At 71.2% G+C, this 43,743-nt stretch carries 48 protein-coding genes; 23 read left to right on the top strand and 25 right to left on the bottom strand.

The features are described from left to right. Nucleotides 1–169: 169 nt before the first annotated feature. Nucleotides 170–622, top strand: coding sequence for a DUF4383 domain-containing protein (locus IFT36_RS05890; RefSeq protein ID WP_159825625.1), 453 nt, complete (start codon nucleotides 170–172; stop codon nucleotides 620–622). Nucleotides 623–764: 142 nt separating this feature from the next. Then, nucleotides 765–1,409: a biliverdin-producing heme oxygenase gene (locus tag IFT36_RS05885; protein WP_200412642.1), complete on the top strand. Its 645-nt coding sequence runs from the start codon at nucleotides 765–767 to the stop codon at nucleotides 1,407–1,409. A gap of 90 nt (nucleotides 1,410–1,499) precedes the next feature. Here the strand turns inward: IFT36_RS05885 and IFT36_RS05880 are convergent, their stop codons facing one another. Further along, nucleotides 1,500–2,834, bottom strand: coding sequence for an ATP-dependent DNA helicase (locus IFT36_RS05880; protein ID WP_307785037.1), 1,335 nt, complete (start codon nucleotides 2,832–2,834; stop codon nucleotides 1,500–1,502). 103 nt (nucleotides 2,835–2,937) lie between these two features. Here IFT36_RS05880 and IFT36_RS05875 point away from each other — a divergent pair, with 103 nt between their 5' ends. Then, entirely contained in the window at nucleotides 2,938–3,951 is a 1,014-nt protein-coding gene (locus IFT36_RS05875; RefSeq protein WP_157485563.1) for a hypothetical protein, read from the top strand. Between the two features lie 98 nt (nucleotides 3,952–4,049). On the opposite strand, the gene IFT36_RS05870 is transcribed toward IFT36_RS05875, so the two are convergent. Continuing rightward, the gene (locus IFT36_RS05870; RefSeq protein WP_123570923.1) at nucleotides 4,050–5,057 is read right to left on the bottom strand and encodes a GlxA family transcriptional regulator; all 1,008 of its coding nucleotides are present in this window, start codon (nucleotides 5,055–5,057) and stop codon (nucleotides 4,050–4,052) included. A gap of 196 nt (nucleotides 5,058–5,253) precedes the next feature. Here IFT36_RS05870 and IFT36_RS05865 point away from each other — a divergent pair, with 196 nt between their 5' ends. Continuing rightward, complete coding sequence (locus IFT36_RS05865; RefSeq protein WP_200412640.1) at nucleotides 5,254–5,898, top strand: HD domain-containing protein; 645 nt, start codon at nucleotides 5,254–5,256, stop codon at nucleotides 5,896–5,898. Between the two features lie 125 nt (nucleotides 5,899–6,023). After that, nucleotides 6,024–7,058: an LLM class flavin-dependent oxidoreductase gene (locus IFT36_RS05860; protein WP_200412639.1), complete on the top strand. Its 1,035-nt coding sequence runs from the start codon at nucleotides 6,024–6,026 to the stop codon at nucleotides 7,056–7,058. A 156-nt stretch (nucleotides 7,059–7,214) separates the two neighbouring features. Here IFT36_RS05860 and IFT36_RS05855 read toward each other — a convergent pair whose 3' ends face one another. The 10 genes from IFT36_RS05855 to IFT36_RS05810 form a co-directional block, all read right to left on the bottom strand. Then, complete coding sequence (locus IFT36_RS05855) at nucleotides 7,215–9,200, bottom strand: bifunctional copper resistance protein CopD/cytochrome c oxidase assembly protein (RefSeq protein WP_200412638.1); 1,986 nt, start codon at nucleotides 9,198–9,200, stop codon at nucleotides 7,215–7,217. Nucleotides 9,201–9,401: 201 nt separating this feature from the next. Beyond that, entirely contained in the window at nucleotides 9,402–9,689 is a 288-nt protein-coding gene (locus IFT36_RS05850; protein ID WP_043595940.1) for an HU family DNA-binding protein, read from the bottom strand. A gap of 105 nt (nucleotides 9,690–9,794) precedes the next feature. Next, on the bottom strand, nucleotides 9,795–10,100 hold the full coding sequence (gene rpsN / locus IFT36_RS05845; RefSeq protein WP_043595941.1) for a 30S ribosomal protein S14: 306 nt from the start codon (nucleotides 10,098–10,100) through the stop codon (nucleotides 9,795–9,797). Nucleotides 10,101–10,102: 2 nt separating this feature from the next. After that, a complete protein-coding gene (gene rpmG / locus IFT36_RS05840) occupies nucleotides 10,103–10,270 on the bottom strand; it encodes a 50S ribosomal protein L33 (protein WP_043595944.1) in 168 nt (55 codons plus the stop codon). Then, nucleotides 10,270–10,506, bottom strand: a complete 237-nt coding sequence (gene rpmB, locus IFT36_RS05835; protein ID WP_043595945.1) for a 50S ribosomal protein L28 — start codon at nucleotides 10,504–10,506, stop codon at nucleotides 10,270–10,272. The genes rpmG and rpmB overlap by 1 nt, the downstream gene beginning before the upstream one ends. Nucleotides 10,507–10,813: 307 nt before the next feature. After that, complete coding sequence (locus tag IFT36_RS05830) at nucleotides 10,814–11,227, bottom strand: Fur family transcriptional regulator (protein WP_159828413.1); 414 nt, start codon at nucleotides 11,225–11,227, stop codon at nucleotides 10,814–10,816. 101 nt (nucleotides 11,228–11,328) lie between these two features. After that, nucleotides 11,329–12,219 carry a metal ABC transporter permease gene (locus IFT36_RS05825; RefSeq protein ID WP_056049779.1) on the bottom strand — a complete coding sequence of 297 codons (891 nt, stop codon included), beginning with the start codon at nucleotides 12,217–12,219 and terminating at the stop codon, nucleotides 11,329–11,331. Continuing rightward, on the bottom strand, nucleotides 12,216–13,097 hold the full coding sequence (locus tag IFT36_RS05820; RefSeq protein ID WP_369794407.1) for a metal ABC transporter ATP-binding protein: 882 nt from the start codon (nucleotides 13,095–13,097) through the stop codon (nucleotides 12,216–12,218). The genes IFT36_RS05825 and IFT36_RS05820 overlap by 4 nt, the downstream gene beginning before the upstream one ends. Continuing rightward, nucleotides 13,094–14,101: a metal ABC transporter solute-binding protein, Zn/Mn family gene (locus IFT36_RS05815; protein ID WP_200412637.1), complete on the bottom strand. Its 1,008-nt coding sequence runs from the start codon at nucleotides 14,099–14,101 to the stop codon at nucleotides 13,094–13,096. The genes IFT36_RS05820 and IFT36_RS05815 overlap by 4 nt, the downstream gene beginning before the upstream one ends. 159 nt (nucleotides 14,102–14,260) lie before the next feature. Continuing rightward, the gene (locus IFT36_RS05810; protein WP_056049777.1) at nucleotides 14,261–15,520 is read right to left on the bottom strand and encodes a PTS transporter subunit EIIC; all 1,260 of its coding nucleotides are present in this window, start codon (nucleotides 15,518–15,520) and stop codon (nucleotides 14,261–14,263) included. Between the two features lie 217 nt (nucleotides 15,521–15,737). Here IFT36_RS05810 and IFT36_RS05805 point away from each other — a divergent pair, with 217 nt between their 5' ends. Then, nucleotides 15,738–15,971 carry a glucose PTS transporter subunit EIIB gene (locus IFT36_RS05805; protein ID WP_054145886.1) on the top strand — a complete coding sequence of 78 codons (234 nt, stop codon included), beginning with the start codon at nucleotides 15,738–15,740 and terminating at the stop codon, nucleotides 15,969–15,971. Next, the gene (locus IFT36_RS05800) at nucleotides 15,968–16,426 is read left to right on the top strand and encodes a PTS sugar transporter subunit IIA (RefSeq protein WP_200412636.1); all 459 of its coding nucleotides are present in this window, start codon (nucleotides 15,968–15,970) and stop codon (nucleotides 16,424–16,426) included. Before IFT36_RS05805 ends, IFT36_RS05800 begins: the two co-directional genes overlap by 4 nt. Before the next feature lie 23 nt (nucleotides 16,427–16,449). Here IFT36_RS05800 and IFT36_RS05795 read toward each other — a convergent pair whose 3' ends face one another. From IFT36_RS05795 to IFT36_RS05775, 5 genes are all read right to left on the bottom strand, one after another. Further along, entirely contained in the window at nucleotides 16,450–17,181 is a 732-nt protein-coding gene (locus IFT36_RS05795; RefSeq protein WP_056049772.1) for a GntR family transcriptional regulator, read from the bottom strand. A 149-nt stretch (nucleotides 17,182–17,330) separates the two neighbouring features. Further along, nucleotides 17,331–18,842, bottom strand: a complete 1,512-nt coding sequence (locus IFT36_RS05790) for a dihydrolipoamide acetyltransferase family protein (RefSeq protein WP_056049769.1) — start codon at nucleotides 18,840–18,842, stop codon at nucleotides 17,331–17,333. A gap of 10 nt (nucleotides 18,843–18,852) precedes the next feature. After that, nucleotides 18,853–19,818, bottom strand: coding sequence for an alpha-ketoacid dehydrogenase subunit beta (locus tag IFT36_RS05785; protein ID WP_370274458.1), 966 nt, complete (start codon nucleotides 19,816–19,818; stop codon nucleotides 18,853–18,855). A 59-nt stretch (nucleotides 19,819–19,877) separates the two neighbouring features. Continuing rightward, nucleotides 19,878–21,038, bottom strand: a complete 1,161-nt coding sequence (locus tag IFT36_RS05780) for a thiamine pyrophosphate-dependent dehydrogenase E1 component subunit alpha (protein ID WP_056049763.1) — start codon at nucleotides 21,036–21,038, stop codon at nucleotides 19,878–19,880. A 30-nt stretch (nucleotides 21,039–21,068) separates the two neighbouring features. Further along, complete coding sequence (locus tag IFT36_RS05775; RefSeq protein ID WP_200412635.1) at nucleotides 21,069–22,139, bottom strand: histidinol-phosphate transaminase; 1,071 nt, start codon at nucleotides 22,137–22,139, stop codon at nucleotides 21,069–21,071. Nucleotides 22,140–22,247: 108 nt separating this feature from the next. Between IFT36_RS05775 and IFT36_RS05770 the strand changes: the two genes are divergently transcribed. From IFT36_RS05770 to purB, 3 genes are read left to right on the top strand one after another with little or no spacing between them, the layout of a single operon-like run. Beyond that, nucleotides 22,248–22,655 (top strand): phage holin family protein, encoded by a 408-nt coding sequence (locus IFT36_RS05770; RefSeq protein WP_056049758.1) that lies wholly within the window; start codon nucleotides 22,248–22,250, stop codon nucleotides 22,653–22,655. 50 nt (nucleotides 22,656–22,705) lie between these two features. Next, the gene (locus tag IFT36_RS05765; protein ID WP_199736314.1) at nucleotides 22,706–23,158 is read left to right on the top strand and encodes a low molecular weight protein-tyrosine-phosphatase; all 453 of its coding nucleotides are present in this window, start codon (nucleotides 22,706–22,708) and stop codon (nucleotides 23,156–23,158) included. Continuing rightward, a complete protein-coding gene (gene purB, locus IFT36_RS05760) occupies nucleotides 23,155–24,537 on the top strand; it encodes an adenylosuccinate lyase (RefSeq protein WP_123570915.1) in 1,383 nt (460 codons plus the stop codon). Before IFT36_RS05765 ends, purB begins: the two co-directional genes overlap by 4 nt. Nucleotides 24,538–24,688: 151 nt before the next feature. Here purB and IFT36_RS05755 read toward each other — a convergent pair whose 3' ends face one another. From IFT36_RS05755 to IFT36_RS05745, 3 genes are read right to left on the bottom strand one after another with little or no spacing between them, the layout of a single operon-like run. Next, the gene (locus tag IFT36_RS05755; RefSeq protein WP_043594098.1) at nucleotides 24,689–24,934 is read right to left on the bottom strand and encodes a hypothetical protein; all 246 of its coding nucleotides are present in this window, start codon (nucleotides 24,932–24,934) and stop codon (nucleotides 24,689–24,691) included. Beyond that, the gene (locus tag IFT36_RS05750) at nucleotides 24,931–25,629 is read right to left on the bottom strand and encodes a DUF308 domain-containing protein (RefSeq protein WP_307785036.1); all 699 of its coding nucleotides are present in this window, start codon (nucleotides 25,627–25,629) and stop codon (nucleotides 24,931–24,933) included. The genes IFT36_RS05755 and IFT36_RS05750 overlap by 4 nt, the downstream gene beginning before the upstream one ends. A 34-nt stretch (nucleotides 25,630–25,663) precedes the next feature. Further along, nucleotides 25,664–26,347, bottom strand: a complete 684-nt coding sequence (locus IFT36_RS05745; RefSeq protein ID WP_157485561.1) for a hypothetical protein — start codon at nucleotides 26,345–26,347, stop codon at nucleotides 25,664–25,666. Nucleotides 26,348–26,502: 155 nt separating this feature from the next. On the opposite strand from IFT36_RS05745, the gene IFT36_RS05740 reads away from it, so the two are divergent. After that, nucleotides 26,503–27,645: a fatty acid desaturase family protein gene (locus IFT36_RS05740; protein ID WP_159825601.1), complete on the top strand. Its 1,143-nt coding sequence runs from the start codon at nucleotides 26,503–26,505 to the stop codon at nucleotides 27,643–27,645. Between the two features lie 120 nt (nucleotides 27,646–27,765). Here IFT36_RS05740 and idi read toward each other — a convergent pair whose 3' ends face one another. Continuing rightward, nucleotides 27,766–28,335 (bottom strand): isopentenyl-diphosphate Delta-isomerase, encoded by a 570-nt coding sequence (gene idi / locus IFT36_RS05735; RefSeq protein ID WP_200412634.1) that lies wholly within the window; start codon nucleotides 28,333–28,335, stop codon nucleotides 27,766–27,768. An 18-nt stretch (nucleotides 28,336–28,353) separates the two neighbouring features. On the opposite strand from idi, the gene IFT36_RS05730 reads away from it, so the two are divergent. Genes IFT36_RS05730 through IFT36_RS05705 form a run of 6 tightly spaced genes read left to right on the top strand, consistent with a single transcriptional unit; the run spans nucleotide 28,354 to nucleotide 33,769 of the window. Next, nucleotides 28,354–29,424 carry a polyprenyl synthetase family protein gene (locus tag IFT36_RS05730; protein ID WP_307785035.1) on the top strand — a complete coding sequence of 357 codons (1,071 nt, stop codon included), beginning with the start codon at nucleotides 28,354–28,356 and terminating at the stop codon, nucleotides 29,422–29,424. Next, a complete protein-coding gene (locus IFT36_RS05725; protein ID WP_056049749.1) occupies nucleotides 29,421–30,302 on the top strand; it encodes a phytoene/squalene synthase family protein in 882 nt (293 codons plus the stop codon). The genes IFT36_RS05730 and IFT36_RS05725 overlap by 4 nt, the downstream gene beginning before the upstream one ends. After that, nucleotides 30,299–32,002 carry a phytoene desaturase family protein gene (crtI, locus tag IFT36_RS05720; RefSeq protein ID WP_200412633.1) on the top strand — a complete coding sequence of 568 codons (1,704 nt, stop codon included), beginning with the start codon at nucleotides 30,299–30,301 and terminating at the stop codon, nucleotides 32,000–32,002. The genes IFT36_RS05725 and crtI overlap by 4 nt, the downstream gene beginning before the upstream one ends. Then, nucleotides 32,002–32,376 carry a lycopene cyclase domain-containing protein gene (locus IFT36_RS05715; RefSeq protein ID WP_200412632.1) on the top strand — a complete coding sequence of 125 codons (375 nt, stop codon included), beginning with the start codon at nucleotides 32,002–32,004 and terminating at the stop codon, nucleotides 32,374–32,376. Before crtI ends, IFT36_RS05715 begins: the two co-directional genes overlap by 1 nt. Continuing rightward, the gene (locus tag IFT36_RS05710; protein WP_082460645.1) at nucleotides 32,373–32,789 is read left to right on the top strand and encodes a lycopene cyclase domain-containing protein; all 417 of its coding nucleotides are present in this window, start codon (nucleotides 32,373–32,375) and stop codon (nucleotides 32,787–32,789) included. The genes IFT36_RS05715 and IFT36_RS05710 overlap by 4 nt, the downstream gene beginning before the upstream one ends. Next, on the top strand, nucleotides 32,786–33,769 hold the full coding sequence (locus IFT36_RS05705) for a prenyltransferase (RefSeq protein ID WP_307785034.1): 984 nt from the start codon (nucleotides 32,786–32,788) through the stop codon (nucleotides 33,767–33,769). Before IFT36_RS05710 ends, IFT36_RS05705 begins: the two co-directional genes overlap by 4 nt. A 79-nt stretch (nucleotides 33,770–33,848) precedes the next feature. On the opposite strand, the gene IFT36_RS05700 is transcribed toward IFT36_RS05705, so the two are convergent. Beyond that, nucleotides 33,849–34,382 (bottom strand): MarR family winged helix-turn-helix transcriptional regulator, encoded by a 534-nt coding sequence (locus IFT36_RS05700; protein ID WP_236556889.1) that lies wholly within the window; start codon nucleotides 34,380–34,382, stop codon nucleotides 33,849–33,851. Nucleotides 34,383–34,485: 103 nt separating this feature from the next. On the opposite strand from IFT36_RS05700, the gene IFT36_RS05695 reads away from it, so the two are divergent. The 5 genes from IFT36_RS05695 to IFT36_RS05675 all read left to right on the top strand — a co-directional run bounded on the left by IFT36_RS05695 (nucleotide 34,486) and on the right by IFT36_RS05675 (nucleotide 38,431). Beyond that, nucleotides 34,486–35,874, top strand: coding sequence for a glycosyltransferase 87 family protein (locus IFT36_RS05695; RefSeq protein ID WP_056049741.1), 1,389 nt, complete (start codon nucleotides 34,486–34,488; stop codon nucleotides 35,872–35,874). A gap of 137 nt (nucleotides 35,875–36,011) precedes the next feature. Next, the gene (locus IFT36_RS05690) at nucleotides 36,012–36,422 is read left to right on the top strand and encodes a YtxH domain-containing protein (RefSeq protein WP_123570908.1); all 411 of its coding nucleotides are present in this window, start codon (nucleotides 36,012–36,014) and stop codon (nucleotides 36,420–36,422) included. Next, on the top strand, nucleotides 36,415–36,843 hold the full coding sequence (locus tag IFT36_RS05685; RefSeq protein ID WP_056049738.1) for a phage holin family protein: 429 nt from the start codon (nucleotides 36,415–36,417) through the stop codon (nucleotides 36,841–36,843). Before IFT36_RS05690 ends, IFT36_RS05685 begins: the two co-directional genes overlap by 8 nt. Further along, a complete protein-coding gene (locus IFT36_RS05680; protein ID WP_200412631.1) occupies nucleotides 36,824–37,240 on the top strand; it encodes a DUF3618 domain-containing protein in 417 nt (138 codons plus the stop codon). The genes IFT36_RS05685 and IFT36_RS05680 overlap by 20 nt, the downstream gene beginning before the upstream one ends. 3 nt (nucleotides 37,241–37,243) lie before the next feature. Continuing rightward, complete coding sequence (locus tag IFT36_RS05675; RefSeq protein WP_199859768.1) at nucleotides 37,244–38,431, top strand: YihY/virulence factor BrkB family protein; 1,188 nt, start codon at nucleotides 37,244–37,246, stop codon at nucleotides 38,429–38,431. Between the two features lie 112 nt (nucleotides 38,432–38,543). Here the strand turns inward: IFT36_RS05675 and IFT36_RS05670 are convergent, their stop codons facing one another. The 3 genes from IFT36_RS05670 to acs form a co-directional block, all read right to left on the bottom strand. Then, nucleotides 38,544–39,341 (bottom strand): isocitrate lyase/PEP mutase family protein, encoded by a 798-nt coding sequence (locus IFT36_RS05670; RefSeq protein WP_056049731.1) that lies wholly within the window; start codon nucleotides 39,339–39,341, stop codon nucleotides 38,544–38,546. Nucleotides 39,342–39,400: 59 nt separating this feature from the next. Continuing rightward, nucleotides 39,401–40,006, bottom strand: a complete 606-nt coding sequence (locus IFT36_RS05665) for a nitroreductase family protein (RefSeq protein ID WP_123571164.1) — start codon at nucleotides 40,004–40,006, stop codon at nucleotides 39,401–39,403. 96 nt (nucleotides 40,007–40,102) lie between these two features. Further along, nucleotides 40,103–42,160, bottom strand: a complete 2,058-nt coding sequence (gene acs, locus IFT36_RS05660) for an acetate--CoA ligase (RefSeq protein ID WP_200412630.1) — start codon at nucleotides 42,158–42,160, stop codon at nucleotides 40,103–40,105. A gap of 162 nt (nucleotides 42,161–42,322) precedes the next feature. Here acs and IFT36_RS05655 point away from each other — a divergent pair. Continuing rightward, nucleotides 42,323–43,743 (top strand): acyltransferase family protein (locus IFT36_RS05655; protein WP_200412629.1); only part of this gene is annotated, 1,421 nt, incomplete at its 3' end.

Here is a 43,743-nt window from a genome sequence, read left to right as displayed (position 1 = left end):
CCCCCCCCCCCCCCCCCCCCGCGCCCCGCGGGCCGCGTGACACCCCTGTTCCGGCGCGACACCCCGCGTTCCCGGGGTGTCACGCCGGGCCGGGGGTGTGACGCCGAGGCGGGTGCGTCGCACGGCGGGCATACTGGACGCTGACCCACGGACGAGAGGCATCTTCACCATGAGCAGCACCCACGGCACCACGACGACCGCGACCCCGGCCCCCTACGAGCCGACCATCCGCGAGTCGCCCAACCGCGGGGCCGGCCTGTTCGTTGGCACGGTGTTCCTCCTGCTCGGCGCCATCGGGTTCCTCGTCGAGGACATGGGCACGTTCTTCTCCACGCAGGGCGCGTCGCTCTGGTTCGTCTGGAACCTCAACCCCGCGCTGGTCGTCGTCTGGGTGCTGGCCGGTGCCGCGCTGATCATCGCCGGCGCGTCGTCGCGAGCGAGCGCGCGGTACATTAACACCTGGATCGGCCTGATCTTCGTCATCTTCGGCGTCGCCGGATTCTTCCTCGAGGGCACCGACGTCAACTTCCTGGCGTTCAACCTCGGCGACAACGTCACGCACCTCGTCGGCGGCCTGCTGCTGCTCGCGACCGCCGTGGGGGCCGAGCGCCGCCGCCGCTGACCCCTGCCGCAGGGCGCCGCACCTCTCGACGGGCTGCGATCCGGCTGCACGTCCGCCGGGATCGGCCCCGGGGGCTACCGGCACCACGCCTCCCTGGCTAGGGTTAGGGTCACCTAACCCAGGTGACCAGGAGGTGCGCACCATGACCGTCGTCATCCCCTTCTCCGAGGCGGTGCGCGAGCGCACGGCCGAGCGGGTCCCCGCCGACGTCGGCTGCTCGTTCATGACCGACCTGCTGATCGGCCGGGGCACGCGGGACGACTACGTGCAGCTGCTCGCTCAGCACTACTTCGTCTACGCCGCCCTCGAGGACGCCGCCGCGGGGTGGTCCGGCGACGCGGTGGTGGCTCCGTTCCTCGCGCCGGGGCTGACCCGGTTGCCGGCCATCGAGGCCGACCTGGCGTTCCTGCTCGGTACCGACTGGCGGGCCCGGATCTCACCGCTGCCGACCACCCGGGCGTACGTCGATCGCATCGAGCAGGCGTCGGCCTGGGCCGGTGGCTTCATCGCGCACCACTACACGCGCTGCCTCGGTGACCTGTCGGGCGGGCACCTGATCCGCAGCATCCTGCAGCGACGGTTCGGATTCGACACGAACGGCGTCGGGTTCTTCCTGTTCGCCGAGATCGCCGAGCCGAAATCGTTCAAGACGACCTACCGCCGCCAGCTCGACGCCGTCGCCTGGTCGGCCGACGAGCGCGAGCACGTGCTCGACGAGGTGTGCGCCGCGTACCGCTTCAGCACCGAGCTGTTCGCCGACCTCGCCGCTGCGAAGGCCGCGGCCTAGCTGTTCGCCGACCTCGCCGCCGCGAAGGCCGCGGCCTAGCCGTTCGCCGACGGGGTGGGTCCCGGGCCACCGCGTGGTCGGATCGGGTCGTCAGCCCGTGGCGGCCGTCGTCGAGTCGTCGCCCACGCCGGCGTCGGCTGCGGCCTCGATGGCCGGCACGCGTGACGCCTCGCTCATGAAGCGGCGCACGTCGAGGTCGACGATGATGTCGGCCGGTCGCAGCGGGCGCGACAGGTACAGCCCCTCGAGCGAGGTGATGCGGCTGAGGGCGACGTAGGTCTGCCCCGCGCTGAACACCCGTGAGCCGAGGTCGACGATGGCCCGGTCGTAGGTCTTGCCCTGGGACTTGTGGATCGTGACGGCCCAGGCGAGGCGCAGCGGGAACTGCGTGAACTCGGCCACGACGTCTTTCTTGAGCTGCTTGGTGGTCGCCGAGTACGAGTACTTGTGCTTCTCCCACACGACGGGCTGCACCTCGTGGACCTCGCCGTCGACCTCGACGAAGACCGTGTCGCGCACCCGGGTGACGACGCCCGTCGTGCCGTTCACCCAGCGTTGCTCGGAGTCGTTGCGGAGGAACATCACCCGGGCCCCGACCTTGAGCTCGAGGGCCTCGTCGGCCGGGTAGGCCCGGCCGCCGAACTCGCCGCTGACCTCGGCCTTGGCGGTCATCACCTTGCCAGACAGGCGATCGAGCTCGACCTTGTTGATGCGGTTGACGGTGTCGTTGCGCGTGGCCAGGGTGATGGCCCCGCCGTCGGTCGGCACGGGTCGTGCCCCGGCGCCGTTGAGGGCCCCGGCGATCTCGGCCGTGACCCGACCGTGCCGCACGGCGTTGAGCATCTCTTTGAAGTCGCCCTCGGTCTGGCGGTGGATGAAGGCCAGCTCGTAGATGCGCAGGCTCGCCTCGGCCCAGACCTTGGCGTCGAAGAACCACATCGAGCGGTAGTTGTCGCGGAAGTACTCGCGCTCTTCGGCGTCGCCCGGCACCGGCGGCAGCTGGTACGGGTCGCCGAACAGCACGACCTGGACGCCGCCGAACGGCTCGTGCTTGCGCTGCCGGGCCTGCCGCAGCGAGCGGTCGATGGCGTCCATCAGGTCGGCGTTGACCATCGAGACCTCGTCGATGACGAGGGTGTCGATGGTGTTCAGCAGCTTGCGCAGCTCGGCGTTCTGCTCGATGTCGTGGTCGGCGATGAGCCCCACCGAGAGGCGGAACAGCGAGTGGATCGTCTGGCCGCCGACGTTGAGGGCGGCGACGCCCGTGGGGGCGCAGATGACGATCTGCTTCGAGGTGTTCCACGACAGGTGGTTCAGCAGGGTCGACTTGCCCGTGCCGGCCCGACCCGTGACGAAGATGTGCTCGCGGGTGTTCTCGATCGCGTCGTACAGCGCCTGCTGTTCGGCGGAGAGGGCCACGCTCACGACGACGAGCACCTTTCGGGAGGGGGCGGGGGAGGCCACCAATCTACCTGTGACGGGCGTGACGCTCGGTTCTTCGTGACCCGCGCCTCCTATTGTTGTCGTCATGTCGTCGTCTGTGGGGGAGGAGACGCGCCCACCGCTCGGCTGGCCCTTCGTCGCGATCTGGGGCGGGGCGCTGCTCTTCGTGCTGATCGGTTTCTGGGTCACCGTCGTGGCCCTGAACGCCACCGTCTACAGCGGCGCCGGTTTCGTCCGCGGCTACGTGGCGGCGGTCGACCGCGGCGACACGTCGAGCGCGTTGACCCTCGCCGGCGTCACGCCGACCGACCAGCTGGCCGACGCCCTGCTCGAGGTGCCCTCGCTCGGCGGCGTCGACGACGTGACCGAGGTGGGCGACGTCGACCTCGGCGACGACACGCACGCGATCACGCTCTCGTACTCGATGCAGGGCACGTCGGCCACGGCCGAGGCGCCCGCGCAGTCGCAGTTCGTCGTCCAGCGGGCCGGCACCCGGTTCGGGCTGTTCCACGCCTGGCGCTTCGTGCAGGCACCCACCGCGCAGCTCGACGTGACGCCCCAGCACGACTCCCGCTTCACGGTGGACGGCCGCGACGTCACGACCGACGCCCCCGACGTCGCGACCCGGTTCACGGTGCTCGCCCCCTCGCGGTTCGAGCTCGACCATGCGTCGCGCTACCTCGAGGCGCCGACCGTCGAGGCCGACGTGCTCAGCGTGGGGGCGACGTCGGGGGTGTCGATCGAGGTGCAGCCCCGGGACGAGTTCGTCGAGGCCGTGCAGGACATGGTCGACCAGCAGCTCGACGAGCAGTGCGTCCCGCAGCAGGTGCTGCTGCCGGCCGGATGCCCCTTCGGCCGCCAGGTCGACGACCGGGTCACCGACGACCCGACGTGGACCGTGCCCGTCCACCCCGTCGTCTCGATCGTGCCCGGCCCGTCGGGGCAGTGGCAGGTGCCCGGCGTGGCCGGCACCGCCCACCTCGTCGTCGGCGCCCAGTCGCTCTTCGACGGGAAGCGCTACACGATCGACGAGGACGTCCCGTTCACCGTCACGTACCTGATGCGCATCAGCACGTCCGACGAGCTGACGTTCGACTAGGCCCGCCCGTGGCCGCCCGGGCAGCCCCGGGCGGTCCCGGCCGCCCGGGGTCGACCGGACGCGGGGGGCGCGGGTCGGCCCGTCGAGGACGGTCCCGGTCAGGCGGTGGCCGCCCCGGCCCGCTCGAGGTCGCGCAGGTCGTCCACGCCGCCGAAGGTCGCCCGGTAGGCCCGCGGGGTGGTGCCGAGGACGCGGGCGAAGTGGTGTCGCAGGACGGCTGCCGAACCGAAGCCGACCTCGTCGGCGATCGCGTCGATGCCGAGCCCCGTCGCCTCGAGCAGCTCCTGCGACCGCAGGAGGCGCTGGCGGGTGAGCCACGCCCCCGGCGTCGCCCCCAGCTCGGCCTTGAATCGTCGGGCGAAGGTGCGCGGCGACATGTGCGCCCTCGCGGCCAACCCCTCGATGCTCAGGTCGTCGCGGAGGTGTCCGAGCATCCAGTCGGTCAGGGGCGCGAGCGAGTCGTCGACCTCGACCGGGAGGGGCGTCTTGATGAACTGGCTCTGACCGCCGTCGCGGTGCGGCGGCACGACCATCCGGCGGGCGATCACGTTCGCGGCGGCGGCACCGTGCTCGCGGCGGACGAGGTGCAGGCAGGCGTCGATGCCGGCGGCCGTGCCCGCGCTCGTGATGATCCGGCGGTCCTCGACGAAGAGCACGTCGGCGTCGACCTCGATCGCGGGGTGCTCGCGCTGCAGGGCGTCGGAGTACCGCCAGTGCGTCGTCGCCCGGCGGCCGTCGAGCAGCCCGGCCTCGGCCAGGACGAACGCCCCGCTGCAGACGCTGAGCAACCACGCCCCCCGGGCCTCGGCCGCGACGAGCAGCTCGCGCACCGCCGGGGAGACGAGCTCGGCCTGGTCGGGACGGGTCCACAGGGCCGGCACGCACACGACGTCGGCGTCGGACGCGGCGCCCAGGTCGAGGTCGACCGTGATCGAGAAGCCCTGGTTCGTGCGGACGAGCCCCGGGTGCTCGGTCACGATGCGGTGCTCGAACGGAGGCGCGCCCTCGTCGGTCCGGTCGAGGCCGAACACCTCGCAGAGCACGCCGAACTCGAACGGCGCGACGCCGTCGGCGACGATCGTGGCGACGGTGCGGAACGGGGGCATCGGGGCTCCTGGGGTGGGTCGAGCCGCACGCCGCCACGAAGTGGTCACCACGCCATCTTTTCTCGTGGCGTGGTGATCACATCGTTGCGGGCTGGCGGGCTGGCGGTGTGGCGGGAGGGCGGGGTGGCAGGATGTCGACGAGTGGTGGCAACACTGCCACTCGTGGCAGGACCTGTCCACCCGTAGGGTTCCTGCCATGCGCACCGAGCCCCGCCCGACGCCCGAGCCGCGATCGACCGCCGCCGTCCTCGACGAGCTGCTCGCACCTCCTTCGCTCGTCGCCGCCCGGGCCCTCGAGGCCGCCGCCGCCGTGTCGAGCGTGGCCCTGCTCGCGCACAGTCGTCGCTCGGCGGTGCTCGCCGTCGACCTCGGGCGACGCGAGGGGCTGGCCTTCGACCACGAGCTGCTGTTCGTCGCGGCGGCCCTGCACGACGTCGGGCTGGCGTCGCCGTTCGACAGCCACACCGAGCCGTTCGAGCGAGCCGGGGGCGAGGTCGCCCGGGTGTTCGCCGCGGGGGCGGGCTGGTCGGCCGCACGCGCCCAGCGGCTGGCGGACGTCATCCTGCGGCACATGTGGCCCGCGGTCTCGGCCGACCTCGACGTCGAGGGTCACCTGCTCGAGCGGGCGACGAGCCTCGACGTGTCGGGGGTGGGCGGTGAGGACTGGCCGGCCGAGCTGGTCGCCGCCCTGGTCGAGCGGCTGCCCCGCGACGGGTTCGGTGCCGAGTTCGGCGGGCTGATGTCGACGCAGGCGCACCGGAAGCCCGGCTCCGAGGCCGCCCGCACGATTCGGGGCGGCATGCGCGACCGGATCGCCGCGAACCCGCTCGACCGCCTCTGACCCCGGCGCCGGGCACCCGCCGCCCGAGCATCGGGTGGGCCACGGCCACGTGCGCCGGGCCCCCTCCCACGATCGCGCTCCATCGGTTAGAATGATGCGAACGTATGAATCAGGAGAGCACCCGCATGGCACACCCCCTCGAGTTCGGCCTCGACACCTTCGGCGACATCACCGACCGCCTCGACGGCAGCCCCGTCACGCACGCCCAGGCCATCCGCAACCTGGTCGACCAGGCCGTCCTGGCCGACGAGGTCGGTCTCGACTTCATCGGCGTCGGCGAGCACCACCGCAAGGACTTCGCCGTCTCGGCCCCCGAGGTCGTGCTCGCCGCGATCGCCGCCCGCACGAAGACCATCCGCCTGGGCTCGGCCGTCACCGTCCTCAGCTCGGACGATCCCGTGCGCGTGTTCCAGCGCTTCGCCACGGTCGACGCGATCTCGAACGGCCGTGCCGAGGTCATCCTGGGCCGCGGCTCGTTCACCGAGTCGTTCCCGCTCTTCGGCCTCGACCTGCAGGACTACGAGGTGCTCTTCGAGGAGAAGATCCAACTCTTCGCCGAGCTGCTGAAGGAGGGGCCGACGACCTGGACGGGCACCGTCCGCGCCGGCCTCGACGCGCAAGAGGTCTACCCCAAGACCGAAGGCGGCTCGATCCGCACCTGGGTCGGCGTCGGCGGATCGCCGCAGTCGGTCATCCGGGCCGCGCACTACGGCTTCCCGCTCTTCCTCGCGATCATCGGAGGCCAACCGGCGCAGTTCGCGCCGTACGCCGACCTCTACCGACGCGCCCTCGGCGAGTTCGGCCACGACTCGCAGCCGATCGCGATGCACTCGCCCGGTTTCGTGGCCGAGACCGACGCCGAAGCCAAGGAGGCGCTGTTCCCCTACCAAGAGGAGCAGACGAACCAGCTCGGTCGCGAACGCGGCTGGCCCCCCTACAGCCGCGCGCAGTACGAGGCCAGCGCCAGCTCGACCGGCGCGCTCTACGTGGGCTCGCCCGAGACCGTCGCCACGAAGATCGCGCAGAACATGCGCCTGCTCGGCGCGACGCGCTTCGACATGCGGTACAGCATGGGCCGCCTGCCGCACGAGCTCATGATGCGCAGCATCGAGCTGTACGGCACGAAGGTCGTCCCGCTGGTGCGCGAGATGCTCGCCTGACGCGACCCGCGCCTCCTCGGGGCTCGTGCCCTACGACCCCGACCAGCGCACCGCGTTTCGTGCACCGCACCCCGACTAGTCGCGGTGCCCTGCACGAAACACGGTGCGTTGCTGTTTCACGGCTCGCGGCTCGCGGCTCGCGGCTCGCGGATCGCGTCAGCGGGTGCGCTCGCGCTGGTGGGACAGCGCCTCGAGTTGCTCGTTGTACGCCCTCAGCTCGGCGTCGTCGTCGCGCTCGGCCTGGCGGTCCTTGCGGACGGCCTCTCGGCCGTCGCTGCGGCTCCACATGATCGCGACGGCGACGGCCATGACGATCGTGGGGATCTCGCCGACGCTCCAGGCGATGCCGCCGGCGACGTACTGGTCCTGCATCGGCGTCGGGCCCCAGGTGCGCCCCATGGCGCCGTACCAGTCGGCGAGGAAGAGCCCCGTGGCGCTCATGATGCCCAGGCCGAAGAACGCGTGGAACGCCATGGTGCCGAGCAGCACGACGAGTCGGGCGGGGTAGGGCAGTCGACCCTTGACGGGGTCGATGCCGATCATCGACTGCACGAAGAGGTAGCCGGTGATCAGGAAGTGCACGATCATCCAGTAGTGGCCGATGTGCGTGGTCGTCGCCCAGCTGAACAACGGCGTGTAGTAGAAGGCCCACAGCGAGCCCGCGAACAGCACCGCCGAGATGATCGGGTTGCTGACGAAGGTCGCGAACCGGGAGTGCACGAGGATCATGATCCACTCGCGGCCACCACGGGTGCCGTCGCTGCGTTTCTTGATGGTGCGCAACGCGAGCGTCACGGGCGCGCCCGGCACGAGCAGCACGGGCACGAGCATGCCCAGTGCCATGTGCGCGAGCATGTGGGTGCTGAAGAGGTACTCCTCGTACACGTTCGGGGCGCCGCACGTGATGTAGAACAACACGACCAGGCCCGCCACCCACGACACGGTGCGGCCGACCGGCCAGCGGTCGCCGCGGCGGTGCAGGCGGACGACGCCGGCCAGGTAGAAGAAGACGCCGAAGGCGCAGAGCAGCCCCCAGAGCAGGTCGACGTTCCATTCGGTGAGGTAGCGCAGCGGCGTCAACTCGGGTGGCAGCGCCTCTTCGGTGAGGATGACCGCGGGGGTCGGGTCGGCCAGGTCGGCCGCGGCGACCTGCTCGACCGGGGTGGCCGTCCGGGCGAGTGCGGCGGCGACGCCGGAGGCGAGCCCCATGAACGCGAGCTCGGCGGTGACGAACCACCAGAAGGCCTTCGTCGTCGCCTTGGGGTGGGTCGTGAGGCGGCCGACGAGCCAGCGGCGTTGCACGACGCCGAACAACCCCAGCGCGACGAGGGCGAACGTCTTGACGAGCACGAGCACGCCGTAGCCCGACGTCAGGGCCGACCAGTCGCCGATGCGGATGGCGGCGCTGCCGATGCCCGACACCGCGACGACCACGAAGCAGACGATCGCCACGCTCGAGTAGCGCGCGAGCACGATCGCCAGCCGCCCGCTCGAGAGGTGCCCGCGCAGCAGCACGATGGCGAGCAGGCCGCCCAGCCAGACCGACGCCCCGACCAGGTGCAGGGCGAGGTCGGTGACGGCGGCGTCGTGGCCACTCGTGCCGGCCGCGTGGCCCTGCTCGGCGATGGGGATGAGCCCGCCGGCGGCGAGCACCGTGACGGCGACGATCAACCAGATGTTGCGGACGATGAAGCAGAGCACCGTGACGGTCGCCGCGATCAGCGTCGTGATCAGCCAGGCGATGCCGAGCTCGGTGTTCGTCAGGAAGAACGCGAGCGTCCGCCCGAACTGGTCGTCGAAGGTGACCGGCACGTTGGCGACGCTGAGGAAGGTGAAGAAGGTGGTGATCGCCGAGGCGACGGCCCAGAACCCCGCCGCGGCGGCGGCGACGTCCATGGCGCGGTCGTACTCCGCTTCGCGTCGGGTGAGTGCGAAGCAGGTCAGGAAGAGCGTGCCGATGGTGAGGGCCGCGCCGACGTTGCCCAGCATCTTGGACATGGGCAACCCGTAGCGGACGACCTCGCCGGGGTCGACGACGAGGGGCGCGTCGGCCGCCCCGCCGAACTTCAGAGCGGCGAGGAGGGACGCGAACGCCACCAGCACGAGCAGTGCGGGCGCCGTGGTGCGGGCGAGTCTGGGCATCGTCTACCAGGGTAAGTCGGATCGCCTGGTGAACGGGTGCGGGTGGGGGGCGTCGCTCGACGTCGAGTGATCCGTCCGGGCGACCGGCGCACGGACGACCGAGCCTGTCGGCGGGGCGGGACGAGACGAGGGGGAACGAGAGAAGGGGCGTGACGACCGATGGTCGTCACGCCCCTTCTCGGGTGCTCGTGAGAGCGAGGACTACTTGACCGCAGCCTTGAGCTTGCTGCCGGCGCTGACCTTGACGCTGTCGCTGGCGGCGATCTCGAGGGCCTCACCCGTCTGCGGGTTGCGGCCGGTACGAGCGGCGCGGTGCGTCTTCTCGAAAGCGATCCACCCGGGGATGGTGACCTTCGTGCCGTCCGCGACCGACTTCGAGACGACGGAGAAGAACGCGTCGACGACGCCGCTGACGGCGGCCTGGCTCTGGCCGGACTCGGATGCGACAGCTGCGACGAGCTCGGTACGGTTCAGTGACTTGTCAGCCATGTAAATGTCCTCCTCGGACTTCATTCGGTGTGACGAGACACGGCGTTCACCATGCCTGTGCGGTCGAGACCAGAGAGCCGAGGGCCCTGTGGAACCGGTTGAAACCTACCAGGAAGACTTCGTGATGCCCGGCAACTCGCCACGGTGGGCCATGTCGCGGAAACGCACGCGGCTGATGCCGTAGGCCTTGAGGTGACCGCGGGGGCGGCCGTCGACCGAGTCGCGGTTGCGGAGGCGGACCGGCGACGCGTTGCGCGGCAGCTTCTGCAGACCGAGGCGAGCGGCCTCGCGGCTCTCGTCGGAACCGTTCGGGTCGATCAGGGCCTTCTTCAGCTCGAGACGCTTCTCGGCGTAGCGGGCCACGATCTCGGCGCGCTGGTTGTTCTTGGCGATCATGCTCTTCTTGGCCATTTTTAGCGCTCCTCGCGGAATTCGACGTGCTTGCGAATCACCGGGTCGTACTTCTTCAGCACGAGACGGTCGGGGTTGTTACGACGGTTCTTCTTGGTCACGTACGTGAAACCGGTGCCCGCCGTCGAGCGGAGCTTGATGATGGGACGGACGTCCTGCTGACGAGCCATTAGATCTTCTCCCCACGAGCGAGCAGGTCCTTGACGACCGACTCGATGCCACGAGCGTCGATGACCTTGATGCCCTTGGCGCTGAGCTGAAGGGTCACGTTACGACGAAGCGACGGCACGTAGTACGTCTTCTTCTGGATGTTCGGGTCGAAACGACGCTTGGTGCGTCGGTGCGAGTGCGAGATGTTGTGTCCGAAGCCGGGAACGGCTCCGGTCACCTGGCAGGTTGCTGCCATGGTTTTCCTCCGTAGATACCGTGAGGGCCGGAGCCCTCACCCAAGGTCACTTGTCGGCGCGCCGGTCCCCCTGCCCGATCGAGGGATCGGGCGGTGTAGCCGGGAGGCGGTGCACATGGGAGCAGAGAGCGCCCAACCAAAGGGAGAGCTTACGCGACACGCCCGGACCCACGCAACCCGCGCCTCCCCGACTCGGGCTCGGGGCTCGGGGCTCGGCGCTCGGAACCCGGGGCTGCGGCCACGCGATCGCGACGGCGCGCGCCGACGGGACGAGGAGGCGCGGCTCAGCGGATCGCGGAGGCGCGGCTCAGCGGATCGAGGAGGCGTCGGCGGCCGCGCGGGCCTCGGCCGTGCACGCGGGGCACAGGCCGAACACGTCGACCACGTGCTGCGCCTCGGTGAACCCGTGCGTCGCGGCGACGTGCTGGGCCCAGGTCTCGACCTCGTCGGCCTCGATCTCGACGGTGGTGCCGCAGTTGCGGCAGATCAGGTGGTGGTGGTGCGTGCCCGGGGTGCAGGCGCGGTAGAGGCTCTCGCCTTCTTGCTGCAGAGAGTCGGCCGAGCCGTCGGCGGCGAGGTCGGCGAGTGCCCGGTAGACCGTGGCCAGGCCGATGCCGGTCTCGCGCAGGTGGGCGTGCAGCGCCTGGGCGCTGACGAACCCCTCGCTCGTGCCGAGTGCTTCTCGCACGGCCTCGCGTTGCCACGTGTTGCGTCGGACCACCACGGCGTCCTGCCTCTCTGTGTGTCGGACCTCTGTGCGTCGGACCTCGGTGCGTCGGGTCCCGGTGCACCGGGACCAGGTGTGTCGGACCCCGGTCTGCCTCAGACGCCGGTCGGTGCCAAGGGTACCCGCGGGCCCCTGCGCGGCTTCACGGCGGCGGCCGTGCGACGCCAGCCGACCAGGCGGCAGACGAGCCAGATCGTGAACGAGATCGTGGTGACGTACGGGCTGATCGGCAGGCCCCCGCCCAGGGCGAGCAGGATGCCGCCGACGACCGAGACGACGGCGAAGGTCACGCTCAGCACGGGCACGAGCCGCGGGTTCACGGTCAGCCTCAGCGCGGCCGCGGCGGGCGTGACGAGCAGCGAGAGCACGAGCAGCGCCCCGATGATCTGCACCGACACCGCGACCGACAGGCCCAGCACGAGCATGAAGACGATGCCGAGCGTGCGCACGGGGACGCCGGCCGCCGCGGCGACGTCGGGGTCGACGCTGGCGAAGGTCAGGGGACGCCAGATGACGATCAGCGTGACGATCACCACGGCCGAGATGGCGACGAGCCAGCCGAGCTGCGGGTTGTCGACCGACACGATCTGGCCGGTCAGCAGCCCGAACTTGTTGGCCGACCGCCCTCGGTAGAGCGCCAGGAACAGGATGCCGAGGCCCAGGCCGAACGGCATGAGCACCGCGATGATCGAGTTGCGCTCCCGCGCCCGGGTGCCCAGCAGCCCGATCAGCAGGGCGGCGATCAGGCTGCCGACGAGCGAGCCGCTGACGACGTTCACGCCGAGCAGCAGGGCGGCGGCGGCGCCGGCGAACGAGAGCTCGCTGATGCCGTGCACCGCGAAGGGCATGTTGCGCGTGATCACGAAGGGTCCGATCAGGCCGCCCACCAGGCCGAGCACGGCACCCGCGACGACGCTGTTGCGCACCAGCACGAGCAGCTCGCCGAAGTCCTGGAAGCTGAACAGCTGCGACCACAGGTCGGTCATCGGACGAGCCCTTCGTCGTCGAGGTGTTCGTCGACGTGGTGGTCGTGCCCGTCGTGGCTGCCGACGATCACGATGCGCCCCATGGTGCGGATCACGTCGACCGGGGTGCCGTAGAGGTCGCTCAGCACGTCGGCGCGCAGCACCTCGTCGGGTGTTCCGATGCGGAACCGGCCTCCGGCGAGGTAGAGCACCCGGTCGACGACGTCGAGGATGGGGTTGACGTCGTGCGTGACGAACACGACCGCGGCGTTGCGGGCCCGCCGCTGCTCGTCGATCAGGCGGGTGACCTCGCGCTGGTGGCGCAGGTCGAGCGAGATGAGGGGCTCGTCGCAGAGCAGCAGGGCCGGTTCGGCGGCCAGGGCCTGGCCGACCCGGGTGCGCTGCTGCTCGCCGCCGCTGAGGCTCGCGACCGGAGAGGTCGCGAACGAGGTGGCGCCGACCTCGTCGACCAGGGCGTCGATGCGGGCCCGTTCGGTGGGGGTCTCGCGGCGCGGCCCCCAGCGGTGGCCCGTGACGCCGAGCGCGATCATGTCGCGGGCACGCAGCGGGGTGCCGGACTCCATCAGTCGTTGCTGCGGCACGTAGCCGATGCGGCGGTGGCCGCGCCCGACCGGCCGGCCGAGGAACTCGATGCTGCCCTCGGTCAGGTGCTGCTGCCCGAGGATCGTGCGCAGCATCGTCGTCTTGCCCGCACCGTTCGGCCCGAGCACCGCGATGAACTCGCCCGGCCGCACGTCGAGGTCGAGACCCGACCAGAGCGTGCGGGCGCCGAACGAGACCCCGGCGTCGCGGAGGCGCAGCACGGCGTCGCCGCCGCCACCGGCCGAGGAGGCGCGGGTGGCGGCGGCGACGGAGGTCGCGCCGGACGGGTCGGTCACTCGCCGAGGGCCGCCGAGATCGCGTCGATGTTGCTCTGTTGCCATGCCACGTAGTCTTCCCCCTCGGGCAGCAGCTCGGTGACCGGCACGATGGCGACGCCGGCGTCGGTCGCGGCCTTCTCGACCTGCTCGGTCTCGGGACTCGAGGTCTGCTCGTTGTAGGCGAGCAGGTCGACCTTCCCGTCGGTGAAGAGCTTCAGGGTGTCGTTGAGCACGGCGGGCGACACGTCGTCGCCCTCCTCGATCGCCTCGGAGAAGGGCTCGGGCGTCACGTTGACCAGGCCCATCGCGTCGAAGAGGTAGCCGGGCACGGGTTCGGTGTAGGCGACCGGGTCGCCGTCGTGGGCCGTCTTGATCGAGGCGGCCTGCGCCTCCAGGTCGGCGATCTTCGTGCCGAAGGCCTCGGCGTTCGCGGTGAAGGTGTCGGCGTTCGCCGTGTCGACCCGGCCGAACTCGTCGGCCAGGGCCGTGGCGAGCTTCGCCATGCTCGGCAGGCTGTAGAACACGTGCTCGTTGAACGCGGCGTGGTCGTGGTCGTCGTGCCCGTGCCCGGCGGCCTCTGCGGTGGCGTCGTCGCTCGCGGCGTCGGTGGCCTCGTCGGCGTGGTCGTCGTGCCCGGCCTCGGGGTCGAGCCCCGAGACGTCGACGGCGGTGATCACGGTGGCGTCGGTTCCGCTCGCGTCGACCATCGTGTCGACGAACGAGTCGTAGCCGCCGCCGTTCTCGACGACCACGTCGGCCTTCGAGACGGCCAGCTGCGTGCGGGCGTCGGCCTCGTACGAGTGCGGGTCCTGCGAGGGGTCGCTGATGATGCTGGTGACGTCGACCAGGTCGCCTCCGACGGTCGTGGCGATGTCGCCGTAGACGTTGGTCGACGTGACCACCGAGATCGCGCCTCCGTCGGTGGAGTCGGTCGAGCCCGAGGCGCCCGTGGCGCAACCGCTCAGCACGAGGGCCGCGGCGGCGGGCAGGACGAGCAGGGTCGGCAGCGAGCGCATCTTCATGGCCGTCACGCTATTGCTACTGATAATGATTGTCAAAACGAGGAGGCACGGGTCGGCCGAGCGCGCCTCCCGCGTCCCGAGACAGCGCGACACCCCCTGCTCGGCACGACACCCCCTGTTCCGAGGGTGTGATGCCGAGCAGGGGGTGTCGCAGCGCGCCTACGCCTTCGTGGCGGCCTCGACGGACTCGGCGCCGGCGGCGTCGTCGTCCTCGCGCCCGGGCGTCTTGAGGTTCCACTTCTTGATGACGAAGCTGAACAGGACGTAGTAGACGACCGCGTAGCCGAGCCCGATCGGGATGAGCCAGATCGAGTTCTGCGAGATGTTGAAGTTCAGCACGTAGTCGATCAACCCCGCCGAGAAGGTGAACCCGGTGTGGATGTCGAGTGCGTTGACCAGCATCATCGACGTGCCGGTCAGCACCGCGTGGATCACGTACAGCGGCCAAGCGACGAACATGAACGAGAACTCGAGCGGCTCGGTGATGCCCGTGATGAACGCCGTCAGCGCGGTCGACAGCATGATGCCGCCGATCAGCTTCTTCTTCTCGGGGCGGGCGTGACGCCAGATCGCCAGGGCCGCGGCGGGCAGGGCGAACATGAAGATCGGGAAGAATCCGGTCATGAACACGCCGGCGCTCGGGTCGCCGGCGAAGAAGCGGTTCAGGTCGCCCCGGACGATCTCGCCGCTGGCGTTGGTGTAGTCGCCGACCAGGAACCAGACGACCGAGTTGAGGATGTGGTGCAGGCCGGTGGGGATCAGCAGGCGGTTGGCGACGCCGTAGATGCCGCTGCCGACCACGTCGTTCGACGCGACCGCCTGGCCGATGCCGGTGAGGGCGTTGTTGAACAGGGGGTAGATGAACGACATGACGACGCCGACGACCAGGCCCGTGACGGCGGTGAGGATCGGCACCATGCGACGGCCTGAGAAGAACCCGAGGAAGTCGGGCAGCTTCGTGCGGTAGAAGCGCTGCCAGATCATCGCCGAGAGGATGCCCATCACGATGCCGGCCAGCACGCCGTAGTTGATGACCTCGGGGTCGCCCGTCGGGGTCTCGCGGCCCGCGAGCACGACCGGCGACATGGCCTTGAAGACGCCGTCGATCACCATGTAGCCGACGACCGCGGCGAGGGCCGTCGAACCGTCCGACTTCTTCGCCCAGCCGATCGCGATGCCGACCGCGAAGATCAGCGGCAGCCAGGTGAAGACCGCCTGCCCGGCGGCGCCGATCACCGAGGCGCCCGTCTCGAAGCCGGGGATCGCGCCGAGGAGGTCGGCCTGCCCGAGTCGCAGCAGGATTCCCGCCGCCGGCAGCACCGCGATCGGCAGCATGAGGCTGCGCCCGAGGCGCTGCAGCACCGCGAACGCGGCCGAGCCCCTCTTCTTGGTCGGGGCCGACTCGGTCGTCGTCGTCATCAGGTGGTCCTCTCGTCGGTGAGCAGCCGTGGTGCGGGGTGGGTCGGGTGTCGTGCGGGTGGGGCGGTTCCGGAGGCGCGGGTCGCGTCGAGCGCGGAGCCTCCGGTCCTGTCCGGTCATGACCAGTGAGTGGTAGTTTCCTCAGACCGACGGGTGGTGTCAACTAGGACGACACCCTCGTCGCCGCGAGCGACCGACCCACGGAGGAGAACAGCTCATGTCGAAAGCACAGGCCATGATCGACGGACTCGGCGGCGCCGACAACATCGAGGAGATCGAGGGCTGCATCACGCGCCTCCGCACCGACGTCCGGGACATCTCGCTCGTCGACGACGCCGCCCTCAAGGCCGCGGGAGCCACCGCCGTCGTCCACGCGGGGGGCAGCGTCCAGGTGATCGTCGGCACGATCGCCGACTCGCTCGCCGAAGACATCAACGACCTGCTGCCGTGACCACGGTCCTCTCGCCCGTCGCCGGCCGGGTGATGGCCCTCGCCGAGGTGCCCGACGCCGTCTTCGCCGGGCAGCTCGTGGGCGCGGGCGTCGCGGTCGAGCCGAGCGCGCCTCCTGGAGGGGGTGTGGTCTCCGTCGTCTCGCCGGTCGCCGGCGAGATCGTCAAGCTGCACCCGCACGCGTTCGTCGTCGTGGGCGGGTCGGGCACCGGCCTGCTCGTGCACGTCGGCATCGACACGGTCAAGCTCGGCGGCGAGGGCTTCGAGCTCGTCGTGGCCGAGGGGGCGACCGTCGCGGCGGGCGACGTCGTGGTCCGCTTCGACCCGGCCGTCGTGGCCGAGGCGGGCTACTCGGCCGTCATCCCGGTCGTCGTGCTCGACAGCGCCCCGGACAGCGTCCCGCAGCAGGCCGTCGGCACGACCGTCGAGTCGGGGGAGCCCCTCTTCGACCTCTGAGGCCGACGTGGCGCGGCCAGGAGTCAGTCGGGCGTCGTGCCCGACTCGACCTGCATCTGCAGACGGTAGCGGTCGGATCGGTACCAGCTCTTGGCGTGTTCGAGCGGGACGTCGCCGGCGAACGAGATCCGGTCGAAGTACATCACCGGGGCGCCCTCGCTCGTGCCGAGCAGCGTGGCGACGTCGGCGTCGGCCCCCTCGGCGCTGACCGTCTGGGTCGCGCGGGTGATCGGCGTCGCGTAGTCGCCGTCGAGGGTCCGGTAGAGCGAACGGCTCAGGTCGTGGTCGAGCAGCCCGGGCAGCCGGTCCGCGGGGTACCAGCCGTCGTCGATGCTGACCGGCACGCCGTCGGCGAGGCGCAGGCGCTTGACGTGGAACGCCGAGGCGCCGGCCTCGAGTCCGAGGGCCGCGGCCGTCTCGGGCGGGGGAGCCGTCTCGGCCTTGACCAGCACGATCGTGCTCGGCACGTGGCCGAGCTTCGTCATCTCGTCGGTGAACGAGGCGAGGTGCAGCGTCGACTGGACCACGCGGTGGGCCACGAAGGTGCCCTTGCCCCGCACGCGGGTCAGCCAGCCCTCGTTCACGAGCTGCCCCACGGCCTCGCGGACCGTGATCCGGCTGACGCCGTACTCGAGCATGAGCTGGCGCTCGCTGGCGATTGCCGAGCCGGGCTGCTGACCGGCCGCGAGCCGCTGCACGATGGAGCGCAACTGCTCGTGCTTCGGCACGGCTCCGTCGGTGATGCGGTCGGTCATGGGCCCCCTCGTCCGTCGCGCCCGAGGGTGGTCCCATCTGGTCATGACCGGTCGTCCTGACCTCGACGTTACTGCACGCCGTCCGTCGCCAGCCAGGTCGGGGCCCGGCTGCCCGCGGGGTTCCCAGGAACGGACGAGGAGGCGCGGGCTCAGTCGAGCAGGAGGGCGGGCTCTTCGAGGACGCTCGCCACGTCGGCCACGAACCGGCTGGCGACGTCGCCGTCGACCACGCGGTGGTCGAAGCTCGCCCCGATCGTCGTCACCATGCGCGAGCGGACCTCGCCGTCGACCACCCAGGCCTTGGGCTTGATCGTGCCGAGGGCCACGATCGCGACCTCGCCCGGGTTGAGGATCGGCGTGCCGGTGTCCATGCCGAAGACGCCGATGTTGGTGATCGTGATCGTGCCGTCCCGCATGTCGGCCGGCGTCGTCTTGCCGTCTCGGGCGGTCAGCGTCAGCTGTTCGAGGGCCTGGGCCAGCTCGAGCAGGCTCATCGACTGGGCCTCCTTGACGTTCGGCACGATGAGGCCACGCGGGGTGGCCGCGGCGATGCCGAGGTTGACGAAGTGCCGGACGAGGATCTCGCGGTCGGTCCAGGCCGAGTTGACCATCGGGTTGCGTCGCACGGCCCAGATGATCGCCTTGGCCATGATCAGCAACGGCGAGACCTTGACGCCGGCGAACTGCGGCGACGCCTTCAACCGCTTGACGAACTCCATCGTGCGGGTGGCGTCGACGTCGACGAACAGGCTGACGTGCGGGGCGGTGAACGCCGACGACGTCATGGCCGCGGCGATGGCCTTGCGGACGCCCTTGACGGGGATGCGCTCGACGCGTTCCTCGCCCCACTCGGGCGTCTCGATGTTGCGGAACACGCTGGCCTGCTGGGCGTGACGGATGACGTCGTCGCGGGTGACCTCTCCGGCCAGGCCGGTCGGCTGGACGACGGCGAGGTCGACCTCGAGGTCTTTGGCGAGCTTGCGGATGGGCGGCTTCGCGATGATCGGCAGGGCCTGGGCGGCGGGCACCGACGTGGTGGGGCGCCGCCGGGCCTGCTCGGCGACGCGCAGCTGCCGGGCGTCGACCTCGGTCTGCGACGGTCGGCGGCGACGGGTCGCTCCGTGACCGCCCGCGGCGCCGTAGCCCACGAGCACGGCACCCGAACCGGAGTCGGCCGGGGCCTCGGGGGCGTGCGCGACCGAGCCGGTGTCGCCGTCGGCGCTGACCGCGTCGGCCGAGCGGGCCGGAGCGGCGGGGGAGGAGCTCTGCACCGAGGTGGCGGACGCCGCGGGCTCGGCCTGGCGGGCACGCTGCGCGGAGAGTGCTTGTTCGTTCTGTGACACGACCTGCGCCGTGCGGGCGAGTCCGCCCGACTCGAGGGACTCGGACTCGGCGGCCCGACCCGACGGGGTCGCGGGTGCCGTCGAGTCGCCGACCCGGATGATCGGGGTGCCGACGTCGACCGTGGTACCCGGTTCGACGAGGATGCTCTCGACCACGCCGGCGTAGGGCGAGGGGAGCTCGACGAGCGACTTCGCGGTCTCGATCTCGACGAGCACCTGGTTGATCTCGACGCTGTCGCCGGGGGCGACCTTCCATTCGACGATCTCGGCCTCGGTCAGGCCCTCGCCGACGTCGGGCAGGGTGAATTCGCTGGTCATGTCGTGACTCCTAGTAGGCCAGGGCCCGGTCGACCGCCTCGAGCACGCGGTCGGCGTCGGGCAGGTACTGCGTCTCGAGCTTGGCAGGAGGGAAGGGGGTGTCGAAGCCGCTGACGCGCAGCACGGGCGCCTCGAGCGAGTAGAACGCCTTCTCGGCCACGGTGGCGGCGATCTCGGAGCCGACCGAGACGAAACCGGGGGCCTCCTGGGCCACCACGAGACGCCCGGTCTTGCGGACCGACTCGAGGATGGGCCCGTAGTCAACCGGCGAGAGCGAGCGCAGGTCGACGACCTCGGCCGAGACGCCCTCGGCTGCCGCGATCTCGGCCGCCTGCAGCAGCACGCTGACCATCGCGCCGTGCCCCAGCAGGGTGACCTCGGTGCCCGTCCGGACGACGCGGCTCGCGTGCAGCGGTGCCTGCGGGTCGCTCAGGTCGACGTCGCCCTTGGGCCAGTAACGGCTCTTGGGCTCGAAGAACATGACGGGGTCGTTCGACGCGATCGCCTCCTGGATCATCCAGTAGGCGTCGTGCGGCGTGCTCGGGCTGACGACGCGCAGGCCCGCCGTGTGGGCGAAGTACGCCTCGGGGCTCTCCTGGTGGTGCTCGACCGCGCCGATGTGCCCGCCGTAGGGCACGCGGATCACGACGGGCATCGTCAGGGTGCCCTCGTGCCGGTTGGTCAGCTTGGCGAGCTGCGACGTGATCTGGTCGAAGCCGGGGTAGATGAAGCCGTCGAACTGGATCTCGCAGACCGGGCGGAAGCCGCCCATCGCGAGTCCGATGGCGGTGCCGACGATGCCGGACTCGGCGAGGGGGGTGTCGATGACGCGTTTGTCGCCGAACTCGGCCTGCAGCCCTTCGGTCACGCGGAAGACGCCGCCGAGCGTGCCGATGTCTTCTCCCATCAGCAGGACGCGGGGGTCGTCGGCCATGGCTTTGCGGAGGCCGGCGTTGATCGCCTTGCCGAGCGGCATGGACTGCACGGAGGCGCGGGCCGACTCGGTCGTGCCGGTCGGGTTCTCGACGGTGTCGGTCATGCTGCCCCCTCGTCGGTGGTCGCGGTCTCGCCCGCGCCGCCGAAGCTCTGCTCGTAGGTCGCCAGCCACTGCTTCTGCTCGGTCATGAGCGGGTGCGGCTCGGAGTACACGTGGTCGAAGATGAGGCCGCGGTCGGGGTTCGGCAGCGAGACCGTGCGCCGACGGACGTCGGCTCCGAGGTCGTCGCCCTCGGTCTCGAGGTCGGCGAAGAACGCGTCCCCCTCGCCTCGGTTCCGCAGGAAGGCCTCGAAGCGCGTGATCGGGTCGCGGGCGATCCAGGACTGCAGCTCGTCGTCGGTGCGGTACTTGGTGGGGTCGTCGGACGAGGTGTGCGCGCCGACGCGGTAGGTGAGCGCCTCGATGAAGCGGGGCCCGCCGCCGCCGCGGGCGGCCTCGAGGTCGCGGCGGCTGACGGCGTAGCTCGCGAGCACGTCATTGCCGTCGACCTGCGTGCCGGGGATGCCGAAGCCGCCGGCCCGGGCGACGAGCGGCGTGCGCGACTGGCGCGCGACCGGCACGCTGATCGCCCACTGGTTGTTCTGGAGGAAGAACAGCTCGGGGGTCTGGAAGCTCGCGGCGAAGACCAGGGCCTCGCTGACGTCGCCCTGGCTGGTCGCCCCGTCGCCGAAGAACGTGACCACGGCCTGGTCGACCTCGGGATCGCCCGTGCCGCTCTTGCCGTCGAGGCCGAGCCCCATGGCGAAGCCGGTCGCGTGCAGCGTCTGCGAACCGATCACCAGCGTGTAGACGTGGAAGTTCTGGTGCTCGGCAGGGTTCCAGCCGCCGTGCGTGTGACCGCGCAGCAGACGCAGGATGTCGACCGGGTCGATGCCGCGGGACAGCGCGACGGCGTGCTCGCGGTAGGACGGGAAGAGGTGGTCCTGCGGGCGGGTCGCGTGGGCCAGGCCGACCTGGGCCCCCTCTTGGCCGTGGCTCGGCACCCAGAGGGCGAGCTGCCCCTGGCGCGCGAGTGCCGCGGCCTCGCGGTCGAATCGACGCGTCAGCACCATGTCGCGGTGCAGGGCGCGGAGTCCGTCGTCGCCGAGGGCGTCGACGTAGGGGCGGAACTCGTCGGCCGCAGCCGACTCGACCACCTCGCCCGACGGCGACAGGAGCTGGACGGGCGGCGGCGCGTCGGTCGCTTCGGAGGAAGACATGGCGTCCAATCTATTCCGCGGCATATGCCGTCACCGGGATGTGAGGTCGACGATCTGCTGGGCGGCGTGCAGCAGCTTGTCGACCGACGACGGCTCGCCGATCGTGACGCGCACGCCCTCGCCCGCGAACGGCCGGACGACGACCCCGTGGTCGGCGAACACCTGGGCGGCGGCCGCCGTGTGCTCGCCCGTGGCGAGCCAGACGAAGTTGCCCTGCGCCTCGGGCACCGTCCACCCCTGGTCGATCAGGGCGCGTCGCACCTGGTCGCGCAGCAGGACGATGCGGTCGACCCGCCCGAGCAGCTCGTCGGCGTGGTCGAGCGAGGCGAGGGCCGCGGCCGCGCCCTGCTCGGTGACGGCGAGGGGGATGGCCGTGGCCCGCGCGGCGTCGAGCAGGTAGGAGGCGCCGATCGCGTACCCGACGCGGAGTGCGGCCAGCCCGTACGCCTTCGAGAAGGTGCGCAGCAGGACGAGGTTCGGGTGCAGCTCGGTGAGCGTCTCGCCGTCGACGGCCGTGCTGTCGGTGACGAACTCGGCGTACGCCTCGTCGAGCAGCACGAGCACGTCGTGGGGCACCGCGGCCATGAACGACTCGAACTCGCCCGTCGACACCGTGGTGCCCGTCGGGTTGTTGGGGGAGCAGACGATGACGACGCGGGTGCGGTCGGTGACGGCCGCGGCCATGGCCTCGAGGTCGTGGCCCCCGTCCGCCCGCAGCGGCACCTGGACGCTCGTCGCACCGGCCACCGTGACGAGCCCCGGGTAGGCCTCGAACGAACGCCAGGCGTAGACGACCTCGTCGCCGACCGAGGCCGCGGCGAGCACGAACTGGGCCAGCAAAGAGACCGACCCCGCGCCGACGTGCACCTCGTCGACGGTGACGCCGAACCGGGTGGCGAGGGCCGTCCGCAGGGCAGTCGCCGAGGCGTCGGGGTAACGGTTGAGCGAGACGGCGCCACGGACGGCCTCGACGACCGAGGGGAGGGGCTCGAACGGGTTCTCGTTCGACGACAGTTTGAAGGCGTCGGGGGACGCCTGCTTGCCCTGGCGGTAGGGCGGGAGGGCGGCGATCTCGGGACGGAGTCGGACGGGAGTGGTCACGCGGCCAGCCTATGGGGCGGGGGCCGCGTCGCGGCAGGGCACCGCGCCTCCTCGGGGGATCCGGTCGGGCACTACCGCCCGTGGAGGAGAGGTCGGCATGATGGGGGGATGACCCGATTCGTCGTGAGGCTGCTCATCAACGCGGTGGCCCTGTGGCTCACCACGCTGCTCGTGTCGGGGGTGACGGTGACGCCCTACGGAGCAGGGGGCACCCTCGAGACGATCGTGACCTTCCTGCTGCTCGCCCTGGTCTTCGGCATCGTCAACGGCGTGGTCGGCACGGCGATCCGGGTGGTGGCCTTCCCCCTCTACATCCTGACGCTCGGCCTGATCGCATTGATCGTGAACGGGCTGCTGCTGCTGATCGTGGCGTGGATCTCGGATCTCTTCGGCTTCGGGTTGACGATCGACGGTTTCTGGTGGGGCGTGATCGGTGCCGTCGTGCTCGCGGTCTTCGCCTGGGCCATCGGCGTCGTCGTCCGCCCCGTGGTCGGGCGGGGTGACCGGAAGCGGTGAACCGGTTCCGCATCTGCTTCGTCTGCACGGGCAACATCTGTCGCTCGCCCATGGCCGAGACCGTGCTGCGCTCGCTCGCCGACGACGCGGGCCTCGGCGACCGGGTCGAGGTCACGAGCGCGGGCACCGGCGACTGGCACGTCGGCGAGGGGGCCGATCCCCGCACCGTCGAGGCCCTGGAGCGCCGCGGCTACGATGGTTCCCGGCACCGGGCGAAGCAGTTCGAGGCCGACGACTTCGCGCGCTACGACCTCGTGGTGGCGTTCGATCGCGGCCAAGAACGCATCCTCCGGGCCTGGGCAGGCGACGACGCCGACCGCTCGAAGGTGCAGCTGCTGCTCACCTTCGCTCCCGACGCGGCGCCGGCGGGTGGCGGTCTCGACGTCCCCGACCCGTACTACTCCGACGCAGCACTCTTCGACGAGGTGCTCGACATGGTCGAGCGCGCCTGCTCGGCCCTCTTCCGCCAGATCGAACCCGCACTCCGCAAGGGACAGTCATGACGTTGCCTCCTCAGCCCCTCAGCCCGCTCGACGGCCGCTACCGCTCGTCGGTCGGTACGCTGGGGGACCACCTCAGCGAGGCGGGGCTGAACCGGGCCCGCGTGCACGTCGAGGTCGAATGGCTGATAGCCCAGACCGACCGCCGTGCGTTCGGCTCGACGCCGCTCGACGACGAGCAGAAGCGGGCGCTGCGGGCCGTCGTCACCGACTTCGGCCAGGCGGCGATCGACGAGCTCGCCGGCCTCGAGGCGACGACCCGTCACGACGTCAAGGCCGTCGAGTACTTCGTGCGGGCACGGCTGGCCGAGCTCGGGCTGGACGGGATCGCCGAACTCACCCACTTCGCCTGCACCAGCGAGGACATCAACAACCTGTCGTACGCGGTCACCGTCAAGGCGGCCCTGTTCGACGTCTGGCTCCCGGCCTTCGACGCCGTGCTCGCCGCCCTCACCACCTGGGCCACCGACGCCCGCGACGTGCCGATGCTCGCGCACACCCACGGGCAGCCGGCGACGCCGACCACGGTCGGGAAGGAGTTCGCCGTGTTCGCGCACCGCCTGCAGCGACTGCGCTCGCAGATCGTCGGCACCGAGTTCCTCGGCAAGTTCAGCGGGGCGACCGGCACGTTCTCGGCGCACGTCGTCGCCGACCCCGGGCTGGACTGGCCCGAGACGGCCCGCTCCTTCGTCGAGGACGCCCTGGGGCTGACCTTCAACCCGCTGACGACGCAGATCGAGTCGCACGACTGGCAGGCCGAGCTCTACTCGCGCGTCGCCCACGCCAACCGGGTGCTGCACAACCTCGCCACCGACGTGTGGTCGTACATCTCGATGGGCTACTTCACGCAGATCCCGCAGGCGGGGGCGACCGGCTCGTCGACCATGCCCCACAAGATCAACCCGATCCGCTTCGAGAACGCCGAGGCCAACCTCGAGATCTCGTCGGCGCTCTTCGACTCGTTGGCCTCGACCCTGGTCACCAGCCGTCAGCAGCGCGACCTCACCGACTCGTCGGCACAGCGCAACATCGGGGTCGCGTTCGGCCACTCGATGCTCGCGCTCGACAACCTGCGTCGCGGCCTCGGCGAGATCGCCGTCGGCACCGTGACCCTCGAGTCCGACCTCGACTCCAACTGGGAGGTCCTCGCCGAGGCCATCCAGACCGTCATCCGCGCCGAGGTCGTCGCCGGACGATCCTCGATCGACGACCCCTACGCCATGCTCAAGGAGCTGACCCGCGGCAAGCGCGTCGGCCAGGCCGAACTGGTCGCGTTCGTCGAGGGCCTGGACGTGTCCGACGAGGCCAAGCAGCGCCTCGTGGCCCTGACCCCGGCGACCTACACGGGCATCGCGGCGCAGCTCGTCGACCGCTTGGCCTGACCCCAGGAGGCGCCGGTCGGCCCGTCAGGACGGCCCGCGCACCCGAGGGCGCCGTGCGACGGAGCAGCGGCCGACGGGCCGCGGCGGAGCGGCGGCCGACGGGCAGGGACGGGCAGCGGCCGGGAGACTGCGGCGGTCGATCAGCGTCGCGTCAGTGGCCCCGCGGCTTGTCGGCGTCGTCGATCTCGTGTCGCTCGTCGTCGTTGGGCTTGGCCGCGAGCGCGAGCATGGCGATCGTGACGAGCGCGACGATGAAGCCGATGCAGAGGAAGATCAGCGCCAGCTGGAGGTCGCGCGTCGTCATGAGGACGACGAGGCCGACGAAGGCGGCGAAGACGCCCGACAGTCCGAGGAACTCGGCGGGGCGGAACCGGTCGCGCCAGGTGGGGTGGGTCATGACGTTCGTCCCTTGTCGTCAGGGGTGTCGGCAGGGGCCGGGTGCCCGGTCTGCCATTTGAGCGAGAGGCCGGCGATCACGAGGAACACGCCGACCAGGGCGCCGTAGGCGCCCAGGATGCCGACGAGCACGGTCGAGGAGGTCAGTTCGCCCTCGATCTGCTCGATGCCGCCGAGCTGCTGGCTGTAGTCCGGCGGGACGACCAGGAAGACCAGGGCCAGCACCAGGGTGAGCACGCCGACGGTCGTCCAGTCACGGGCGAGCGGCGAGCGACGACGACGTCGCAGGCCGGTGAGCAGTTCGAGGCCGCCGGTCAGCACGGCCCAGGCCGTGACGAAGGCGACCAGCACGGGCAGTTGGCCGTGCGAGAAGACGAGGCAGAGGGCGCCGATCACGGCACCGACGACGCCCTGCAGGACGGCGATGGTGCGGCTCGAGCGGTCGTGGAGGCGCAGGGCCGATCCGACGGCGAGCACGACACCGCCGGAGACCGCCGCCGCCCCGAAGGTCAGCAGGCCGACCTGGGGCGAGTGGTCGGGGTTGAAGGTGATGGCCGCCGCGGCCGCGAGGGCCGGGACGGCACGCAGCACGGGGACGGGCCAGTACGCGGAGAGCGACGGGTCGACGCCCCTGCCCGAGGGGTCGGGCGACGCCACGGGGGCGGTCGCGCCGGAGTCGTGGTGCGCAGGCGTCACGAGACCTCTTTCACGGGTGGGGGACCCGCCGAGTTTACCGCGCGCTCCTGAACGCCAGGCGGCGGACGGTGCCGAGCGTCAACGGCCAGCCGCGGCCCCTGAGCGTCCCGAGCTGACGTGCCATGTGGGCAGGCGTCACCCGCAGCACCCCTTCGGCCTCGAGCGACAACCCCGCGAGCACACCGTCCAGCGAACGTCGGGTGGAGGCCAGCCCCTCGGCCGTGTCCAACCCCATCGCGATCCGCACGCCGGTCGGCAACCGGCTGACCCGGGTGTAGGCGGTGGTGGTGTCGGCCCACGTGGACCGCCAGCCGGGCCGGACCTCCTTCACGCACTCGAGGAGGCGCACCGTCGCGACGTCGGGGTCGGGATGGTCGACGGTGAGCAGTCGGTAGTAGGTGCGTCGGACGCCCTCGGTGCTCACGAAGAGCAGGTCGGCGTAGCCCGCCACGACCGTGGCGGGCCGTGGCCCGATGCCGACCACGGTGCCGCCCCCGAGCCATGAACCGTGGCCGTCCTTCGCGTCGGGCCAGAGCCCGACGAGCACCTCGAGTCCGGAGATCTCGATCTCGTGGGCCGGTGCGTCCGACGCCGCCGCCCCGAGGGCGGAGTCCCGCAGGCCGTGGCCCTGATGGGCGTCGCGTTCGCCCGTCCTGTAGGGCACCTGCTCGAGGTCGTGCACCACCCCGCTGAGCCGCTCGACGAAACTCGCTGTCATCGACGATAGGTTACGTGTGAAATACGGGAAGCTGCAACCCTCCTGCACGGCGACCTCCCGACACCTTCCCAGCCCACGCCGTTACGTTCGCACCATCTTCGGGCCGCCTCCGGCCCATCCACCCGGCTGAGAAGTCGACCAGCCGCGGGAGCCCGATGACCGCCACCGTCCCCACGACCCCCCGAACCGCGTACCCGCGGATCGTCCACGCACCGGCAGGTGCGGCACCCGCCGGGTTCCGCCCCACCGTCGCCGGACAGGTCGGCAAGCCGACCAGCACGTACTCGAGCCTGCTCAAGTCCGTGCGCGAGGCGGGCCTGCTGCAACGCCGCACCGGCTTCTACGTGACGGTCTTCGTCGTCCTCGTCGCGTGCCTCGGCGGCGCGGCCACCGGGTTCGTCCTGTTGGGCTCGAGCTGGTTCCAGCTGTTGATCGCCGCTGCCCTCGGCGTCATCCTCACGCAGTTCGCGTTCCTCACGCACGAGGCCGCGCACCGCCAGGTGTTCGAGTCGGGCACGCGCAACGACAAGGTCGGTCGCGTCCTCGCGGCCGGCGTCGTGGGCATCAGCTACGCGTGGTGGATGACCAAGCACAGCCGCCACCACGCCAACCCGAACACCAAGGGCAAAGACCCCGACATCGCGTTCGACACGATCTCGTTCCTCGAAGAGGACGCAGCGAAGCAGCGCGGCGTGCTCGGCTTCATCACCCGCCGTCAGGGCTACTTCTTCTTCCCCCTGCTGCTCGGCGAGGGCGTCAACCTGCACGTGACCTCGTTCCGCACATTGCTCGGCCGTGACAAGGTCGAGGGCCGCGCGCTCGAGATCACGCTGATCGCCGTGCGCCTCGTCGCCTACTTCGGCGTCGTCTTCTGGTTCCTGCCGCTCGGCATGGCCTTTGCCTTCATCGGCGTGCAGATGGCCGTCTTCGGCCTCTACATGGGGTCGTCCTTCGCCCCGAACCACAAGGGCATGCCGATCATCCCCGAGGGTGCGAAGGTCGACTTCCTGAGCAAGCAGGTGCTCACCTCGCGCAACATCACGGGTCGGCACTCGACCGCCTTCATGGGCGGGCTGAACTACCAGATCGAGCACCACCTCTTCCCGAGCATGGCGCGTCCGAACCTGCGCGCGGCCAGCGCCCTGGTGAAGGCGCACTGCGCCGAGCACGGCATCCCCTACACCGAGACGACGATCGGCAAGTCGTACGCGATCGTCATCCGGTACCTCAACCGCGTCGGCCTCTCGGCCCGCGACCCGTTCGACTGCCCCGCGGCGTACGCGATGCGTCCGCGCTAGGCGGCGTCGAACAACAGGACCGCAGGAGGCGCGGGCCGGGTCAGGCGATCCGGCTCGCGCCTTCGTCGTCCCCGGAGGAACCCTCGTCGTCCCCGGAGGAGCCTTCGTCGTCCGTCTCGCTCAGGTGGGCCAGGCCGCCAGCTGCCAGCCCAACCAGGGCGAGAAGGCGAAGGGTGCCGCCGCGACCGCGTCGCGCAGCTCTCCGGGCTCGACCCACGCCCACTCGGCGACCTCGTCGGGCGAGGGATCGGGCAGGCCGACGGCGCGGGCCGTGAAGACCGGGCAGATCTCGTTCTCGACGACGCCCGAGGCGTCCGTGGCGAGGTACCGGAACTCGGGCAGGATCACCTCGACGTCGCGGACCTCCATGCCGAGCTCTTGGTGGGCGCGCCGCATCAACGCCTCGGCCGGCGTCTCGCCGGGGGCGGGGTGGCCGCAGAACGAGTTGGTCCAGACGCCGGGCCAGGTCTTCTTCGACAGGGCTCGTCGGGTGACCAGGACGCGGCCGAGTTCGTCGGTGACGTGACAGCTGAACGCCAGATGCAACGGCGTCGTGGCGGTGTGCACGGTCGCCTTCGCGGTCGTGCCGATGGGCGTGCCCTCGTCGTCGAGGAGCACCACGAGCTCGTCGTGCGCGCCCGGGCGGTCACCGGACGTCGGCTGGGGATGCGTCGAGATCTCACGGGTCATGAGAGGTAGTCTGCCCTGGTGGACGGTGATCACCTGCACGCAGGCACGCGGGCGAGACACGATCGTGTCGACGCCGTCCTCGACGACTTCTTCGCGTTGGCCAAGCGCCGCGCCGAGTCCGTGGGCTGGCGGTACGTCGATCTCTGGTCGGTGCTCGAGCGCAACAGCGCCGGGGGCAAGCGCTTCCGGCCCCGCATGGTCTTCACGGCCTACGACGCCCTCGGGGGCACCGACGACGAGGCCGTGGCCCGGGTCGGCGCGGCCTTCGAGCTGCTGCACACGGCCCTGATCGTCCACGACGACGTCATCGACCGCGACTTCTCGCGACGCGGCATCCCCAACGTCTCGGGCAGCTACCGCGACACCGCCACGACGGCGGGCATCCCGACCCCCGCGGCCGAGCACCGGGGCATGTCGGCCGCCGTCATCGCCGGCGACCTCGCGCTGACCGGGGCCAGCCGCATGCTGCTCGGCATCGGCTGCCAGGACCACGTCCGCACGCGCTTGCTCGACCTGCTCGACGAGGCGATCTTCGTCAGCGCGGGCGGAGAGATGGTCGACGTCGAGTTCTCCCTGTCCGCCGAGCTGCCGACCGTCGACGAGATCCTCGACATGGAGCGCGCCAAGACGGCCGTCTACTCGTTCGAGGCACCGCTGCAGGCGGGTGCCGTCCTGGCGGGCGCGGGCGAGGCCGTCGTCACGGCGGTCGGCGACTTCGGCCGCGAGGTCGGGGTCGCGTACCAGGTGGTCGACGATCTGCTCGGGGTCTTCGGCGCCGAAGAGGCCACCGGCAAGACCACACGCGGCGACCTCCGCGAGGGCAAGCGCACGGTGCTCGTCGCCCACGCCGCGACCACTGACGAGTGGTTCACGATCCAGCCGTTCATCGGCAAGGCCGACCTCAGCGAGGCCGAGGCCGAACACGTCCGTGGTCGCCTCGAGGTCTGCGGCGCCCGCTCCTTCGCCGAGGGACTCGTCGAGCAGCACGCCCGCCGTGCGCTCGACGTGCTCGACCGGGCCGAGGTGCCCGAGTCGTTGCGCGAGGCGTTGACGCCGGTCGTCCAGGACGTCCTCGAGAGGGTGCGATGACGGGCTTGTCGTTGTACGACTCCGTGGCCGACGCGACCGCGGGAGGCGTGATCCGCCGTTACTCGACGTCGTTCGGACTGGCCTCGCGCCTGCTGGGCGGCGAGGTGCGGCAGCACGTCGAGAACGTGTACGCGCTCGTGCGCGTGGCGGACGAGATCGTCGACGGCCCCGCGACCGAGGCCGGTCTGGGCGCCGACGCAGCGGGCCGGTTGCTCGACGGCTTCGAGGCCGAGACCGAGCGGGCCCTGGTCGAGGGCTTCAGCCCCAACCTGGTCGTGCACGCCTTCGCCCGCACCGCCCGCGCCACCGGGTTCGGGGCCGAGCTCACCGCACCGTTCTTCGCGTCGATGCGGGCCGACCTCAGTGCCCGCGAGCACGACCAGGCGTCGTTCGACGCCTACGTGTACGGGTCGGCCGAGGTCGTCGGCCTGATGTGCCTCAAGGCGTTCCTCCACGGGCACCCCTTCCCCCCGAGCACGGTCGCCGAACTCGAAGAGGGCGCCCGGCGCCTCGGTGCGGCCTTCCAGAAGGTCAACTTCCTGCGTGACCTCGCGGCCGACTTCGAGCAGCTCGGCCGCAGCTACTTCCCCGGAGTCGACGTGACCACGTTCGACGAGCAGACCAAGACGAGACTGGTGCGAGACATCGACGACGACCTCCGCGTGAGCGGCGAGATCATCCCCGTGCTGCCGACGTCCTCGCGTCGGGCGGTGGCACTGGCCCACGGCCTGTTCGCCGAGCTGAACCGGCGTCTCGAGGCGACCCCCGCCTCCTCGCTGGTCCGGGCGCGCGTGCGCGTTCCGAACCCGGTCAAGGTGCGCATCGCCGCGGGCGCCGCCGCCGGTCGCGTCACCCGGCTGCCCGAGGCCCGCGCATGAGCCGCGACACGGTCGACCGCGGGGCGACGGGTGCGGGCACCGGGGCGTCCGACGAGTCGCACGGCCTGAGCGTCACCCGCCACGGCCGCCGCGTCGTCGTGATCGGCGGCGGCATCAGCGGCCTGGCCTCGGCTGCGCTGCTCGCCCGCGAGGGCCACGAGGTCACCCTGCTCGAGAAGAACGACGAGGTCGGTGGCCGTGCCGGGTCGTGGAGCCACGAGGGCTTCCGCTTCGACCTCGGCCCGAGCTGGTACCTCATGCCCGAGGTCTTCGACCACTTCTTCCGCCTGATGGGCACGTCGGCCGCCGAGCGCCTCGACCTCGTCGAACTCGACCCGGGCTACCGCGTGCTGTTCGAGCCCACGCCCGACGACCCCGCGGCGAGTGCGCCGATCGACGTCCCGCGCGGCCTGGAAGAGAACGTCGAGCTGTTCGAGCGCGTCGAACCGGGCAGCGGTGAGCGCATGCGCCGGTACCTCCGGTCCGCCCGCGACACCTACGAGATCGCCAAACGGCGGTTCCTCTACACGAGCTTCGGCAGCCTCACGCCCCTGCTGCGCGGAGACGTGCTGGTCCGCCTGCCGAAGCTGGCCCGGCTGCTGCTGACGAGCCTCGACTCGTACGCGTCCCGCACGGTGACCGACCCGCGCCTCCGTCAGATCCTGGGGTACCCCGCGGTCTTCCTCGGCTCGTCGCCGTTCGACACGCCGAGCATGTACCACCTCATGAGCACGCTCGACCTCGACGACGGCGTGCTGTACCCGCAGGGCGGCCTCATCTCGGTGATCGAGGCCATCCGCGACGTGGCCGTCGAGGCCGGGGTGACCGTCGTGACCGGCGCGACCGTGACCCGGATCGTGACGCAGCCGCTCGGGGTCGAGGGCGCAGCCCTGCCGCGCGGTTCGAAGGCGACCGCCGAGGCGACCGGGGTCGACTGGACCGACGCCGAGGGAGCGACGCACCGCGTCGACGCCGACCTCGTCGTGAGCGCGGCCGATCTGCACCACACCGAGACGCAGCTCCTGCCCCACGAGCTGCGCACCTACGACTCGTCGTACTGGGCGAAGAAGAACCCCGGGCCGAGCGCCCTGCTGCTCTACCTGGGCGTCGAGGGCGAGATCCCCGAGCTCGAGCACCACACGCTGCTCTTCGCCCGCGACTGGCACGAGAACTTCGAGCGCATCTTCGGCGCCGACAAGCGCATCCCCGACCCCCCGTCGCTGTACGTCTGCAAGCCGAGCACCGTCGACCCGTCGACCGCGCCCGCCGGGCACACGAACCTCTTCGTCCTGGTGCCGCTGCCCGCCGACCCGGCCCTCGGTTCGGGCGACGTCGACGGTGACGGCGATCCGATGATCGAGCGTCTCGCGGACGGCGTCATCGCCCAGATCGCCGAGTGGGCGCACGTGCCCGACCTCGCCGAGCGGATCGTGGTGCGGCGCACCCGTGGTCCGCGCGACTTCGTCGACGACGTCAACGCCTGGAGCGGCAGCATGCTCGGCCCCGCGCACACGCTCGCCCAGAGCGCCCTGTTCCGCACCGGCAACGTCTCGACGCACGTCGACTCGCTGTTCTACGCCGGCGGGTCGGTCCGCCCGGGCATCGGCCTGCCGATGTGCCTGATCAGCGCCGAGGTGCTGCTCAAGAACCTGCGCGGCGACACCAGCACCGAGCCGCTCCCCGAGCCCGCCGTCGGCTGATGGGGTTCGTCTACCTCGCGGCGTTGCTCGTCTCGCTGTTCGGCATGGTGATGCTCGACCGCAGGTTCCGCCTGTTCTTCTGGCGCGACGTGCCCCGGGCGGCGGTGACGCTGCTGGTCGGCGTCGTGTTCTTCCTGGTCTGGGACGTCGTCGGCATCGACCTCGGCATCTTCTTCCGCGGCGAGACCTCGTTCATGACCGGCGTGCTGGTGGCGACCGAGCTGCCGCTCGAAGAGGTCTTCTTCCTGACGCTGCTCTGCTACCTGACGATGAACCTGCTGGCCGCGGCCCGGATGGCTGCGGCGGTCGTGCTCGACCGACGTGACGCGAGCTCCACGCAGGCCGGTCGATCGGTGGACGGCGTGGCGTCGTGACCTACTGGGCCGTCAACGCGGTGTTCCTGTCGATCGTCGCGGTGCTCGGGGTGCTGGCGCTGGTGACCGCAGGCGTGCGTGGCCGAGCCGCGCGCGCCTCCTCGTCCCCGGCCGAGAGGTCGCGGCGGCGGCGCGAGCAACTGCTGGGGGCGGGCCTGGCGACCGGCGTGCTGCTCGTGATGACCGCCGTGTTCGACAACGTCATGATCGGGATCGGGCTGGTCGGCTACGACGCCGCCCGGATCAGCGGGGTCTTCGTCGGCATCGCCCCGCTCGAGGACTTCGCCTACGCGGTCGCGGCACTCGTCCTGCTGCCGTCGGTGTGGGTGCTGCTCGGCGGCCCGAAGACGCCCCGCGCCCCCGCGGCGCCGGCGGCCGGCGGGTCGACGACCGTCGAGGAGGCGCGCTCGTGAACACGATCAAGGCCCTGTTCGTCTCGTCCCGGCCCCTGAGCTGGATCAACACGGCGTTCCCGTTCGCGGCGGCGTACGTGCTGACCTCGTTGCTCGCACCGGTGACGACCGGCTACCTGGGGTCGTACCAGCCGTTGTCCCAGGTCGACGTGACGCCGACCGGCACGGAGGCCGTCCTCTTCTTCGCGGCGGAGAACGCTCTCGGCCCGGTGAACTGGCTCGTGCTGATCGTCGGCGCCCTGTACTTCCTGATCCCCTACAACCTCGCGATGTACGGCATCAACGACGTCTTCGACTACGAGAGCGACCTGCACAACCCGCGCAAGGGCGGCGTCGAGGGTGCACTGCTCGACCGCAGCCTGCACCGCACGACGTTGCGCGCCGCAGTGGTCACGAACGTCCCCTTCCTGGTGTTCCTCGTGGCGATCGGCGACCCGCTCAGCTGGCTCGTGCTCGCCGTCAGCGTCTTCGCCGTGATCGCCTACTCGGCTCCCGGCCTGCGCTTCAAGGAGCGCCCCTTCGTCGACTCGGTCACCTCGAGCACGCACTTCGTCAGCCCGGCCGTCTACGGTCTCGTGCTGGCCGGGGCGACGTTCACGCCCCAGCTGTGGGCGTTGCTCGGCGCGTTCTTCCTCTGGGGCGTCGCGAGCCACGCGTTCGGAGCCGTCCAGGACGTGCTCGCCGACCGCGAGGGCGGTATCTCGTCGATCGCGACCGAGATCGGCGCCCGGGCGACCGTCCGCCTCTCGGTGGTGGCCTACCTGCTGGCCGGCGTGCTGCTGACCTTCACCGAGTGGCCCGGCCCGCTGGCGGCCCTGCTCACCCTGCCCTACGCGATCAGCTGCGCCCCCTGGTGGAACGTGACCGACGACCGGGCCGAAGAGGTCAACCGCGGGTGGCGACGCTTCCTGGCGCTCAACTTCGTCAGCGGGTTCGTCGTGACGATGCTCATGATCTGGTGGGTGTTCCTGCGGGGCTGACGCCGCGCCTCCTGCGGTCGTCGGCCCTCGCCCCTAGCCCCTCGGCCCTCGGCCCTCGGCCCGCGGGCAGGCCGGGCGCTCAGGGGCGCCAGCCGAGGTTGAGTGCAGCCCTGCGCAGGAAGCGCACCGTGGTCGCGTGGGCTCCCGGCTCGGCCCCCCGGACCGTCTCGTCGCGGATGCCCTCGACCACGTCGACGAGCTTGCGGTGCGCGAGGCTCCCGCGCTCGGTCAGGGCGTAGCGATCGTCACCGACCCCGTCGGTCGCGAGGCTCACCCAGCCGCTCTCGACCAGCTCGGCGAGGTGGTCCGAGCTGGACTCGCCCGTGGCCGGGTCGAGGAAGGGCGCGACGGCTCCGTCGAGTGCTGCGCGGGTCGCCGGGCCGCGCTCCAGCAGGTTGAGCAGCTGCCACTGCCGGCGGGTGACCCCGTGTTCGTCGAGGACCTCCTCGAAGCGCCGGTCGATCAGCCCGTCGACGAGCCTCAACCAGAAGCCGATCGGGCGCCCCCGGTCGACGGCCAGGTCGTCGTCGACGCTTCCGAGCTCGTCGGGTGCGTGCGTGTCGTCGGTCGGCGGGGTGACCTCGCCTGCGTCTGCGGAACGTCGTCGGTCCATGGTCGGCACCGTACACCGGTCGGACCTCCGTCTCGAGAGTGATCTTCCGATGGATTCACCTGCCGGAAAGACAACGGCAAGGACGCGGCCGTACATTCGAGGCGTGACCACCTCGAGCGCCGTCGCGCCTGCGCCCCTCCCCACGCGCCTCCGCCGGACCTGGTCGCGCGTGCAGGCGCATCCGCGCGGGCTGCTCTACGGCTTCGTCGCCGTGCACGCCGCCGTGTTCCTGGCGCTCACGCCGCTGATGATCGGCGGCGGGGTGAGCGGCGACCTGCCGCTCTACCGCTTGTGGGCGACGGGGGCCTTGAGCGAGGGCGTCTGGCCGGTCCTCGACTTCTCGTGGGTCTACCCGGCCGGGGCGATCGTCCCGATCGTGTTGCCGAACGTCTTCGGCGAACAGCACTACCAGTTCGTCTGGCTGGCCCTGCTGACCGCCCTCAACGCCGTCGCGCTCTGGCTGCTGACCGACCGCGGTCGTCGCACGGTCGACAACCGGGCAGCCTGGTGGTGGCTGCTCGTGACGCTCGTGCTCAGCCCCGTGGCCTTTCTCCGGCTCGAGGGGTTCAGCGCGCCGCTGGTCGTCGCCGCCCTCATGCTGCTGTCCACGCGTCCGCGGGTGGCCGGGCTGCTGCTCGCCGCGGCGACCTGGATTAAGGTCTGGCCCGCCGCCGTCATCGCGGCGGTCGTCGTCGGGTCGCGTCACCGGGCGGTCGTGCTGCGCGGGGGCGTGCTCGTCACCATGGTCGTCGTGTCGTGCGTGTTGCTCGGCCGCGGGGCCGACGACATCACGAGCTTCGTGACGATGCAGTCGGGACGGGCGATGCAGCTCGAGGCGACCCTCTCGACGCCCTGGCTCTGGATGGCCATGCTGCGCGTCCCCGGCGCCTCGGTCTACCAGAACGTCGCCCTCGCCACGCGCGAGGTCATGGGCCCGGGCGACACCTGGATGATCAACGACAGCACGCAGGTCATGCTCGCCGTCCTCGTGCTGCTGGCCGGCGTGCTGGCCGTGGCGACCTTCGGGCTGCCCCGGTGGGCCGAGCCCGGGAGGCGCGGGTCGGCGGGCTCCGGGCGCACCGCGGCCGTCGTCCCGGCTCGTGATCGCGGCGACGAGTTCGGCACGGTGCTGCTCGGCGCCCTCACCCTCACGCTCGCGTTCGTGGTCTTCAACAAGGTGGGGTCGCCGCAGTACCTGCTCTGGATCGTACCGATCGTGGCCGTGGGCTACGCCTCGCGTCCCGAGGCGTTCCGGACGCCCGCCGTGTTGACCGCCTGGGCCTCGGGGCTCACGACGCTCGTGTTCCCGATCCTCTACCGGCCGCTGATCGAGCTCAACCCGGTCGCCGTGCTCGTCCTGGGCGCCCGCAACGGCCTGCTCGTGGTGCTGTTCTGCTGGTGCGCGGTGCGCCTCGTGCGACTGGCGGTCGCCACGGTGCGCAGCGACGCGCTCGAGGTGGGCGTCCCGCTCGTGGCGGCCCGCGCCTCCTGACCGCGGTGTCGGGGGCGGCTCGTCCCCAGGCCGGCGCCGGGCGGCGTCGTCCCCGGTCGCCCGGTCAATCTGAGCCGTCCACGCCGGGTCGTGCCAGCGTGGAAGGCCTACCTGCCACCACGAGCCAAGGAGCACTCATGAAAGGCAAGATCCTCTTCGTCGCAGGAGCGGCCGTCGGATACGTCCTCGGAGCCCGCGCGGGTCGCGGCGCGTACGTCAAGATCAAGGACCAGGCCGAGAGCCTGTGGGAGAACCCGACCGTCCAGAAGGGCGTCCAGCAGGCCGAGGGCTTCGTGAAGGAGAACGCTCCGGTCGTCGCCAAGAAGGCCCAGGACGTCGCGAACGACGCCGCCCACGCGGTCGGCTCCAAGGCCAAGTCCGTCTCGGGCAAGGGCTCGGGCGCCACCGACAAGGTCGCCGCCAAGGCCACTGAGGCAGCCCACAAGGCCGCCGACAAGGTGGACGAGAAGGCCGACGACGTCAAGAAGCAGACCTCGGGCACCAGCCCCGACGACGACAAGCTGCCGGGGGTGACGGTCGGTGAGTGACCTGAAGGCACCCGAACAGAGCACCAAACGTTCGCTCGGCTCGCTGATCGGCAGCCTGCCCGAGTTGATCTCGCGCCTCATCCGCGGCGAGATCGCGCTGGCCAAGACCGAGCTTGCCACGAAGGCCAAAGAGGCCGGGGTGGGTGTCGGCTTGTTGGTCGGAGCCGCACTGTTCGGCTTCTTCCTGCTCGCCGTGCTCATCACGGCCGGCGTCCTGGGGCTGGCGACGGTCGTCGCCCCCTGGCTCGCGGCGCTCATCGTCGCCGCCGTCCTGCTCGTGATCACGGCCGTCCTGGCCCTGCTCGGCATCAAAGCCCTCAAGAAGGGCGTGCCGCCGACCCCCGAGAAGGCCGTCGCCAGCGTGAAGGCCGACGTCAGCGCGTTGAAGGGGCAGGGCAGCTATGACTCCGAGAAGCACTGACGCAGGAGACCACGAGAAGCACGGCGGGTCGAAGCACGGGAAGGGCGACCAGCCCGACCCCCGTGCCGAGCTCGCCGAGGCGCGTGCGGCCGAAGAGCGCGACGACGCCCACGGCAGCACGTCTCCCGACAAGGACGCCGAGAACGCGGCCGGGCCACGCGCCGGCGCGAGCATCCCCGAGATCGAGCTCGACCTCGCCCGTACCCGTGAAGAGTTCGCGGCGACGCTCGACGCCATCGAGGACAAGCTGAGCGTCCCTGCCCACGCCCGTCGGCTGAAGGCGAGCGTCTCACGGCGCCTCGATCGCGACCCGAAGCCCGTCGTGGCGGCCGCAGCGGCCGGCGCCGTCGGCGTCGTCGCGCTCGTCGCCGGCATCGTCAAGACGATCAGGCGCTGACCGATGGCGCAGAAGAGCACCGAGCGCGAGCAGCAGTCACCCGACGCCGACGACTCGCGCAAGCCGCAAGACCTGTCGGACGTCTCCAAGCCCTCCTGGGGGTACGTGCTGGGCAAGACCCTGCGCGAGTTCACCCGTGACCAGTGCACCGACCTCGCCGCCGCACTCACGTACTACGCGGTTCTGGCGATCTTCCCGGCGCTGCTGGCGATCGTGTCGCTGCTCGGCGTCGTGGGGCAGGCGGACTCGACGGCCAAGACGCTGCTCGACCTGGTCTCACAGTTCGGGTCGGAGGACGTCGCTGCTCTCCTGCGGGGTCCCGTCGAGCAGCTGACCGAGTCGTCGGCCGCCGGTGTCGCCCTGATCGTCGGTGTGCTCGGTGCCCTCTGGTCGGCCTCCGGCTACGTGGGCGCCTTCGGGCGGGCCATGAACCGCGTCTACGGCATCGACGAGGGGCGTCCGATCTGGAAGCTCCGCCCGACCATGCTCGGCGTCACGGCGTTCACGGTGGTGCTCATCGTGGTCGCCGCCCTCATCCTGGTGATCAGCGGCCCCGTGGCCGAGACGGTCGGCGACCTCGTGGGACTGGGCAGCACCGCGGTGTTCGTCTGGGACATCGCGAAGCTGCCGATCCTCGCGATCATCGCCGTCGTGATCGTGGCGGTGCTCTACTACTGGGCCCCGAACGTCAAGCAGCCCAAGTTCAAGTGGATGAGCCTCGGGTCGCTCGTGGCCCTGGTCATCTGGTTGGTCGCGTCCGTGGGGTTCGCGTTCTACATCGCGAACTTCTCGAACTACAACAAGACGTACGGTTCGCTCGGTGCGGTCATCGTGTTCCTGCTGTGGCTCTGGATCACGAACAACGCCCTGCTCTTCGGAGCCGAGTTCGACGCCGAACTCGAACGTGGTCGCGAGCTGCAGGCCGGCCTCCGGGCCGAGCGCGACATCCTGCTGCCACCCCGTGACACGGCCCAGAGCGAGAAGAAGGCCGCGGCCCTCGCCAAGGACGAGCTCGCCGGCATGCGACTGCGTCAGGCCGCCGCCGCGACCATCGAGCGGAACGGCGACGAGGTGCCCGAGCCGGACGGCGAGGGCGGCTCCGAGGCGTCCGAGTCCGACCGGAAGAAGGACGAGCGCGCCGGGGACGGGCACTCGAAGGGCGATCGTTCGAAAGGCGACCGCGACGACTAGGTGACGTCCCCTGACGACGCGACCCGCGCCTCCTCGGCTCTCACGAGCTCGGGAGGCGCGGGTCGCGTCGTTCGTCAGCCGGTGGGCGAGCCCCGCCCGCACCGGCCGTCGGTCAGAACGAGAAGCCGAGCTCGGCGGGGTAGTCGCCCCGCGCGGTGAGGGTGGTGGCGGCGTCGCGCAGATGCGAGAGCGTCAGGCCCATCGTGGTGGGCCCGAAGCTGACGCGCGAGACGCCGAGCTCGGCCAGGCGGGCGAGCGGCACGGACGACGGGTTCGAGATGACGCTGACCTTGCCGTCGATCCGGTCGAGGGCGGCCTTCACGAGGTCTTCGGTGCCCAGGCCGAGGACGAAGGCGCAGTCGGCGCCGGCGTCGAGGTAGGCGTTGGCGCGGGTGACGGCGTCGTCGAACGAGTCGGGGTCGCCGGCCAGGGCGTCGACCCGGGCGTTGATCACGATGGGCACCCCGGCGCGGTCGCCGGCGCGGCGGGCGGCGGCGATCTTCGAGACCTGGGTGTCGATGTCGTAGAGGGGCGCCTTGGCCTGGCCGATGCTGTCCTCGATGTTGAGGCCTGCGGCGCCCTCCTCGATCAGGCGGAAGACGTTGTCGAGCGTGCCGGCGGCGTCGGTCGCGTACGCCTTCTCGAAGTCGACGGAGACGGGCAGGTCGACCGAGCGGATCACGATGCGGGCGGCGGCCAGCATGTCGTCGACGTCGAGGCCCTCGCCGTCCTCGACGCCGTGCGCCTCGCTGATCGAGTGGGAGGCGGTGGCCAGGGCCTTCACGCCCGGTGCGCCCGCGACGATGCGCGCGGTGATGCTGTCCCAGACGTTCGTCACGATCAGCGGGTCGCCGGGGACGTGGAGGGAGCGGAGGAGTTCGGCCTTCTCGGCCGTGCTGGAGATCGACATGCGCCCAGCCAACCAGCCCGGGCTGGCAGGCACCAGCCCGGGCTCGCCTCGCCGAGCTGCTAGTCGCGCCGCAGGACGAGCTCGCTGAGCGGCAGGCGCTCGCGAGGGGCGGTCTCGCGCTCGGCGAGGGCCTCGATCAGCTTGTCGGCCTCGTCGACGACGCCGACGGCCGTGACCGTCACGGGCTTGAGGTTGTCGGTCAGGCCGAACGCGGCGACGATCTCGTCCCACTCGACGCCGGCCATCTGGTGCGTGTGGAAGCCCTCGGCGTGTGCCTGCACCGTGAGGTGGGCGACGGCCTGGCCGAGGTCGTACTCGGCCCACTGGCGCACCTCGCCCTCGACGGTCGAGGTCTCGGCGACGGCGACGACGAGCGCCGACGCGTTGCCCGCCCAGGCGGCGTTGAAGCCCATGAGCGCCTTCACGATCGTGTCGAACGTGGCCGTGCCGCGACGGCCGACGACGAAGCGACGCGGCTGCGTGTTCGCGGCCGACGGTGCCCAGCGGGCGGCCTCGAGCAGGGCGTCCAGCTGACGGTCCGAGATCTCGGCGGTCGGGTCGAACGAGCGGGGGCTCCAGCGCTCGTCGAGCAGCGGCACGAGCGGCACGCTCGTCTCGGCGGTGCGGAGGGTGGACGGGGCGGCGGTGGTCTCGGAGATCGACATGACGACGCTTTCTTCTCGGAACGGGACGGGGGAGGCGAGGCGCGTCATCGGGCCCCGACCACGGTAACCCTCGGTGTGGGCCGGTGATTCCCGACCTCAGGAGGCGCGGGTCGCCTCCGCGAGGATCGCCGCCACCCGGCCGGGCACGGTCTCGTCCTGCAGGCTCGTCGTGTCGCCGAGCGGGCGGCCGTCGACGATGTCGGCCAGTAGCCGCCGCATGATCTTGCCCGAGCGCGTCTTGGGCAGGTCGGGCACGACGAACACGGTCGCGGGCTTGGCGATCGGCCCGATCTGGTCGGCCACGTGGGCGCGCAGCACGGGGGACAGCGACCCCGCGAGCGGAGCCCACACCGACGGCTCGGCGACGTCGCCGGCGTCCCGCACCGCGCCTCCTTCCGGCCGTGTCGACGGCACCACGAACGCCGCGATCGCCTGGCCGGTGCGGTCGTCGGCCACGCCGACGACGGCGGCCTCGGCGACGGCCGGGTGCGACACGAGCGACGACTCGATCTCGATGGTCGACAGGCGGTGCCCCGACACGTTGATCACGTCGTCGACCCGGCCGAGCACCCAGATGTCGCCGTCCGCGTCGTACTTCGCGCCGTCGCCCGAGAAGAACCAGCCCTGCCGCCAGTAGGTGGCCCAGTAGCTGTCGCGGTACCGCTCGGGGTCGCCCCAGACCGTGCGGGCGAGGGCCGGTCCGGTCCGCTGCACGACGAGGTAGCCGCCGCTCCCGTTCGGCACGCGCTCGCCGGCGTCGTCGACCACGGCGGTCGAGAGCCCGGGCAGTGCCCGCAGCGACGAGCCGGGCTTGAGGGTGTCGGCACCGGGCAGCGGGGCCATGACGGCGGCCCCCGTCTCGGACTGCCACCACGTGTCGACGATCGGGCACCGGCCCCGGCCGAACTGCTCGTGGAACCAGACCCACGCCTCGGGGTTGATGGCCTCGCCGACCGTGCCGAGCAGGCGCAGCGACGACAGGTCGTAGGTGTCGGGCAGTCCCTCGGGGAACCACGACGACAGGGTCCGCACCAGCGTCGGCGCCGTGTAGTACGTGGTGACGCCGTAGCGCTCGATGATCTCGAGGTGGCGGGCCGGGTGCGGGGTGTCGGGCGTGCCCTCGTAGATCACCTGGGTCAGGCCGTTCGACAGCGGACCGTAGATCTCGTAGGTGTGCGCCGTCACCCAGGCGAGGTCTGCCGTGCACCAGTGCACGTCGTCGGGCTTCGCGTCGAAGACGGCCCAGTGGGTCCAGTTCGCCTGCGTCAGGTAGCCGCCGCTCGTGTGCACGAGTCCCTTGGGCTTGCCGGTGGTGCCGCTCGTGTACATGATGAACAGCGGCGTCTCGGCGCCGAAGTACTCGGGTTCGTCGGTGTCGGGTTGCGCGTCGACGACGTCGTGCCACCAGAGGTCGCGGCCGTCCGTCCACGGCACGTCGGGCGTCTGCTCGCCGGTGCGCCGCACGACGAGGACGTGCTCGATCTCGTTGTCGCCGCTGACGGCGTGGTCGGCGTTCGCCTTGACCGGCACCGCGGACCCTCGTCGGAACTGCCCGTCGGTCGTGACCAGCAGCTTGGCCCGTGTGTCCTCGACGCGGAACTTCAACGCCTCGCCCGAGAAGCCGCCGAAGACGAGCGAGTGGATCGCGCCGAGTCGGGCGATGGCGAGCGTCACGACGATCGTCTCGGCGATGACCGGCAGGTAGACGACCACCCGGTCGCCCTTCTCGACGCCGAGCGATCGCAGGCCGTTGGCGGCCTTCACGACCTCGCGCTGCAGTTGTGCGTAGGTGATGTCACGACGGTCGCCGGGCTCGCCCTCGACGTGCAGGGCGACCTTGTCGCCGAGGCCGGCGTCGACGTGCCGGTCGACGCAGTTGACGGCGACGTTGAGCGTTCCGTCGGCGAACCAGGTCGCCTCGGGCACGGTGAGCGTGCCGTCCGGCCCCTCGGTCACGGGCTTCCAGGTGTGCGCGACCGTCCACGGCTTGTGCCAGTCGAGCCGCTGCGACGCCTCGGCCCAGAACGCGACGGGGTCGGCGGCCGCGCGGGCGTGCTCGGCCGAGGTGACGTTGGCCCCCTCGACGAGCGCAGGAGGCGCGGCGAAGGTCCGTCGCTCGTCGAGCAGGTTCGAGATGGTGTCGCTGGTGGCCATGCGTCCCACGCTACGGGCGGCACGTCGCTGGTGGGCGTCGCGGGGCAACGCTGCGTAACGCGCGGGGACCGTGGCGGCGGCCGGCGAGACCGACCGCCCTTGTCGTTCGGGATGCGACGTGAGATATTGGTATGTCACGTGATTCCGACCCGAGAGAGAAGCATGTCCGACTCGACCCCCCACCGCCCTCCGTCCGCTCCCTCGTCGTCGCGTCGGGGTGGTGCTTCCTCGACGGGCGGCGGGTCGGCAGCTTTCCGTCGCGACGTCCAGGGGTTGCGCGCCGTCGCCGTCGTCGCGGTCGTGCTCGAGCACGTCTCGGGCTGGCCGCACGGCGGCTTCGTGGGCGTCGACGTCTTCTTCGTGATCTCGGGCTTCTTGATCACCGGGTTGCTGCTCCGGGAGCACGCCCGGACGGGCCGCATCTCGCTGGCCGACTTCTACCGTCGCCGGGTCCGACGCCTCCTGCCGGCGGCCCTGGTCGTCGTCGTCGCGACCCTGCTCGCCGCGACGGTCCTCCTGCCCGACCGACGCGTGATCGGGCTCGGGGTCGACGCCCTCTACTCCCTCGCCTTCGTGGCCAACTGGCACTTCGCCGCCGTGGGCACCGACTACTTCACCGCCGACGGGCCCGTCTCGGCCTTCCAGCACCTCTGGTCGCTCTCGGTCGAAGAGCAGTTCTACGCGTTCTGGCCGCTCCTCGTGATCGTCGTCCTCGGCTTCGGCCTGCGGCGTCCGGGGCGCCCCGCGGCCGTCTCCCGCGAGGCGGGCACGGGGTCGGGGTCGGGCCGACGGCTCGTGCTCGCGGCCGTGATCACCGCCCTCTGCGCGGCGTCGTTCGTCTGGGCCGTGGTCGACACGGCGGGCGACCCGACGGGCGCCTACTTCTCGACGCTGACCCGGGTCTGGGAACTCGGGCTCGGTGCCCTGGCGGCGCTGGCCGTTCCGCTGACCCGGCGGTTGCCGCGGGCGATCGGCACGACGCTCGGCTGGCTCGGTCTCGTCGGCATCCTGGCGAGCGTCGTGGTCGTCGACGGGCAGACCGCGTTCCCGGGCCCGTGGGCAGCGCTTCCCGTGGTCGCCACCCTGGCGGTCGTCGTGGGCGGCGGCGTGCCCGGGGCCGTCGCACCGGCGCCCCTGGCGAACCGGGTCACCGACTACCTGGGTGCGATCAGCTACTCGCTCTACCTCTGGCACTTCCCGATCGTCGTCATGATCCGCGCGGTCGTGCCCGAGGGCGAGCTGCTGGCCTACCCCCTGTCGCTCGGCTTCGCCGTGGTGGGTCACCACCTCGTCGAGAAGCCCTTCATCTCGTCGCCCCTGCTCGCCCCGCGACGGGGCGAGGGCCGTCGTCGGCTGTGGCGTCGCTGGGCCGACGACCAGGCGCCGTCCGCCGGTCGGGCCGCCCTCGGGGGCCTGGGCATGCTGGCCGTCGTGATGGTGGTGGCCGCGGTGGTCTCGGTCCGGCCCGTGGCGGCGCCGCCCGTGCTCCCGCCCGTCGCAGGGGGCACCGGCCTCGGGGCCTCCGTCGAGGCCGGGGCGTCCGACGGCGGTGCCGACGGCGACGGCGTCGACGGCTCCGGTCC

This window comes from Frigoribacterium sp. CFBP 13605, assembly GCF_014839405.1.
GTDB lineage: Bacteria > Actinomycetota > Actinomycetes > Actinomycetales > Microbacteriaceae > Frigoribacterium.
The sequence above is the reverse complement of the archived record's forward strand: the minus strand, read 5'-3'. Positions and strand labels throughout refer to the sequence as shown.

What these genes read in the sequence shown, in the direction of transcription:
- rpmB (WP_043595945.1), bottom strand. Translation starts at nt 10,506, where the DNA reads ATGGCAGCAACCTGCCAGGTGACCGGAGCCGTTCCCGGCTTCGGACAC.
- IFT36_RS05675 (WP_199859768.1), top strand. Translation starts at nt 37,244, where the DNA reads ATGGCGCAGAAGAGCACCGAGCGCGAGCAGCAGTCACCCGACGCCGAC.
- IFT36_RS05790 (WP_056049769.1), bottom strand. Translation starts at nt 18,842, where the DNA reads ATGACCAGCGAATTCACCCTGCCCGACGTCGGCGAGGGCCTGACCGAG.
- purB (WP_123570915.1), top strand. Translation starts at nt 23,155, where the DNA reads ATGACGTTGCCTCCTCAGCCCCTCAGCCCGCTCGACGGCCGCTACCGC.
- IFT36_RS05815 (WP_200412637.1), bottom strand. Translation starts at nt 14,101, where the DNA reads ATGAAGATGCGCTCGCTGCCGACCCTGCTCGTCCTGCCCGCCGCCGCG.
- IFT36_RS05825 (WP_056049779.1), bottom strand. Translation starts at nt 12,219, where the DNA reads ATGACCGACCTGTGGTCGCAGCTGTTCAGCTTCCAGGACTTCGGCGAG.
- rpmG (WP_043595944.1), bottom strand. Translation starts at nt 10,270, where the DNA reads ATGGCTCGTCAGCAGGACGTCCGTCCCATCATCAAGCTCCGCTCGACG.
- rpsN (WP_043595941.1), bottom strand. Translation starts at nt 10,100, where the DNA reads ATGGCCAAGAAGAGCATGATCGCCAAGAACAACCAGCGCGCCGAGATC.
- IFT36_RS05890 (WP_159825625.1), top strand. Translation starts at nt 170, where the DNA reads ATGAGCAGCACCCACGGCACCACGACGACCGCGACCCCGGCCCCCTAC.
- IFT36_RS05780 (WP_056049763.1), bottom strand. Translation starts at nt 21,038, where the DNA reads ATGTCTTCCTCCGAAGCGACCGACGCGCCGCCGCCCGTCCAGCTCCTG.
- IFT36_RS05865 (WP_200412640.1), top strand. Translation starts at nt 5,254, where the DNA reads ATGCGCACCGAGCCCCGCCCGACGCCCGAGCCGCGATCGACCGCCGCC.
- IFT36_RS05875 (WP_157485563.1), top strand. Translation starts at nt 2,938, where the DNA reads ATGTCGTCGTCTGTGGGGGAGGAGACGCGCCCACCGCTCGGCTGGCCC.
- IFT36_RS05850 (WP_043595940.1), bottom strand. Translation starts at nt 9,689, where the DNA reads ATGGCTGACAAGTCACTGAACCGTACCGAGCTCGTCGCAGCTGTCGCA.
- IFT36_RS05885 (WP_200412642.1), top strand. Translation starts at nt 765, where the DNA reads ATGACCGTCGTCATCCCCTTCTCCGAGGCGGTGCGCGAGCGCACGGCC.
- IFT36_RS05765 (WP_199736314.1), top strand. Translation starts at nt 22,706, where the DNA reads ATGGCCGAGACCGTGCTGCGCTCGCTCGCCGACGACGCGGGCCTCGGC.
- IFT36_RS05795 (WP_056049772.1), bottom strand. Translation starts at nt 17,181, where the DNA reads ATGACCGACCGCATCACCGACGGAGCCGTGCCGAAGCACGAGCAGTTG.
- IFT36_RS05665 (WP_123571164.1), bottom strand. Translation starts at nt 40,006, where the DNA reads ATGTCGATCTCCGAGACCACCGCCGCCCCGTCCACCCTCCGCACCGCC.
- IFT36_RS05745 (WP_157485561.1), bottom strand. Translation starts at nt 26,347, where the DNA reads ATGACAGCGAGTTTCGTCGAGCGGCTCAGCGGGGTGGTGCACGACCTC.
- IFT36_RS05690 (WP_123570908.1), top strand. Translation starts at nt 36,012, where the DNA reads ATGAAAGGCAAGATCCTCTTCGTCGCAGGAGCGGCCGTCGGATACGTC.
- IFT36_RS05810 (WP_056049777.1), bottom strand. Translation starts at nt 15,520, where the DNA reads ATGACGACGACGACCGAGTCGGCCCCGACCAAGAAGAGGGGCTCGGCC.
- IFT36_RS05855 (WP_200412638.1), bottom strand. Translation starts at nt 9,200, where the DNA reads ATGCCCAGACTCGCCCGCACCACGGCGCCCGCACTGCTCGTGCTGGTG.
- IFT36_RS05770 (WP_056049758.1), top strand. Translation starts at nt 22,248, where the DNA reads ATGACCCGATTCGTCGTGAGGCTGCTCATCAACGCGGTGGCCCTGTGG.
- acs (WP_200412630.1), bottom strand. Translation starts at nt 42,160, where the DNA reads ATGGCCACCAGCGACACCATCTCGAACCTGCTCGACGAGCGACGGACC.
- IFT36_RS05670 (WP_056049731.1), bottom strand. Translation starts at nt 39,341, where the DNA reads ATGTCGATCTCCAGCACGGCCGAGAAGGCCGAACTCCTCCGCTCCCTC.
- IFT36_RS05715 (WP_200412632.1), top strand. Translation starts at nt 32,002, where the DNA reads ATGGGGTTCGTCTACCTCGCGGCGTTGCTCGTCTCGCTGTTCGGCATG.
- IFT36_RS05680 (WP_200412631.1), top strand. Translation starts at nt 36,824, where the DNA reads ATGACTCCGAGAAGCACTGACGCAGGAGACCACGAGAAGCACGGCGGG.
- crtI (WP_200412633.1), top strand. Translation starts at nt 30,299, where the DNA reads ATGAGCCGCGACACGGTCGACCGCGGGGCGACGGGTGCGGGCACCGGG.
- IFT36_RS05700 (WP_236556889.1), bottom strand. Translation starts at nt 34,382, where the DNA reads ATGGACCGACGACGTTCCGCAGACGCAGGCGAGGTCACCCCGCCGACC.
- IFT36_RS05785 (WP_370274458.1), bottom strand. Translation starts at nt 19,818, where the DNA reads ATGCCGCTCGGCAAGGCGATCAACGCCGGCCTCCGCAAAGCCATGGCC.
- IFT36_RS05805 (WP_054145886.1), top strand. Translation starts at nt 15,738, where the DNA reads ATGTCGAAAGCACAGGCCATGATCGACGGACTCGGCGGCGCCGACAAC.
- idi (WP_200412634.1), bottom strand. Translation starts at nt 28,335, where the DNA reads ATGACCCGTGAGATCTCGACGCATCCCCAGCCGACGTCCGGTGACCGC.
- IFT36_RS05755 (WP_043594098.1), bottom strand. Translation starts at nt 24,934, where the DNA reads ATGACCCACCCCACCTGGCGCGACCGGTTCCGCCCCGCCGAGTTCCTC.
- IFT36_RS05740 (WP_159825601.1), top strand. Translation starts at nt 26,503, where the DNA reads ATGACCGCCACCGTCCCCACGACCCCCCGAACCGCGTACCCGCGGATC.
- IFT36_RS05725 (WP_056049749.1), top strand. Translation starts at nt 29,421, where the DNA reads ATGACGGGCTTGTCGTTGTACGACTCCGTGGCCGACGCGACCGCGGGA.
- IFT36_RS05870 (WP_123570923.1), bottom strand. Translation starts at nt 5,057, where the DNA reads ATGCCCCCGTTCCGCACCGTCGCCACGATCGTCGCCGACGGCGTCGCG.
- IFT36_RS05860 (WP_200412639.1), top strand. Translation starts at nt 6,024, where the DNA reads ATGGCACACCCCCTCGAGTTCGGCCTCGACACCTTCGGCGACATCACC.